This window comes from Streptococcus merionis DSM 19192 (assembly GCF_000380085.1).
GTDB lineage: Bacteria > Bacillota > Bacilli > Lactobacillales > Streptococcaceae > Streptococcus > Streptococcus merionis.
The window spans coordinates 57,672-115,342 of record NZ_KB904538.1 but is presented as its reverse complement, the minus strand read 5'-3'; the positions used below and the strand labels follow the sequence as shown (position 1 = coordinate 115,342).

Below are 57,671 nucleotides of genomic sequence, written 5' to 3'. Positions count from 1 at the left end.
ATAACGCTCAAACTCAAAGGTCATTCTAATCACTGTGATGACTGATCTTTGAGTTTTTTGACTGCCGGGTGCATGAAATCTTTTTAGACCTGTGTTCATAGCTTAAATTTCAACGATCATTATTTCTAAAAAATGTTTAACTGACAAAAAGAGAGAAAGAAATCGTTCCTACGTTTGACGTGATATTTTTGACTTTTAGTGGTCGTCAAATGAGCCTATCCATGGTATAATAGAGAAGGCTTCTGCCAAATTTTCGATGAAAGAATACTAATGTTACATTTAGATCAGATACAGTCTGTTTTTGAGGAAATAGACTATAAATTAAATGAGCCGCTAAAAGGCTATACTTATACAAAAGTAGGGGGACCGGCAGATGTCCTCTTCTTTCCTAAAAATAAATTTGAGTTGGCAAAAATCGTCCATTACGCTAATAAGCAGGATATTCCTTGGATGGTTCTGGGCAATGCCAGTAATATCATTGTCCGTGACAAGGGAATACGTGGATTTGTCATCATGTTTGATAAGCTTAATGCGGTGACGGTCAACGGTTATACCATAGAAGCAGAGGCGGGGGCTAACCTGATTCAGACGACACGTGTGGCGCTTTACCATTCTTTGACAGGGTTTGAGTTTGCTTGCGGGATTCCAGGATCAATCGGTGGAGCAGTTTATATGAATGCTGGCGCTTATGGCGGTGAGGTGTCAAATATTCTGGTTTCAGCGCAATTATTGACCAAGGAAGGCGAGGTTATCACTGTTGAAGGACGGGACATGAAGTTTGGTTACCGGCATTCTATGGTTCAAGATACCGGAGCAATCGTTATTTCGGCCAAATTTGCCTTGAAACCAGGAACTTATGAGATTATCAAGCAGGAAATGGACCGCTTGACCCACCTGCGCGAGTTGAAACAGCCCTTAGAATACCCATCCTGTGGTTCTGTTTTCAAACGTCCTGTAGGACATTTTGCAGGACAACTCATCATGGAAGCTGGTCTAAAAGGGCGTCGCATCGGCGGTGTTGAGGTGTCTGAAAAGCACGCTGGTTTTATGATTAATGTGGCTGATGGAACAGCTTCTGACTACGAAGCATTGATTGCTCATGTGATTGAGACAGTGGAGCAGAATTCAGGTATTCGTCTAGAGCGAGAAGTACGCATTATTGGTGAATAGCGCGTTAGGAAATCCCTTGGAACATAAGCAAAGCACTGTTATATGACTGAATAAGAAAAAGAGGAAGGTTCAGAGGAGCTAAATCTATCAGGCTGAATTTTAAGAAAAGGGGGTGAGGCCTATTTTAGCAGGCAGTATGATGGGCATGGTTGATGCCCGAGAGGTTTAAAAGGCTTAACAGAGCCTTAATCTGTAATTTATTTTAAAAAAGGATTTTATGAGAATTGAAAAAACCCATTATTGAATTCAAAAACGTGTCGAAGGTTTATGAGGATAACGGTACTGTCGTCCTTAAAAACATTAACTTTGAACTGGAAGAAGGAAAATTTTACACACTCTTAGGAGCTTCTGGTTCTGGAAAATCAACGATTTTGAATATCATTGCAGGGCTTTTGGAGGCATCCAGTGGAGATGTCTTTCTTGATGGAAAACGAATCAATGATGTGCCAACTAACAAGCGGGATGTTCACACTGTTTTCCAATCATATGCCCTCTTCCCCCACATGAATGTCTTTGATAACGTGGCTTTCGCTCTCAAACTGCAAAAGGTAGATAAGACAGAGATGAAAGAGCGTGTGACTGAGGCGCTGAAGATGGTTCGCTTGGAAGGCTATGAAAAGCGTTCTATCCGTAAGCTCTCTGGCGGCCAACGCCAGCGTGTCGCTATTGCCCGCGCCATCATCAATCGTCCTCGTGTGGTGCTGCTGGATGAGCCGTTGTCTGCCTTAGATTTAAAATTGCGGACAGAGATGCAATATGAGCTCCGTGAACTTCAGCAAAACTTAGGGATTACGTTTGTTTTTGTCACGCACGATCAAGAAGAAGCCTTGGCCATGTCTGACTGGATTTTTGTTATGAATGAGGGAGAGATTGTCCAATCAGGAACGCCTGTAGACATCTATGACGAGCCGATCAATCATTTTGTAGCGACCTTTATCGGTGAGTCCAATATCCTGCCTGGGATTATGATTGAAGACTATTTGGTAGAGTTCAATGGCAATCGCTTTGAAGCAGTTGATGGTGGGATGAAGCCAAACGAACCGATCGAAGTGGTCATTCGTCCAGAGGACCTGCGGATCACTTTGCCAGAAGAAGGAAAGCTTCAAGTTAAGGTTGATACCCAGCTCTTCCGAGGAGTTCACTATGAAATCATTGCCTATGATGACTTGGGCAATGAATGGATGATTCACTCGACCCGTAAAGCCATTGTTGGTGAGGTTATCGGGCTTGATTTTGAACCCGAAGACATCCATATCATGCGTCTCAATGAAACTGAGGAAGAATTTGACGCTCGTATTGAAGAATATGTGGAGATTGACGAGCCAGAAGAAGGCTTGATTAATGCCATTGAGGAGGAACGCGATGAAGAAAACCTCTAATTGGCTCTCCGTTCCTTATTGGCTTTGGCTAGCGCTCTTTGTTTTTGTGCCGCTGACCCTCATTGTCTGGCAGTCTTTTTTTGACATTCACGGCCAATTTACCTTAGACAATTACAAGACCTACTTTAGTTCGCCAAATGCGACCTATCTTAAAATGAGCCTCAATTCTGTGATTTATGCGGGGATTATCACATTAGTCACGCTTTTGGTGTCCTATCCGACTGCTTATCTCTTGACCAAGCTCAAGCACAAGCAACTCTGGCTTATGCTCATTATCCTACCAACCTGGGTCAATCTTTTGCTCAAAGCCTATGCTTTTATTGGTATTTTTGGCAATAGCGGAGCAGTCAATGGTTTTCTGGGTTTCATGGGAATTGCCCCACAGCAAATTCTTTTTACGGATTTTGCCTTTATCTTTGTAGCCAGCTACATCGAAATTCCCTTTATGATTTTACCGATTTTTAATGTCTTGGATGATTTAGATTCAAACTTGATTGCGGCAAGCAAGGATTTGGGGGCCAGCAACTGGCAGACTTTTACTAAGGTCATTTTCCCTTTGTCTATGAATGGTGTCCGCGCTGGGGTTCAGGCAGTTTTTATCCCATCGCTCAGCTTGTTCATGCTAACGCGTCTTATCGGGGGAAATCGAGTGATTACGCTAGGAACAGCTATTGAGCAACATTTCTTGACGACGCAGAATTGGGGAATGGGTTCAACCATCGGGGTCGTGCTGATCATGACCATGCTTTTGATTATGTGGGCAACGAAAGAGAGGAGTGACGGATGAAAAAATTCTCAAACCTCTATCTGACTCTTGTCTTTATCGTTCTTTACCTGCCGATTTTCTATTTGATTTACTATGCTTTTAATAGCGGTGGGGATATGAACAGCTTTCAAGGGGTAACGTTGGAGCATTTCCAATCGGTCTTTAGCGACAACCGTCTGATGTTGATTGTGGTACAGACCTTTCTTTTAGCCTTTTTAAGCTCGCTGATTGCAACTATCATTGGAACTTTTGGCGCTATTTATATCTATCAAGTTCGCCGCAAACTACAAGATGGTCTTCTGTCTGCCAATAACATTCTTATGGTCGCACCTGATGTGATGATTGGCGCAGCCTTTCTGATTCTCTTTACCACGATTGGCTTTCAGCTGGGCTTTGTATCGGTCTTACTTAGCCATATTGCCTTTTCGATTCCCATTGTGGTGCTCATGGTCTTGCCAAGGCTTAAAGAGATGAATGCCGATATGATTTCAGCAGCTTATGACCTTGGAGCCAGTCACAGCCAGATGTTCCGCGAAATTATGTTGCCTTATTTGACACCAGCTATTATTGCAGGTTATTTCATGGCTTTTACCTACTCGCTTGATGACTTTGCAGTGACCTTCTTTGTCACAGGAAATGGTTTCTCAACCTTATCTGTCGAGATTTATTCACGAGCTCGTCAGGGAATTTCTTTGGAAATCAATGCCTTGTCAGCTCTGGTCTTTCTCTTTTCAATCGTTCTAGTGATTGGCTATTACTTTATTTCACGTGATAAGGAGGAAGCCTAATGCGTAAATTTGTATCATTTTTTGCTGGAATCCTTGCTATTATTATCGTATTCTGGGGAACTAGTCTAGTCATGACAGCGCAGAAAGATTCTGGCAGCACGGGAAAACTAGTCATTTATAACTGGGGCGACTATATTGATCCAGAGCTTTTAGAAGACTTTACCGCTGAAACAGGGATTCAGGTTGACTACCAGACCTTTGATTCCAACGAATCCATGTACACCAAAATTAATCAAGGCGGGACAACCTACGATATTGCTGTTCCGTCCGAATATATGATTTCCAAGATGATTGAGGAAGACTTGCTTTTGCCACTAGACCACAGTCAGATCAGTGGGATGGAAAATCTTGGTGAGGAGTTTGTCAATCAGTCCTTTGATCCTGAAAACAAATATTCAGTTCCTTATTTCTGGGGAACTTTGGGCATTATTTATAATAAAACCATGGTTGATAAAGCGCCATTGGAATGGGAAGACCTTTGGAGAGAAGAATACCGCAACAACATCATGCTGATTGACGGTGCCCGTGAGGGAATGGGAATTGGTCTGCAGACCCTTGGTTACAGCCTCAACTCAGATAAGCGCGACCAGCTTTTAGAAGCAGCTGATAAACTCTATAAGCTGACCCCGAACATTAAGGCAATCGTTGCTGATGAGATCAAAGGGTACATGATCCAAGAAGAAGCGGCAGTGGCGGTCAGCTTTTCAGGTGAAGCCAGCGAAATGCTAGATGGCAATGAAAATCTGGTCTATGTCGTCCCTTCAAAAGGTAGCAATCTCTGGTTTGACAACATCGTCATTCCAAAAACAGCTAAAAACATTGAGGGTGCTCATGCTTTTATTAGCTTTATGCTCCGACCTGAAAATGCTCTACGCAATGCAGAGTACATCGGCTATTCAACGCCAAACAATGTGGCTAAAGCTATGCTTGATAAAGAAACACGCGAAGACCAAGCTTTCTACCCAAGCGGTGAAACCCTTGATAATCTTGAAGTTTATGACAACCTCGGTAAAGAATTGCTAGGTGAGTATAACGACCTTTACCTGCAGTTTAAGATGTATCGCAAATAGAAACGAAACACATAACGATGAAACAAAAACAACAAGAATTCAACTACATTTCAAGCTCAATCATGGTATCCGTCTTTCGAGGGATTTTAGTAGGTCTATTGGCAGGCCTTGTTGTCAGTCTCTTTCGACTTCTGATTGGCTACAGTTTTGAGTGGCTTGTCCATCTTTACCAATTAGCACGGCAAAACACGCTCGTGCTTTTTGCTATAATAGTTGGATATCTCCTGCTAACTTGGCTACTTGGGCAACTTGCCAAGTCTGAAAGCGGTGTTCGTGGCTCAGGTATCCCACAAATCGAGGGTGAATTAAAAGGTCTCATGAACTCTGATTGGTGGAGCATTTTATGGCGAAAATTCGTTGGAGGTGTGTTAGCTATTTCAAGCGGTTTGATGCTTGGACGAGAAGGACCTTCGATTCAGCTGGGTGCTATGACTGCCAAAGGAATTGCGAGTAAGCTCCAATTGTCACCCCTTGAAATGCGAGTTTTGATTGCCAGTGGATCTGCTGCTGGACTTTCTGCCGCTTTTAACGCTCCTATAGCAGGGCTTCTTTTTGTCGTGGAAGAGGTCTACCGCCATTTTTCACGCTTAGTCTGGGTGACGACCTTGACCGCTAGTCTTGTCGCCAATGCGGTATCTCTCTGGATATTTGGTCTGACCCCTGTTCTCCAGATGCCGATTGAAGTGCCTGATTTGGCGTTTCATCAATACTGGCTTTTCCTCCTAACAGGTGCCTTCCTTGGTCTATCGGGTTATCTCTACGAGAAAGTTATTCTCAACATGCCAACTTTCTACAGTAAGATTGGAAATTTTCTAAGACGAGGAGCTTCTTATTATCCTATCCTTCCTTTTATCCTTATTCTCCCGATTGGTTACTGGCTTCCTGAGCTACTCGGTGGTGGGCATGAGCTGATTATGCACCTACCTATGGCAAACTACAGCTTCGGTATCTTGGCACTCTTTTTTATCATTCGTTTTGTCATGAGTATGCTGAGCTACGGCTCAGGTCTTCCAGGTGGCATTTTTCTGCCGATTCTTTCTTTGGGATCAGTTCTTGGCATGATGGTAGGACAGGTTTTGGTAGCAATGGGATTGGTGGATGCAGCTGATCTCCCACTCTTTATCGTCCTTGGGATGGCAGGCTATTTTGGAGCTATTTCAAAAGCACCGCTGACAGGTATCGTCTTGGTCACAGAAATGGTTGGCGATATGCACCAACTGATGCCTCTAGGGCTAGTCACTTTGGTAGCCTACATCGTTATGGATCTACTGGGTGGTGCGCCTATTTATGAAGCCATGTTGGAGAAAATGCTACCAGAACACGCTGAGGAATCTTCCGAAACAACCCTAATCGAGATTCCAGTGTCTGAACGGATAGCAGGTTTCAGAGTATGTGATTTGACCTTGCCAGAAGGTGTCTTGATTACTGGACAGGTCAATCATGGACGCTCGGAAATTGTCAACGGTCAGACCAAGCTCTATCTTGGAAATACACTCCATCTCGCTGTTCGAGTTGACCAAATCGAACACGTCAAAGCACAACTTTTAGATTAATATTAAGATATGAGACCGTTAAAAAATCCGATGAAAAATGAAAAAACAGACGACAAGTCTCAGGACTTGAGGAAGTTTTTGAATTTTATCGAGCTTTTTAGGGCGTGTTCAGTTCCAAGATATAAAACTCGTTTGAAAAAACGATGGTGCGTCAATCTGTTCAAACTATAATAGAAACGAGACTGTGTACCTGCTCTAGAAGGATAAACTATTAAAACCTGCATGAGGTCAACGTTTCTTTTAACGAAGTCTCCATGCAGGTTTTACTGTTTTAGTGTTTTGCCCAGCTGGTGCTTCTATGGTATAATTTAAGAAATAACCTGTATGAGGAGAAAAGTATGGTTTTATCAAAAAAACGAGCTAGACATGTGATTGAAGAAATTATAGCCCTCTTTCCAGATGCTAAACCTAGTCTGGATTTTCGTAATCATTATGAACTATTGATTGCAGTTATGCTGTCTGCTCAGACAACAGACGCTGCGGTCAACAAGGTAACGCCAGCGCTGTTTGAGCGCTTTCCGACTCCTAAAGCAGTGGCAGAAGCGACTCCGAGCGAAATCGCACCTTATATCGCTAGACTTGGGCTCTACCGCAACAAGGCTAAGTTCATGCACGAATTATCCATTCAGCTTTTGGAGCGTTTTGATGGAGAAGTCCCACACACACGTGCGGAATTGGAAAGTTTGCCAGGCATCGGTCGCAAAACAGCTAATGTGGTCATGTCAGTGGGCTTTGGTATTCCAGCTTTTGCTGTGGATACACATGTGTCGCGCATTTGTAAACACCATCAGATTGTCAAACAATCTGCCACACCGCTCGAAATCGAAAAGCGCATCATGGAAGTTCTACCAGAGGATCTTTGGCTCCCAGCCCATCAAGCTATGATTTACTTTGGACGTGCCATCTGCCATCCCAAAAATCCAAAATGCGACCAGTACCCACAGCTTTACAATTTTGATGTTTGAAAGAAAAATTGTACTCACTCCAAAATCAGTTGGTGAGGCAACGAGTTGCAGATGGAACATCTCAGCTGTCTATTGTAATACTACTTATAAATTAAACACTAATATATCATGCAATTCATAGATATTCGCTAGCAATATATCAATAAAAGAGATGCATTAGGGAATAAACTAGAAAGAGTATAAGAACTAGGTCACAAAAAACTTCCCCATGAGTTAACGATGTTCTAACTAAAACTCAAGTGACTAATATTACGATGAATCGATCAAATCTAAGGGATACAATCCTTTTGTTTTCAAAGCGTATAAAAAGCGACCAACACTAGCTCCTGAAAGTTAGAAAGCTGATTGTTGATCGCTTTTTGCTATAATATTTTTTGACTGATGTTTCTAAACTTGACTATCGTTTTACCATCAGTAGGTCATCACCACTGTTTATAGTCATCTCTTGGTTTGATATCACATTGCTGCAATCAGCAGAATTAGTGACGATAACTATGGTTGTCATTTCTAGTCCTACATTTTTAATGTTATCGCTATCAAAAGTGCCAAGTTTATCACCCCCTTTTGACATGTTTCCCATGTTTAACCAACTGCTCAAGACTATCATCGTTCGTAAAAACAGCATCAATCCCAATATAAAGTAGAATCTCCGTTCCTTGAGACGTTTTTAAGCCATAAGTATGACCTGCCTCAAATGCAATAGCCACTTCTGCATCAGCAAGTGAGTAGATAACATCCTCATTAGGTTGAATAGTGATTCCTTGGATTATCATGCCTGTGAAAAAACAGGATCATTGACCTTAGATCTCTCGACACAGAGGCAAATATGATTTCCTCGTTTTGAGAAAGCGATGTCTCCTGAGGAGTTGCTTGCAATTTTTTAGAGAGTAAACGTGATAAAAAGTATAGCATCCTTTGTAGAATAATCAATGTTTAAACTCAGATATATCTCTTTCTTGTATCAAAATACCAATGAGGTGTTGCACGGCTTTGTAGAAGGAATCTGAAACGTAAGTCGCCTTTTCCTGCACGTATTTCGGGGCTGAGGATATACAATAGGAAATATCTGTTTCTTGAAACATGGAAATATCATTTCCAGAATCCCCAAAAGCAATCACTAAGTCGTAATCCGTTTTAACCAATTCAACACCATGTCCCTTTGAAACACCTTTAGCTGTTATTTCAATGCGAGTGTCACCTGCTTTAAAAATCTCTAAGTGCGGGAAAGTGACTCTCAGTTGTTGGAAATAAGCCCCAGACACCTCTTTAGTTGGCCTCACATTGAATTTGTAAATCGTTTTTTCTTTAAGAGATTCAAAGGGGTTATCCAAGCAAATTAGTTCCATATTCCAAAGATGATCGGTATGTTCGTGAACAAAATTTCCAATCCGTGATTGACCATCCAAAGCATCAAAGATAAGTTGTTCTTCCTTGAGGTAATTGAGGATGCGATGAACATCTCTCCCAGTAAGAGGTTGAGAAAAAATTGTATTTCCATTTGATTCGACCAAGGCACCGTTAAATCCGATAAGGTGTGTCAAGTCAATCTTATTCTTTTGAGCAATATAGTGAATTTCTTCTACTGAACGCCCTGTGGCAACAGAAAAATCGCTAAATGAGCATAATTGGTGGTAGGCCTGCAAATCATCGCTATTTACATTCACTGAATTTTTAACAAAGGTGCCGTCTAAGTCAGTAATACATAAAATACGGCGTTTCATATTATTCACCAATACCCAAAATATCTTGGATTTCCATTTTCAGCACATTAGCATATGCCCCATATATAGATTGCATCTGCATGCCGTTTTCTGCAAATCCCATAGCTTCATATTTGTTAATAATCGTATCTTTTTCGACTAACGCTTTATCTTTGACATCAATACGCAAGCGTGTGATACAAGCATTAACATCGACAATATTTTCCGGTCCGCCATGTGCTTCAATCAAACCAATTGCTTGTTGGTGTGTTTTTTCTTTTTTGCTAAGTGGTTTATCAGACGTTGGCTCTGAAGTCGTCGCCATTTCTTTAGCAGGTTCTTCCTTACCTACCGATTGAACTTTAAGACCATATTTTCTGCGAGCTTCCGCTTTTGTTGCTAAACGTACTTCGTCAATGTCTTCACGACCAGGTGTCTTAAAGTTGAATTTGATAATCATAAACTTGAAGACGAAGTAGTAGATAAAGAAATAGGGAATACCGACAAGGAATACTAACCACCAATGTGTTTTAGGGCCTTGTAAAACACCGTAGATAACTAAGTTGATAAAGCCATGACCAGTAGGTGTAGCAACACCTGCCCCTAGCATGTGCATTACAAAGAGTGCAGAACCTGCCAATACAGCGTGAACAGCATATAGCATTGGTGCAACGAAGAGGAAAGTGAATTCGATTGGCTCTGTAATCCCTGTCAAGAAAGAAGTAGCAGCTGCTGCGAAAAGGAGTGAGCCAGCCATTTTACGTTTTTCAGGGGTTGCAGTCTTATACATCGCATAAGCAGCACCTGAGAGACCAAACATGAAGTAAACAAACTTACCACCATTGAAGCGGGTAATAGCTGGGTCAATTGATGTGATAGATGAATCAGCAAGAGAAGCAATGTAGGCATTGACAGTCCCTACAACATGCTGACCATCAATAATCCAAGAGCCACCGAGCTCTGTTGTCCGTACTGGCCAATTCAAGCCATGGTGAAGGCCAAACGGCAACAAGGCACGCTCAATTAATCCATATAGGAAAGTTCCAATTGGTCCTGATTTTAGAATGACAAGAGACAAAGCGCTAATCCCCATTTGCACAGTAGGCCAGACAAAAAATACAGCTGTTGCTACAAAAGTCATGACAATCATGGTGACAATTGGGACGAAACGAGGGCCGCTGAAGAAGCCTATGACTGTTGGCAACTCTTGTTTCACTGCCCATTTATGAACGAAGTAAACAGTAATACCAACGATAATGCCCCCGAACACACTTAAGTCCATAGTCTGAATACCTAGGACCTTGGTCTGCATGGCGTCAGCTAGTGCTAATTTGGCTTCAACCTTGTCCAAGCCAGCAGTATCAACTAGCCTACCAGTTGTGGTCAATAAGAAGTTTAAGATATAATGCAAGACAATAAATCCGAGAAGCCCAGACAAAGCAGCAGAGCCTTTTTCGCGTTTGGCAAGACCAACAGCTACACCGACAGCGAAAATAATAGGCAAGTTATTAAATGCTGTATCTCCCAAAACAATGAATAGCTTCATGATAAATTGGAAAATATCGTTACCAAGGGCTGGAAACATTTCCAAGGTGTTCTCATTGGTGAATGCTGTACCAATCCCTTTGATTATACCTGCACCTGGCAATACTGAAACAGGTAGTAGGAATGAGCGGCCAAATTGCTCAAATGCAGAGATTAATTTATTCTTCTCTTTCATTTTATCCTCCTATGAAAATATATTTGATAAGACTATTGTAACAAAAAAGCAAAAGTAAACGTTTTTTTGGAAAAAACTTCCGGTCTTGAAAAATTTTTACTTTTAGGGTAAAATTTTACTAAAAAGATAAGAGCGAAAGAAACCATCCAATGTTCGAAAAATAGAAAGGATTGTTATGTTTTTAAACAATTTGAAAGCCAATTATGAGAAGCTCTCTGTTGGCGAACAAGAAGTCGTTGATTACTTGATGCGGCATGAAGAGATTGAAAATATTACCATTAAGACCATTTGTGCAGATCTCTATACATCCAGTTCAACGGTAGTGCGAGCCTGTAAGAAGATTGGTTACAGAACATATAATGAATTGAAGTATGATTTAAGACTGTCAAAAGAGTTACAGGCAAATTTATCAAAACGCGATCGGAATTCTTTTGAGATAATCAAAAATCAACTGAGTGTAGAGTTTCAACAAACCATGGGTATCTTATCGGAGGATGACTTTGTGACATTTGCGGACTGTATTTTAAATGCCCGCCGCATTTTTTGTATCGGCGTTGGATCAAGCTACATGGCCATGGCAGACTTTAATCGAAAACTCAAATTAATCAATGTTTGGTCAAATGATTACTTTGAGCAATATAGTATCGAGCGAATCAAGGATATTTCGATAGACGAGGATGTTATTTTGGTCTTTTCACTAGGTGGCAATAGCCAAGATGTTAACGAAAGCATTCTAGCGGCCAAAAATAATGGTACAACTATTCTCTCAATCACTACGTTAGGAAACAATCTCTTATCAAAAGTGAGCGACAATGTGATTTATATCTACGATGCACCCAAAAAGCGTGAAAAGCTAAGGTCACGATTGATGTTTAACCTCGTTGGGACTCTTCTTTTTGAGGTTGTCCTTAGTAGAATAGGATTAAAATAATGATGGGCAAGAGTTGAAAAATACTATATGATAGACAGAAATTTTCAAATCCTTCAAAGAAGGCAATAGCGAGGAAGGTTTGAAATAAAGCTTACAAATAAGTATCAAACTTTGAAGGTGTGGACAAAGCTAGAACGACTTCCTGTCTCGCCCTCTTTTTAATTTTTGTTTTATTTTATTTCAAATAATTACTTGACATACTCTGTTTTATCACATACAATAAAACAAATAAATGATTTATTTTTAATAAAACAATTATTAAAGGGAGTGTTGTCAATGAAACGACTATTATCTAATAAACTGTATATGACACTATTTGCTATGGACTTGCTGTCAAACTTTGGAGATGTTTTGTACTATCTGGCCTTGATGAACTATGTTTTGTTGCTACCTGAGGCCAAATTTGCTATCGCTATGGTGTCCTTGTCTGAGACGATACCGATTTTGGCTGGCTTTGTGACGGGCCATTTTGCCGACCAAACAAAGCATAAAGTCAATACAATCATGCTGACCTTAGTTTTCAGGGCAGGATTATATCTGATGCTCGCGTTTGTCATGGGATTTAACCCTGCCTTGTGGATTGTGCTTGTTGGTATTTCAGTCAATTTCCTATCAGACATCGCTGGACAGTATGAAAATGGCCTTTATTACCCGATTAGTCTGAGATTGGTTGATGATGATTCTCGTCAGTTAAGCATGTCATTTAAACAAGCAACGACTTCTGGTTTTAACATCGCTTTTCAAGCTATTGGCGCAGCTTTGGTTGGTGTCTTGTCCTATTCAAACTTAGCGTTGGTCAATGCGATGACCTTTGCCGTTCCTGCCTTGGTCATATTTAGTCTAAGGCAGAAATTAGAAAGACTTCTTCTGGAAAAAACGGTGGTCAGACAAAAAACCGTCGAAGTAGTTGATGAGAAAACAACGAGAAGCCTTGTGACTGATATGTGGTGCACACTTAAAATCGCTCTTAGAGAGTTGATGGCCATGTCGGAAGTGAGACCGATTTTGATTAGTATACCTTTATTAAATGGTATTTTTAGCGGTTTAACCACTTTGATTCTCTTAGTCATCAAGGTTGATCCTGACTTTATATTTATCAATCCGCCAACTACGCTAGCGACCATGACCAGTGTTATGCTGATTGCTAGTATTTTGGGAAATATCCTATCGACAGTTCTTGTCAAAGATAGCAAGCTGGTTGACTTTGTTGCGATTTTGACAGCCTGTGCTTGTCTAATGATGATCGGACTTTATTGTCATCTCTATCTGGTTGTATTGATTTTCGCAGCCTTGGGCAATTTTTCTGCTGGCATGATCAATCCTAAATTCATGGCCATGCTGATGAACCGCTTACCTGAGGAACGAATTGCGACGATTTCAGGTGGTGTTTTCTCCTATTTTCAACTGGGAATGCTTGCTATGAATGCGCTCTTGTCTGCTATGATTTTGATTTTCCCTGTTCAGCTAATCTTAATTATTTATGTCTTGATTAGTTTGGGGCTTCTGGGGTATACTGGTCTTATGACCAAAAAGGAGCGAGCACATGAAATGGAACTTTGACCCAACTGAAAATGAACTAATAGAATACTTAACTGCACCCGAAATAGTGAAAGGTATCAAGTCTTTTAAAGAAGATTTGTCCAGTCGAGAGATGGAAATCATTGCTGATGCTTTACAAGTTGCTGACGCAGTAAGGGATGCCTTTATCAAGGCTGGTTTGCAGGAGAAGATTTTAAAGTATCATCTTGTCTACGACTATATGCCAGTCAGTTTTTCGCTTTATATGAAAGTCTTGAGCCTATTTCCGCAACCCAAAACAATTGCAGAACTTTGCCAATGTTTCCTCGCATTGAGTAAGGAGCAGATTCTAGAGGTTTACCAAGTTCATTTGTTAAACCCAGAAGAGCCTGAGCAGACGATGGAAGAGGTCATTGAGCAGTCCATGTCGCTGTCTGCTGAGAATAAGTGGTACTGGTCTCAGGCCATCAAATACCCTGAGGAGCAGGTCAAAGGCTTGGTAGAAGTCTTGATGAAAACATCTGAGATTTACCGTCCCTACTACGAACGCTACCGCCACGAGCGGGAAACTTACTACAAAGAATTGGACATTGATTCTGTATTGAAAGAATTTCAAATTGCTGATTTTTTGGAAGAAGAAAGTCAGCTTTATCAGGAAATTCGCCTTCTCATTTTTAGTCCATGGTTGGTTGGTTTAGGATTTATCCGCTATGCCAACAATTCTTCCCTAGCCTATTTACGTCTTTCCAGCCGAATCGAGAAAATCTTGCGGAATCGTCATCAGGTGGACAATGAAGTCCTAGCTGATATTATGAAATGCTTGGGGGACAAGAGTCGCTATGAAGTTTTAGTCGAATTGTATCGCACACAAAGTAAAAATAAGGATATTGCTAAAAAATTAGGCATCACTAGCGCAGCCGTATCATTTCATGTCCAAAAACTCAATAATCAATTGCTTTTGACCTCCAATAAGACGGAGAACGGACAGCGTTTTAATCTAAATAAAAAGCTAATCATTGATGTGATTGCCAAGTTAAATAAGGATTTTGATTTGAATTTGCTAGAAGAAAACTGGAGCGACCGCTTTGAGATGAGATAAATTTATCGTAGCAGTAGGAGCAGGCTCGCGCAGTCAAGCCAACATCAAACAGTGAAACTTATCCATTTTTCAAGAACAAAAACGAGCTAATCTGCAAGGATATGCTCGTTTTTGCTCAGCCTTTGTTTAAGAATCACGTAGCAGTACAGTAATTTAGTGATTAACTATCCTATACCTCAACAGGGTTCCAAACACTGTTGGCATACTATTTAGAACAGAACTAAACTGGGAAGAATAGTAATGCAACGACAAACAGGAAGCCCGAAACTATCATAAGAGCAGCAGAGTAACCCATGATATCTTTAGCTTTTAGACCTGTTATCCCTAGAACTGCAAGAGCCCAGAACGGTTGAGCCATATTGGTCCAAGAGTTACCGTAAGCCACGGCAAGGGAAGCTTTTAAGACACTGCCATTCATTAATTTAGCAGAGTTGATGGCGATCGGTCCTTGGACAGCCCATTGCCCACCACCAGATGGCGTGAAGAAGTTTAGCACTGAAGCGATAATAAAAGTCCAGAAGTAGAAAGTAAATGGTGTACTCAAACCTGCAATCCATTCTGCGATAACTGTTCCTAGTCCTGAGTAACTAATAATTCCCATGATACCTGCATACAGTGGGAACTGGAAAATAATTCCAGCTGCGCTAGCTGTTGAGCGGCCAAAAGAGGCAACAAAATTAGAGACAGTACCATGAAGAAGTAACCCTAAAAACAAGAAGAGCGTATTGATGATGTTAAGGTCTAGGTTGATACCGTTAGCCATAAAGTAGCGAATACAGTAAATGAGACCAAAAAGACCGATAGTATAACTGATGATAGGGCTATTGTTAAGAATATCGCCAACCGTTTCATTCTTGACAACTTTCTTTTCAGTTGTATCCTCAGCCATTTTTAGATTTGCGAGTGCATATTCAGGGATTGGCTGTACTCCTTCATTTTTAGGATGGAGAAAATAGGCCAAAGTAGGTACAACAACTAAGAAAGAGATGGTTAGAAAAATGTTCATGGGATTAAACATGAATTGGCTCATTGGAATCACACCAACTTCGGATTCCAAGAAATGTCCAGGAGTCGCAAGTGTAAGACCGACAGAGCTTGACAAACCAACACACCAGGTCATATAGCCAATATAAGAGCAGGCAGATAAGAGACGGTACTCGACAGCTTGTCTTTGTTTTTGTAGGGAATGAGTGATATTACGCGCCAAAAGGGCTCCGACCACAGCACTCAAGCCAAATTGAAAAAACGAAATCAAGATGGTTACTAGAGTAACTGTGAAAGCTGCTTGGCGACCATTTTTAGGAATAGCAGCTACTTTATTGATTAAAGTTTTGACAAGAGGTGTATCTGCTACAACACCACCTACAATAACCACTAGGGACATCTGCATTGCAAATTGAAGTAGAGTCCAAAAACCTTTATACCAATTATCTAAACTTTCTAAGGGAGAGACCTTCATCACTAGAATGGAAATGGTAAAGGCTATTAGCGTTAGTAAAATAGCAAATATCGATGGATCGGGCATGTATTTTTCTGAAACCCGAGTAAAAGATTCCCCCATGCGCACGAGCCAGCTGGCATTGGACTGTTTTGTTTCTTGTGACATTAGCACAAAATCTCCTTTTGTTAATTCTATAGCTTGAGAGTTGCTAGAAGCACCTCTCAAGTTTTGTCGGATTTTTTTAAATTTCAAGAAATCTGTGTAGCATCAATCAAGGTTGCCTCGGTCGCTTCTTGAACTTGTTCAAAAGTAACGCCTGGGCTAAGCTCGATGACATGTAAGCCTTGCTCAGTCACTTCAATAACAGCCAATTCAGTCACTATCAAATCTACAGCTCCTTTAGCAGTAAGCGGTAACGTGCATTCTTTAAGGATTTTATGCCTGCCTTTGTTAGTGTGTTCCATTGCAACAATTACCTTTTGGGCTCCTGTTAATAAATCCATAGCGCCGCCCATACCAGGAACCATCTTGCCAGGGATCATGTAGTTAGCGATATTGCCTTTTTCATCCACCTGAAGAGCGCCTAGTACAGTCAGGTCAACATGACCACCTCGAATGATACCAAAAGACAGTGAGCTGTCAAAGAAGGCACCGCCTTCTAAAATGGTTACAGGAGCACCGCCAGCATTAGAAATATAGGGATCAAAGGTTTCTTCGGTAGGGCTTGGACCCAGCCCGATAAGACCGTTTTCAGATTGAAATAGAATGTCCTTATCACTTGGCAAATAATTGGAAACCATAGTAGGTAGACCAATGCCCAAATTAACAACAAAGCCATCTTCTAGTTCCTGAGCAACACGTTTTGCAATAAATTCTTTAACATTTTCCATTACGCTATTGAACCTCCGTCTACAACATGATCAACAAACAAGCTTGGCACACAAATAGCATCTGGATCAAGTTCGCCTATTTCAACAACTTGATCAACTTCGGCTAAGACGTAATCAGCAGCAGTAGCAGCGAGTAAATTAAAGTTTTGTGTTGAGCCGTGGAACTGCAAGTTTCCAGCCTTATCCGCCTTGTTTGCAAAAACAAGTGCAACATCTGCCTTCAAAGGTTTTTCCAAGAGGAAATCTTTGCCGTCAACTGCAATAACTTGTTTTCCTTCTTGAACAGCGGTTCCTAAACCAGTAGGAGTAAGAATACCGCCTAAACCAAAACCGGCAGCACGAATTTGTTCAATCAAAGTGCCTTGAGGGACTAGATGTACATCGGTTTCTCCTTCGATCATTTGACGGCCGGTTTCACGGTTAGTACCAATGTGGGAAGCATAGATGGTACTTACTCGTTTTTCGGCAATGAGTTTCCCTAAACCTTTGTCAATAAAGCCTGTGTCATTAGCAATTAACGTCATGTTTTTAGTGCCTTTTGCTAAGAGAGCATCTACTAATTTATTAGGACCACCTACAGTTAGGAACCCACCAATGATGATGGTTGCACCATCTTGAATATTTTCAAGGGCTTTTTCAATAGAAACAACTTTATTTTTTACCATTATTTTTCCACCACCAATGCTAATCCTTGACCTCCACCGATACAAAGCGTGGCCAGTCCGTAATGAGAATCTTGTTTTTGCATTTCATGTAAAAGAGTAACGACAATGCGAGCACCACTTGCTCCAATAGGGTGTCCAAGCGCAATTGCCCCACCGTTGACATTTATTTTTTCACTTGCTGCTCCAAGTTCTTTTCCAACACAAAGAGCTTGAACAGCAAAGGCTTCGTTAGCTTCAATCAGGTCAATATCGTCAATTGAAAGGCCTGCTTTATCTAACGCTTTACGACTAGCAGGAATTGGCCCTGTCCCCATAACTGCTGGATCAACACCGGCGCTTGCATAGGATTTGATGCGTGCTAGAGGGGTTAAACCGAGTTCTTTAGCTTTTTCCTGAGTCATCAAAACAAGCACAGCTGCTCCATCATTAATACCTGAAGCGTTACCTGCTGTTACAGAACCTCCCTCGCGCTTGAAAGCTGGGCGAAGTTTGCTTAGGGATTCATCGGTAGTACCGAAACGAGGGTATTCATCAGTGTCAACAACTAGAGGGTCACCTTTTCTCTGCGGAATCATGATAGGAACAATCTCGTCTTTGAACTTTCCAGCCTTGATAGCAGCCTCTGCTTTTTGCTGACTCTGAGCTGCAAAAGCATCTTGCTCTTCTCGATTGATCTGGTAACGTTCTGCGATATGTTCAGCAGTCACACCCATATGGTAATTTTTAAAAGCGTCTGTAAGGCCATCATTAATCATGGTATCAATGAGTTGGGCGTTGCCCATCTTGCTTCCCCAACGCATACCTGGAACAACATAAGCGGCTTGGCTCATATTTTCAGTACCACCTGCTACGACGATATCCGAATCACCGACCATAATGCTCTGAATCCCCAAAGTAATGGCTTTTAATCCTGAACCACAGACCTTGCTAACCGTAAAGGATGGCACTTCTTGTGGGATTCCAGCCTTGATGGCAATTTGTCTAGCAACATTTTGACCTAGGCCAGCACTTAGGACATTCCCAAAAATGAGTTCATCTACTTGACTTGGGTCAAGTTTAATCTTATCAAGCGTAGCTTTAACGAGATCGCACCCTAAGTCAACGGCACTAACACCTTTAAAGACCCCTCCAAATGCACCAATAGCAGTCCTTTGAGCTGCAACTATAACAACATCTTTCATCTTTTCCTCCTTATGTTTGGAAATATTTTTTGACACGTGCCTTTTACAGTTATATTGTAAGCGATTTACTTTTGACAATCCACTACATTTTTGTTATGCTTTTTTATAACAAAATGTTATAGTTGGTGTCGTCTATGAATATTAGTCAAATGGATTACTTTGTAGAAATAGTGGAAGCGGATTTTAATCTGTCCATCGCTGCGGAGAAGCTCCATATCTCACAACCTGCTCTTAGTAATCTCATCACACGCTTTGAGCAGAATCAAAACGTTCAGCTTTTTGTTAGACGAAATGGTCGTAATGTTGCCTTAACTCCTGCTGGAGATCTGTTATATACAACTTGTAAGAAAATGACCAAGTTATACAACGAGATGGAAGAGAAAATGTTTCAAATATCCCGTTATCATAAGGGAGTTATCAGAATAGGTGTGCCGCCGCTTATCTTAAGTATTCTGTTTACGCAAGTTTTGTCGCAATTCATTGCTAAAAATCCTAACATTAAATTCGAAATCCATGAATTCGGTGCCTATCATCTCATTGATTTGTTGGAAGCAGGAAAAATCGATATCGCCATTTTATTGCAACCTAACCGAGTGAATCCAAAATTTTACAAGGATGTACTGTTGTATGAAGCGAAACTCATAGCCTATATGGCGCAATCACATCCATTGGCTCAAAAAACAGAGTTGACTTGGCAAGATTTAGATGATCAAGTTTTGGCAACTTTTGACGAGTCCTTCATGATTTACCATTTATTAAAGAATGCACTCAAAGAAAAACAGGTTAATGCCAAAATAATGACTCAATCAGGGTCTTGGGATTTTTTAGTTGAGACCGCTAGACAGTCAGAAATGTTAACGTTGTTGCCTGGCGTTGTTCAAAATTTTATCAATCGTGAAGGGCTTTCTATCCTAGCAATTGAGGATCCTATTCCTTGGAAAATTTCAATAGTCTATCCTAGAAAAGCGCATTATTCTTTTTTGGAGCAGTATGCCATTGATAGTTTAAAGAAATATTTTAAAGATGGAGAAGACATTCTTCCGATTGAAGAATTTTAGTATAAAATGAATAAAATTAAGGTATTTTATGAGATTAGATAAATTTATCGTAGCAGTAGGAGCAGGCTCGCGCAGTCAGGCTAAAGCGATGGTCAAGGCCAAGAGACTGACGGTTAATGGTCAGATCGCTAAGAAAGCCGATATGAAAATTGATGAGGAGACAGCTGTTATCTGTCTAGATGGCCAAGTGCTTGACTACTCAGAATTTGACTATATCATGCTCAACAAACCAGCAGGTGTCATTTCAGCTACAGAGGACGCGAAAGATCGGACTGTTTTGGATTTGCTTCCTAAGCGTTATCACCGTGTTGCACCTGTCGGTCGTCTGGATAAGGACACGGTCGGTCTCCTGCTTTTGACCAATGACGGTCAGCTCAGTCATAATCTCTTATCACCTAAAAAACATGTGGATAAATGCTATCAAGTGACATTAGAAAAAAACTGCTCGACAGAAGCAGTTGCGCAAATGGCTGAGGGAATTGAGTTAGATGACGGTTATGTGTGTCTACCCGCCAAACTGGAAATTTCTGAGAAGAACGCTCATTTAGTCTATCTAACTATCCAAGAAGGTAAATTTCATCAGGTCAAGCGGATGTTCGCTGCTTTAGGCAATAGAGTCACTCATCTCAAACGCCTTCGGATGGGAAGCTTGATTTTGGACGAAGATCTATCAGAAGGAGACTTTCGGCTTCTGACAGCATCAGAACTAGCGACCTTAAAAGAACATTCGTGAAAAACGGACGTTCTTTTAAAAATACCGCCTTCTATTTTTAAAAGACGGACATTTGGGATAAAATAGAGAATGGAAGCGTGGAAAACACGTAGCGATGCTAGCGTCTGGTACAGAATAACTGGCATAGGTAGGTCATCATTTTTTTCGAGGTAGACCAAATGAACTACGATTCACCCGTTTTTGACTATGAAGATATTCAACTAATTCCTAATAAATGTGTTGTTAAAAGCCGTTCTGAAGCAGACACATCTGTCGTTTTTGGAGGACACACTTTCAAACTCCCTGTGGTTCCTGCCAATATGCAGACCATTCTGAATGAAGAGCTTGCTGAATCCTTAGCAAAAGAAGGCTATTTCTACATTATGCACCGTTTTGAGGAAGATAAGCGCAAGCCCTTTGTCTCCAAAATGCATGCGCAAGGTTTGATCGCCTCTATTTCAGTTGGTGTCAAAGATTACGAGTACGACTTCGTGACCTCGCTGAAGGACGATGCGCCTGAATACATCACTATCGATATTGCTCACGGTCACTCAGATTCTGTGATTAACATGATTAGGCACATCAAGGCTGAACTGCCTGAGACTTTTGTGATTGCAGGAAATGTCGGCACACCAGAAGCTGTCCGCGAGTTGGAAAACGCTGGTGCAGATGCAACTAAGGTTGGTATCGGCCCAGGAAAGGTCTGCATTACCAAAGTCAAAACTGGCTTTGGAACAGGTGGTTGGCAGTTGGCTGCGCTGCGCCTTTGTGCAAAAGCTGCGCGTAAGCCGATTATCGCTGATGGCGGCATTCGTACTCACGGTGATATTGCTAAGTCTGTCCGTTTCGGGGCTAGTATGGTCATGATTGGATCACTATTTGCCAGTCACAATGAAAGCCCTGGCGAGACCATCGAAATAGACGGTAAAGAATTCAAAGAATACTACGGTTCAGCCTCTCAATTCCAAAAAGGGGAGTACAAAAATGTTGAAGGTAAGAAAATCCTGTTGCCGACCAAAGGTAGTATTTTTGACACCTTGACCGAGATGCAACAAGATTTGCAATCATCCATCTCTTACGCAGGTGGACGCGACTTAGAGAGCTTGACCAAGGTAGACTATGTGGTCGTGAAAAATTCCATCTGGAATGGCGATAGCATTTAAGAAAGAAGTCATGAGTAGGGCAGAACAGCTGTCTTACTCTTTTTACGTATTACAGGCATGTTGTCCTCTAGGGGAAAGTCCTATGGGCACCTGCTCTTGGTGAATCTGATAGCGATTCCTAAGCCTGATGCTAAAAATAATGACCGTAGGTTTTTGATGAGTTTGTCCATTGAGTGTATCCAGCTCTTGCTGGATCTCCTCTTTGATGTAGGTTGCGTCTTTGAAATCAATGATCTCTGGACTAATACACAAGGAGGAGGGACTGCCTATCTTATCTATCACATACGGCAAAATCTTTTATTAAACAGTAGTCTCGTTTCAAAAAAGGTTTGAGAGCAAAAGAAAAATTTGATAAGAAATACTGCACCCAATGTTAGATGCAAAATCTAATATTGGGTGCAGTTTATTTTAGGAACTAGAAGTGTTGAATTTAATCTAGGAGGTGCAGCTTCTATTTTAGGAGATTGGTTAGCTCTTTGGTTGTTTCAAAAATAGATTTTAATTGAGAGACATCATCTTGAATCATAGCTAGGTACAATAAGTCTGTTAAGAACATTGAATTGTTTCGTGAATCGATAGCACCAACTCGTAACTCTTGCTCGTGTCTGGGAATACGGAAAATAAAGTCGCAAATAGTGACGATCGGACTTGTTCCAACACCTGTAATGGCAATCGTTTTTAAAGAATGGGAAGCAGCAAACTGTAGAGGAACTAACACTTCCTTGGTTGTTCCACTGTAGCTGATTCCAATGGCAATATCATCTTTTGATGCAGAGACAATGCTGGCTGTCTGGATATGGGAATCCTGGGTATAAATACAATTTTTTCCTAGCCGATTTAGTTTGTAGTAAAAATCGCTACAAACAGTCCCCGATGTTCCAACACCAAAGAGGTAGATGGTAGTAGCTTTGCGGATAAGCTCGACCACATATTTCAATTCTTCAATATTGATTAGGCTGAGGGTTTCTTGGATAGAGGTCATATTGGAATTGGCCAATTTCATGACCAGCTGTTCGACACTATCTCCTGAAGTAAACTGAGCATCGTATAGTTCATTATATCTGGTATTAAATAGTTCTAACTTGAATTTATTAAAATGAGAAAATCCTAATTTTTTTGCCAAACGACTGACAGTTGCTGTCGAGGTATGACACTGGTTTGCTAAATATTGGATGGTCATTGTTTCGACACCTATAGGATTTTCTTCTATAAATTGGAGTATACGTTGTTCGGATTTTGTCAGACCATTGATCTTCGAAGAAAAAATTGTCATGTCCTTTTTTCCTTTGACTAATTTGTATATCTTATTGTACACTATTTTGTCTGTTTTAGGGGTTATTATAGCTGTTCCACTCAAAAAAACTTATATAGTAACCCATGACATACAGTATTGATTTTAGAACTCGCGTTCTTACCTTTGTCAATGAAGGACATACACGAACAGAAACTTGCAAGTTTTTCAGCATTAACCCGACAACGTTACACTAATGGGAAAGGTGAAGGGGCTACTCCTGCAATACCAATCTGTCTGGTCTTGTTTGAATGCTGCTTTTTGAAGCGGCGGAATGATTATATCTATTAATTTTGTGTAAAATAATTACACAAAAAAATAAAAATATTGAAAAATAATTTCAAAAGTGTATAATAAGAGTAAGTAAACGTTTGCAAAAAAACAAAGGAGGTGTCTATGGACATTCATGAGTTACATACCGAGCAAGTCAATCCAGCATCCGAAACTATAGAAGAGATGAGTATCACGGAATTGACTGCTTATATCAATCGGGAGGATCAAACAGTTGCCCAATCAGTAGCGCAGGTTTTACCCCAAGTCAATCGTCTCGTCGAAGAAACGGTTCAGTGTATCCGTAATCAAGGACGAATCATCTATATTGGAGCAGGAACATCAGGTAGATTGGGAATTTTAGATGCTTCTGAATGCCCGCCGACTTATGGAGTTAATCCTGATATGATACAGGGAATCATTGCAGGAGGATCAGAAGCGATTTTATCTGCCCAAGAAGGAGCAGAGGATTCCGAGCTTGCCGCGGTAGAGGATTTACAGGATCATCAGCTATGCGATAAGGATATAGTTATTGGCTTAGCAGCTTCAGGGCGGACGCCCTATGTTCTTTCAGGGCTTATCTATGCTAAAAAGATTGGTGCTAAAACAGCTTCGATTTCCTGCGTGAAGGGGGCTAAGTTGTCAGCTATTGCCGAGATTGCGATAGAAGTCTTGGTAGGGCCAGAAGTGGTGGCAGGATCCAGTCGCATGAAAGCAGGAACGGCGCAAAAGTTGATTTTAAATATGATTTCAACCGCTACTATGATTCAGCTTGGTAAGGTCTATAAAGGCTATATGGTGGATGTTCAGCCGACCAATGCAAAATTAGTTAAGCGCGCCAAGCACATCATCCAAAAGACAACAAGGTGTAGTGAGTCAGAAGCAGAGGAGGTCTTTGTCAGGTCTAAACAGCAAGTAAAAAAAGCTATTCTTATGCAACTGGGACAGTTGAGTTTAGCAGAAGCTGAAATCTTGCTGGAACAGTATCAAGATCATATTGCTCTTGCAATTGGAGAATGTATGAAAAAGGAGTAAAAAATGGAAATCAAAACAATTGTTAAAGAAGTATTAGCTAGTGTTGGTGGTGTTACAAATGTTTCTGGAAACGCAATCTGTATGACACGCTTGCGTCTTCAATTGAAAGATCGACAACTAGTCCAGTTTGAAACCTTAAAACACATTGAAGGTGTCTTAGGTGTAGTTGATGCGGATACCTTGCAAATCGTCTTTGGTCCTGGTCGGGTGATGTCAGTTGGTCAAGAGTTTGCAGAAGCGACAGGTATTCCCTTAGGAAGTGTTGTAGAAGATACGACAGCGGAAGAGTTAGCGACTGTCAACAAGCAAAAAAATAAGGCCAAGTACGATAAGCCCCTCCAACGTTTTTTACAGAAAATCGCTAATATATTTGTTCCAATTCTTCCAGGAATTATTGCTGCAGGGATGATAAATGGCTTAACGAATATTATCAATGTGAGTACGAACAATGCCTTTGCAATGGTCTGGTGGTACCAGTGTATTCGTACCATGAGCTGGGGTCTCTTTTCTTTTCTGCCGATTTATGTAGGAATGAATGCGGCAAAAGAGTTTAAGGGGAGCCCGATTTTGGGAGCTATTGCAGGTGCCATGTTTGTATCTGTACCATCCATGCCCCTTTTAACAATGGTCAACGAAGAAGCAATTATCCTTCCCTTAGTGAACAAGGCTTACTCTCCAGGAATTGGTGGTCTGTTAGCTGCCCTCTTTGCAGGAATATGTTTTGCTTCCCTAGAAAAAATCATTCGCAACTATACGCCGAGTTTTTTAGATACCTTTTTAACGCCGTTGTTGACAGTCATAACCGGTGGTTTACTGACAGTTATGGTGATTCAACCTTTGGGCAATATCCTAACAGCAGGTATTTACAACAGTTTAACGTTTATGTATGAGCAACTAGGTCTTGTAGGAGGCTACCTTTTATCAGCAGGTTTCTTACCATTAGTGTCGGTAGGGCTTCATCAAGCCTTAACACCAATTCATGTATTGTTAAATAATCCTGAAGGACCGACTGATGGAATCAATTATCTTCTTCCCATTCTGATGACCGCAGGAGGAGGACAAGTTGGGGCAGGTCTTGCTCTCTACTTTAAAACTAAAAATAAAAAGTTAAAACAATTAACCCGTGACTCCTTGCCAGTTGGAGTATTAGGGATTGGAGAACCCTTGATGTATGCGGTTACACTTCCGCTTGGAAAACCCTTTATCACAGCCTGCTTAGGTTCAGGACTTGGTGGTATACTAGCTGTTCTTTTTCACCTAGGAACAGTCACACAGGGAGTATCGGGCTTGTTTGGACTACTTATTATGGTACCAGGGACACAGCTTCAGTATGTGCTTGCTATGTTAGCTGCTTATGTTGGAGGTTTTGCTCTTACATGGTTCTTTGGAGTTGATGAAGAGAGGATTGATGCAGTTTATGGAAGATAAAGTTTTTTTCAGTCACTTGGGTTTTTCCCTCTATATCTCTCAGCCTTTCCAGAAAAATCAGGATATTGTGCTAGAGTATAAAGAAGCAGGCTTCTCATTTGCCTTTACATCTCTAAATATCACAGAAGAAGGTGGAAAACAGCATCAACTTCAAGATATGGTGAGGCTTTGTCAGAAAGAAGGGATAGCCCTCTTTGTGGATATTAATGCGGAGAGCTTTGGTTGTTTAGGGATTGACGGCTTAAAAGAGCTTGGCTGTAGGGCAGTGCGGGTAGATGATGGTTTGTCGGAAGAAGACATTGTTCAATTGTCTCAAGTATTTCTGGTTGTTTGTAATGCGTCTACTTTGACAGTTGATGCGTTGAAGAGGTTACAGAAAAAGGGATTAAACCCGAACAAGGTAATGGCCTGTCATAATTATTATCCTAAAACTTATACTGGTCTAAGCATGGAACGTCTCTGCAGAATAAATGAGGAACTTCATCGATATGCTATTCCAGTCATTGCCTTTGTTCCTGGTGATGAATACCGAATGCCCTTATTTGAAGGTTTACCAACAGTGGAAGAGCATCGAGCTTTTACACCATTACAAGCTAGTGTAGATTGCCTTGTGAGGGGAGGCTGCGATTATGTTTGTGTCGGAGACACTCGCTTATCTTTTGAATCTCTCATAGAGATGTCTTATTTGTCCAAAAGGATTATTCCTCTAAAAGCAAATGTACCAGATGCTTGCAAAGGACTGGTTTTTGAAAATCGAATCGATAAAAGCGACTATGTCATTCGAGCAGCGCATTCAAGGAGTCAATTAGCTGGTCTTGGGCTGAAAGGGCATTGTGTGAAGCGCTACCGAGGAGATATTGTGCTAGCGAATGCTCACTTTTTACGTTATGAGAATGAGCTAGAGATCTGTTTGGTAGACTTACCAAAGGACAGTCGACAAGAAGTGATAGGTTCAGTAGAAGCTAGCAGTAGACTCTTGTTAGATGCCATCGAAGCGCCATTTTCTTTTGTATTTCTCTAATGTAGATTGAACAACAGTCAAAACCACCTGTGAAAACGGGTGGTTTTGACTGTTCTCGAATAGAAAAACTGGCTTAGGATTTCTGAGCTAGTTATTGATATATGAAAAACCTATTAGCACACCTTTTCTTGAATTTTTGTCAATCCGGTTTTGTTCAGAACTGCTAGCTTGCTTAAAAATTCAAGAAGATCATTAGTGACTTCCCAAGCACGTCACTTTTCACTGCTGATTGATGATAAAGAGGGCGATTTTTGAAATATCAGTTGCTCCCTATTTCCAAGAAAACTCCAACTTGAGACCTATTGTATAGAAGAAAAGAAGAAAAATCTTGACAGCTTCTTAAAAATAGTTTACTATCTATTGGAGTTTAGTTAAGATAAGAAAAGAGATGAAACGTGGCAACTGCAACTAAGAAAAAAGCTAGCAAAAGCGCAACCAAAAAAAATCTAGTCATCGTGGAGTCGCCAGCTAAGGCAAAAACGATTGAGAAATATTTAGGCCGCAACTATAAGGTTGTGGCTTCTGTTGGCCATATTAGGGACTTGAAAAAGTCCTCTATGTCTATTGATTTTGAGAACAATTATGAGCCGCAATACATCAATATTCGTGGAAAAGGGCCGCTCATCAATGACTTGAAAAAGGAAGCTAAGAAAGCTTCCAAAGTCTATCTGGCCAGTGACCCAGACCGTGAAGGAGAAGCGATTTCTTGGCATTTGGCTCATATTTTGAAGCTTGACTTAGAAGATCAAAACCGTGTCGTTTTCAACGAGATTACTAAAGATGCCGTCAAAAACGCTTTTAAGGAGCCTCGTTCAATTGATCAGGATTTGGTTGATGCTCAGCAAGCGCGTCGGGTCTTGGATCGTATTGTCGGGTATTCGATTTCACCGATTTTATGGAAAAAGGTCAAAAAAGGGCTGTCAGCAGGGCGCGTGCAATCTGTCGCTCTAAAACTCATCATTGACCGCGAAAATGAAATTAAAGCTTTTAAACCAGAAGAGTACTGGACTATTGATGCTACCTTTAAAAAAGGCCAAAAGACCTTTCAGGCTGCTTTTTACGGTCTTGATGGCAAGAAAGTCAAGTTGCAAACGAATGATCAGGTCAAGGATGTTCTAAGTCGTCTCGAGGGTGATGATTTCACCGTTGAACAAGTGGAAAAGAAAGAGCGCCGTCGCAATGCGCCGCTACCTTATACAACCTCGACTTTGCAGATGGACGCTGCCAATAAAATTAATTTTAGAACTCGCAAGACCATGATGATAGCGCAGCAACTTTATGAAGGGATCAACCTCGGTAATGGAAACCAAGGTCTTATCACTTATATGCGTACCGACTCGACACGTATTAGTCCTGTGGCACGAGGAGAGGCAGCTAATTTCATCACCGAGCGTTTTGGCGCTAGTTACTCCAAGCACGGCAGCAAGGTCAAGAACGCCGGTGGCGCTCAGGACGCCCACGAGGCCATTCGCCCTTCTAATGTTTTTCAGACACCAGAGAGCATTGCCAAGTATTTGGACAAGGATCAGCTGAAATTATACACCTTGATCTGGAACCGTTTTGTGGCTAGCCAGATGACAGCAGCTGTCTTTGATACGATGAAAGTTAATTTAGCTCAAAATGGTGTCATGTTTACCGCTAATGGCAGTCAGATTAAATTTAACGGATACCTAGCCGTCTATAACGATACAGATAAGGACAAGATGTTGCCAGAAATGGCGGTCGGCGATGTGGTCAAGCGCACCAATACAAAACCAGAGCAACATTTTACACAACCACCAGCTCGTTATTCAGAAGCGACCCTGATTAAAGCGCTTGAAGAAAATGGTGTCGGTCGTCCGTCCACTTACGCACCGACCCTTGAGACCATTCAGCGCCGCTACTATGTCAAATTGGCCGCCAAACGCTTTGAACCGACAGAGCTAGGAGAGATTGTCAATCAATTGATTGTGGCGTTTTTCCCAGATATTGTCAATATCAAGTTTACAGCTGAGATGGAAACTAAGCTTGACGAAGTTGAGACAGGTGATCGCCAGTGGCAGAAGGTTATCGATGACTTTTACCAACCATTTGCTAAGGAATTGGCAACTGCTGAAACGGAGATGGAAAAAATTCAGATCAAGGATGAGCCAGCTGGCTTTGACTGTGACGAATGTGGCCATCCCATGGTCATCAAGCTCGGACGCTATGGCAAATTTTACGCCTGCAGCAACTTCCCAGATTGTCGCAATACCAAGCAGATTGTCAAAGAAATCGGTGTGGTCTGCCCGACTTGTGGCGAGGGGCAAATCATCGAACGCAAGAGCAAACGCAACCGTATCTTTTACGGCTGTGACCGTTACCCAGCTTGTGAGTTCACCTCTTGGGACAAGCCCATTGGCCGTAGCTGTCCAAAGTCTGGGCATTTCCTCGTCGAGAAGGCTGTCCGCGGTGGTGGCAAACAAGTGCTTTGTTCCGATGCTGATTGTGACTACAAAGAAGCTAAAAGCAAATAATTCACGAAACTTGCAGAAATGCAGGTTTTTTGTGTGCAATGGCATGTCATACTCAAACCAAGCCCTTATGTACGAGGGCTGGTCATTGTTATGCTAGAAAGGCATGTACGGTGGTGTGAAAGGGACTACAAGTCAGTCTCTGCTTGATTGGATGTTTAACATCTGATGAAATTCAAGTTTTTACGATTGAGATTCTATGGTTTTCATCTCCCTGATCTTTTATAATAAACTTACAAGAAACAAAGGAGGTCTCTGACCGTGGCACAATTATTATTTGGGTTATCTGTTTTTCTAGCGGGTATTCTCTCGTTTTTCTCCCCTTGTATTTTTCCGTTGCTTCCTGTTTATCTAGGCATTCTGCTTGATGAGTCCAACACAAAGGAAATCAGATTTTTAGGACTGAAGGTTAATTGGTATAGCCTAGTAAAGACTCTTGCCTTTATTGCAGGATTATCAGTCGTTTTTCTCATTTTAGGATTTGGAGCTGGTTTATTTGGAAGTCTTTTATCAAGCTCTTGGGTTCGTTATCTATTAGGGATAGTGGTCATTATTCTGGGACTTCATCAGATGGAACTCATTTCCATAGGAGCCTTATATCGGCAAAAGCAAGTCCGCTTTCAGCAAAAATCAGGGCGTGGCCAATTGCTCAAAGCATTCCTGCTTGGGATTAGTCTCAGCTTTGGTTGGAGCCCTTGTGTTGGACCAGTTCTAAGTTCTGTATTGGCTCTAGCTGCATCAGGCAGCAGCAGCGCTCTTTCAGGTGGTTTTTACATGCTTGTTTACAGTTTAGGCTTGTCACTGCCATTTCTCTTTATTGCCTTGTCTTCGACTTGGGTTTTAAACCATTTTAATAAATTAAAACCTCATCTTTCAAGCTTAAAGAAGGCAGGCGGTATCCTGATTATTCTAATGGGGCTAGTCATGATCTTTGGCGATATCAACAGTCTTGCAGCCCTTTTTCGCTAAATGAAATCATTAAAAAATATAAAAAGGAGTTTTCTCATGAAAAAATCAATTTTACTGCTTAGTCTAGCTTGCGTGGCATTATTAGGAGCTTGTAGTCAACAAGGGTCTAACAAGACATCCAATAATTCGAAGACACCAAAATCTTCCATGAAGTCCAAAGATATGAAGAAGGACACGAAGGACGATATGAAGACAAAAAAAGACAAGATGAAAAATGACAAAACATCAGAAAAGATGGATGACAAAAACATGAGCGATGATAAAGATGATAAAATGGATAATGACAAGATGTCAGATTCCAAAGACGATAAATCTATGAAAGACGACAAGATGAGTAGTGACAAAATGCAAGATGATTCTACAAAAGATAAAGATAAGACGTCCCAACAATAGGATTTCTTATTGGAATAAACACGAGTTAGAATCCTAGAAAAACGGCTTAGCTTTAACGCTCAGTGAAAATCGAAAGCTGATGTCATTATCCTACCATAAAGAGCATCAGTTCTACCTCCGATTTTCTTGTCTCATTCAGCTTTTGATTTTCTTTGAGTATAGTAGTTTTTTGCTTGGTTTGGAAGTGGAATTATTTCAGACGACCAATTAAAACAGTATTATTTTCAAGCTCAGGCAGGAAGTGAGACTGCTTGGGCTTGTTAAAACCGATAAATGGTGAGCGACAATCAACAGTGCATGGGAAACGAGCTCTTTCTTGATGAAAAGTAATGGGACTGGGCTTGAACCCAGCCTCTATCAAATTTCTAAGGATTTTCAAGCGCTCTTTGTATTTTATTTTATGGAGGAATTTTATGAAAAAAGCTTGTTTAATGGCTGGTTTAGTAAGTTTAACGCTTTTAGGAGCTTGCAGCCAGCAATCATCAGAAAAAACACCTGATAAGGCTAAAAAAGACACAACAACGATGCAAGAGAAAAAAGGAGAATCTAATGAGATGAAGCATGACAAAGGAAAGTCTGACCAGATGGTGAATAAAGGTTCGTTAGCTCCTAATTTTGAATTGACAGGAGTTGATGGAAAGGTTTATCGCTTGTCTGATTTTAAAGGAAAAAAGGTATACTTGAAGTTTTGGGCTTCCTGGTGTTCGATTTGCCTCTCAAGTTTACCAGAAACAGAAGAATTAGCTAAGGAACAAGGCGATGACTATGTGGTTCTCACGGTTGTTTCTCCAAATCATAATGGCGAACAATCTACAGAAGGCTTTAAAAAATGGTATAATGGCTTAGAATATAAAGGAATCCCTGTTTTGTTGGACGAAAAAGGCAAGGGCATAGAAGATTATGGGATTCGTGGCTATCCGACAGCGGCCTTTATCGGAAGTGATGGGGTCTTAGTCAAGACGCAGGTCGGCTTTATGTCTAAAGAAGACATCAAAAAAACCTTAGATAGCATCCATTAAGAGAGGTAATAGCAATGGTAAAAGAACATTGGAAATGGCTTTTTCCTCTATTGATCATCCTTATCATAGGAGTTGGCTTGTCTTTTCTAAGAAAACATCCAGTAGACCAGTCATCCATAAAGAAGATTCAGTCCGCAGCAGTCAGCCAACCTATGTCTAAAAATACGAAAGGAGAAGACGCCATGAACAACAAAGACATTCACCATATCCACCTTGCAGGAGGCTGCTTCTGGGGTGTTGAAGAATACTTTTCTCGTATCCCTGGCGTTGTTGATGTGACGGTGGGGTATGCTAACGGTCGCAGTGAAACCACTAACTATCAGCTCATTAGTCAAACTGACCATGCAGAAGCCGTTGACATCAGCTATGATGCGAAGCAGATTAGTTTACGAGAGTTGCTTCTTCATTTCTTCCGAATCATCAATCCGACTAGTGTCAATAAACAAGGTAACGATGTCGGAAGGCAATACCGAACAGGTATTTACTATACCGATGATGACGATTTAGAGACAATTAACCAATTCATCACAGAGCAGGCCAGTCATTTTGACAAACCTATTGCGGTCGAAGTAAAACCGTTATCCAATTATGTCATGGCAGAAGATTACCATCAGGATTATCTTCGAAAAAATCCGAACGGTTACTGCCATATCAACATCAACGAAGCTTCTTATCCTGTGATTGATGCAGCTCTTTATCATAAACCGAGTGACGCTATTTTACGGGAAAAACTATCTGATCAAGAATATGCCGTCACCCAAAAAAACGAAACAGAACGCGCTTTTTCAAACCGTTATTGGGATCAGTTTGAGCCAGGTCTTTACGTTGATGTTGTAACAGGAGAGCCACTCTTTTCTTCTAGCGATAAATTTGAATCGGGCTGTGGCTGGCCGAGCTTCACGCGACCAATTAGCCCCGATGTTGTGAATTACCACGAAGATACTAGCTTTAACATGAAGCGTGTCGAGGTCAGAAGTCGTGTCGGCGATTCTCATCTTGGTCACGTCTTTACAGATGGTCCGAAAGACAAGGGAGGCTTACGCTATTGCATCAATAGCCTGTCTATTCGCTTTGTTCCAAAAGCTGAAATGGAAAAAGAAGGCTACGGTTATCTGATCGATTATGTGAAATAACAAATGGTTTGGTATAATAGGCTAAGAAAACCAAAAGAGATAAAGCAGGAACGATACCTATGTATGGATTATTGATCGCCGAAGATGAGCCCTTAGTGCGAAAAGGGATTCGCAACCTGATTGATTATAGTCAATTCGACATTCACATCGTAGAAGAAGCCGCCGACGGACGTGAAGCTTGGCAAATTTTTCAAGAAAAGCCGATTGATATTGTGTTGACAGATATCAATATGCCACATTTAGATGGGATTTCGCTTGCCCAATTAATCAAGGAGAGAGAGCCTCGGACTCATGTTGTCTTTCTGACAGGCTATGATGAGTTCGACTATGCTCTTTCAGCCTTAAAATTAGGAGCAGATGACTACCTTTTAAAACCTTTTTCAAAAACTGATGTCGAACAGATTCTGAGTCAAATTTTACTTCACTTAAGACAAGCTCAAACAGAGATAGAAGTTAAAGAACTCGTAGAAGGAAAACACCATTCTTCACTAGGGCAAGCTATTCAGGAGCGCCTGTCTGATCCCAACTTAACTTTGAAAAACTTAGCGGATCAGTTGGGGTTTTCTGCTAACTACCTCAGTCAGCTCATCAAAAACGATGTGGGGCAACCTTTCCAGCACTATCTGATTGCTGAGCGGATTAGAAAAGCTAAGTTGTTACTCTTGACAACCGACTTGAAAATATATGAAATCGCTGAGCAGGTTGGTTTTGAAGATATGAATTATTTTTCCCAACGCTTTAAACTGGAAACTGGAAAAACACCACGTCAATTTAGGAAGGAACACGATTGATGAAAAAACCGTCTCTTCTCATCCAGCTCGTTCTTTCCTTTTTTGTCGTTGTGATTGGTTTTTTGGGGCTTATCGGTGTGACCTACTACCAAACAACCTCACAGGCGATTACAGAAGTGACTGTCCAAGCGACACAAAACAGTATCAAACAAGGTGGGGAGTTTGTCCATTCCTACCTTCAAAAATTGCAACAAACAAGTAGCAGCTTAGTGGTCAATCCAACCTTACGGGCCTACATTGAATCGCCGACAACTGCTAACAAGCAGAATTTTGTCCAAATGATGCAAACACTTTTGGAGGCAGACCGTGATCTAGTGGCTGCTACCTTAGTGACCCGATCAGGAGAAGTCATCTCCACCGATACAGAGCTGGACATGAAGACTTCTTCTGATATGATGAAAGAAAGTTGGTATCAAAAGGCTATTGAAGATGAAGCCATGATGCCAGTCTTGACACCTGCGCGGTTAACACAGTTTGCCAACCACAAGGAAGAGTGGATTATCTCGGTCACTCAGGAAGTGTCAGACGCAAATGGTCAGAACTTAGGTGTTTTACGCTTAGACATTGGTTATGAGACATTAGAGACCTATCTTGACAAGCTGGAGTTAGGCTCGACAGGTTTCACGTTTATTATCAATGACCAACATCAATTTGTCTACCATCCAGAAAACAAGGTCTACTCCAGCCAAGTTGAAATGGATCGGTTAAAACCTTACATCGCAGTCAAAAACGGTTTTTCAGACAACCATGAAAAGTATATTTACCAATACAAAATTCCTGATAGCAATTGGACAGTGATCGGGGTAGCATCGTTGAATGGCTTGCATACATTGCAATCGAAAATACTGTCATCTTTTGTAGGGTTGGGAATTGTGAGTCTCATAGTATGCTGTCTTTCGATTTGGTTTATTTTGAAGCGTTGGATTAGCCCCCTGAAACACTTACAACAGGTTATTTTAAAGGTAGGTCAAGGGGATTCCAACATTCGTGCCCAAGAAGTTGGTGCTGTTGAATTAGTGGATTTATCAAGGCAGTTCAATACTATGCTTGATCAAATCAATGTCTTGATGACTGAAATCAAGCAAAATGAACAGAGTATCCGTCAATACGAGCTCCAAGCACTTGCTAGCCAGATTAATCCACATTTCCTTTACAATACCTTGGACACCATTGTTTGGATGGCAGAGTTCAATGATAGTCAGCGCGTGGTTGATTTGACAAAAGCTTTAGCTAAATTTTTCCGTTTAGCACTTAACAATGGCAATGAACTCATTTCCCTCAAGGATGAAATTGACCATGTGCGGCAGTACCTCTTTATTCAAGAACAACGCTATGGTGAAAAACTACAGTATGACATTGAAGAACTCGCAAAATATGATCGCTTCACGCTTCCCAAACTTATCTTACAGCCCATTGTGGAAAATGCTATTTATCACGGTATTAAGCCAGTCGATCGGCCTGGAAAGATTAGACTGACAGTTTCCGAAGCAGACCAGCATATCAAAGTTACCATTTTTGATAATGGTAAAGGATTCTCTCAAGACCAATCAGCTGTGAAAAGTATGCTATCCTCAGGAGTTGGTTTGCAAAATGTTGACCAACGTCTCTCGTTATTTTTCGGAGAGGATTACCAAATGACGATTCAATCTGAGGAGGATCGCTATACAAAAATTAACCTCTTTTTCCCTAAAGGCTAAACGTAAGTGCCCGATAACAAGGTATCCAGTCTAAAATAGTACACCAGACACATGTCTACTGGTTTGATCGTTTTCAACAGTTCAGCGACTCTATTTTTAAGATTTGCCCAAGTTTGCTCGATAGGATTTAGCTCTGGGGAATAAGCAGACAAGAGAAGAAAGTAGTGATTATGAGCTATACATAGGTCATCCAACTTACCTTTAGGGTGAAAGCTGGCAATTTTTAGTAGTCTCTTCCTTGATTGCCAAACACTACTGACTTTTTTCTGATTTTTGCTTTGCACATTGTATTGTCAACTTCCTTGATTGAACAGGAAAAGCTGTTTATAGAAAGTGCTATCTTCTTCAGACGTTTGTTCTGGATCAACATGGTTTTAACTTGACAGATGGAGCCAAATTCAGTATCCTAAGATTATTGGTTTTGCTCCCCTTAGTTAAGTGGATATAACAAGTTCCTCCTAAGAATTAGTCGCTGGTTCGACTCCGGCAGGGGAGATAAGGTAGACTGGTAGAAAGTGCTTGTGATGTTTGGTTGACATGAGCGCTTCTAATCACAATACCTTTTATTACTATCGTAATCCTATTTGGCTCAAAAAAGAAAAAGACCCGCAGATCATTTTGATTTGTGGGTTATTGTCATGGCTTCAAGTCAAGTAATAAAAGCATAACCTGAACAAAGTTCAGCGAGCGTCTTTAGACGCTGCTGGAGAGAGGGAGTGGGAAAGAACTCAAGCAATCAAAAAGAGTTCGTTTTCCCACCCCCGCACAGTTATTAGGCCGGATTTGGAGTGTAAAATACGAATAAATCTGCCAATCAGCAGTGGTTCATTGGCGCTAAAGCACCTAATGATCTTTGCAGGGGTAAGACTAAGTTGGCATGGCCAACAAGTCTTACTCCCAACCACTGCACTGAGATGTTGAAGCAAACGATGAGAGGTGAGATTGGATTTTTTGCCCAGCCTCGTACAAGTCCCCATTTTCACGGGGTTATGACTTGGCCTGATACTCTCGAGATCGTGCCATCATATCAGCAAAAGTATTGATGATGGTTTCTTTGTACTCTGGCTTGCTGACGAGTGAAGCCACTTTATCCAGCACAGCTTGCTCACGATCGCTATCTAGAACAGGAAGATCGTGGGCTTTTTTATAGGCAATAACCTGTTTGACCTCATGTAGTCGTTTTTCCAAAAGCACAACCAACTCGCGGTCAATCTGATCGATATGATGACGACTTGTTTCTAAATTCTGCATGTCACACCTCAAACTTTCTATGTCTCATTTTATCAAAAAATGCTTATGATAGCTAGTTTTCAAAGGCACTCGGACAACCATAGTAACTATTTTTCAAAAAATCATAAAAACCTTGACAAATATCATTGTCAAAATAAAAATGATATGTTACAATATGACTATAAAAATAGTAGATAAAAGCATTTGTATGAGCTCAATACCTTAGATAGCAAGAATGAAACTATCAAGTTTTAGTCGAAGACACAAAGGCTAAACTTAATATTTACGAAAAGGAGCAGTTTATGGAATACATCGGTTGGATAACTTTAGGATTGGTTTTGCTACACCTATCTTACCCAGAGAGAGTCAGGCGTTTAGAAAGAAAAGTGAAACCACTATTGAAAGAAAACAAAGGAGAGCAAGATATGTCACAGATCATTCAAAAATTAGTCAATACTCAATGCAAAATTACTTTTGAAGAAATCTTTGGTTCTGAGGAAGTTTATGAGATTCTTGAAGCAGATGAGGAATGGCTCAAAATTTCTCGAGAGTTGAAGGGTGGTAAAAGCGAAACACGGATTGTTCGTATTGACAATATCAAGGAAATTAAACCACTAGGATAGGAGAATTTATGAAAAGAAACGTTTTAACTATTTTTTTAGCCATCCTTGGTTTAGTTGGCTTAGCCTTAGCCAACAGCTTTCCGCAAAACGTTATTAGTTACTTTGTTGGTTACAATAGTGTCGCCAATGCTTCATTTTCTACGCTTCAGATACTTCTTTCTCTATCTGCTTTATTTGTAACGGTTGTTGGATTTCTATTTTGGGCAAGAAAAGTAAACCTTTTCCGCTTCACTTTGAAAGGCTTGTCTTGGAAAACGGCTCTGGTGACTGGTTTTGGAGGTCTTTTAGCCATTTATCTACTAAGGTTGCCTGGGATTCTTGTTTTACAGCTGGAAGGCGCGGTTTCTACCGCTAACCAAGAAACGTTAGAGATGGTTCAAGGAATTCTGCCACCACTGATCATGATTGTTATGACGGTCTTTGCAGCTCCTGTTATTGAGGAAATCATGTTTCGTGCTTATACCACTTACTACCTTTGCTTGGGAAATGCTAAGGCTGGTTTAATCGTTGGGACAATATTCTTTGCGCTTTTTCATCTTCCAACTAATTTCGGCAGTTTTATAATATATGCTAGCATGGGTTTATGTCTCGGCTATGTCTACTATAAGACCAAGCGCTTGGAGTATGCCATTCTTTTACATTTTATCAATAATCTGATTGCAGTAGTTTTGATGTATATTGTTTAGATGATGGGGGAATGCCTTATGTTAGAACTGAAAAATCGGCTTAAAGAGTTGAGGGCAAGAGATGGCTATAATCAAACGGATTTGGCTAATCTTGCTAAGGTATCGCGCCAGACCATTAGTCTCATTGAGCGCGGGGAATATCAACCGTCCATCGTGATCGCTCTAAAAATCGCTAAGATTTTTAATGAGCCTGTGGACAATGTATTTCGTCTGGAAGGAGAGGAAGAGGAATGAAAAATAAGAAGAAAGCATTCAAATACATCGTTTTAGCAATGGTACTGTTTTTAATTGGATTTATTGTAGGCTATTTTGGTCCAGGTGGTTTAAACTTTTCTATCCCAATGGAACAGATTATTTGGCTTGGAAGACTAGTTGCATTACTATCTATTATCGGTTTTAGTTATTTTCTTGCAAGAGCCTATACAACCCATAAAAACTATTTAGCGACTGTTGATGATGACGAGAGTTACGAGCTCTATAAAACCGCTAGAAAAACACTAGACTACAGTACAGTCATGTTTAATATTTCCCAGATTGCTGCTGTTTTTAATGTAATAGCCTCGAATTCCTTTGAACTCAAGAGCAGAACAGCGAGTTTTTTATATCTTGATCTGATGTCGCTAGTTATTCTATTTGTCTTAGTTTTTATCTATTATAGAGTTTATGGCTATGTTCGAGAGGTTAAAGTGCCTTTCATGATTAGTAGTGATGATCTCATTGCATTTATGGAAAAAACAGCAGATGAAGCGGAGTTACAGGTTGAGTACAGAAATAGTTATAAAATTTTACATGCCTTAACTGCAGAGATTCTCCCTGTTTTATATATTATTTTAGGAGCTGTTTCCATACTTTTAAATACCAATCAGATTGGCGCCTTGTTATCCGTCGCAGCCATTCACCTCTATATCACAATTTCGCAATTACGCATTACTAAAGAATACTTTAAATGAGAATACTATTTGGATAATAGGAGATCTGTACTATGAACAAATCTAAAAATTCTATTAAAAATATAGACTTATTCCATGCCACCACTATACTAATGATTTTAGTTGGAATAGTAAGATTATTCCTCAATGATTTTGCTATTTCAGTTTGGTTATTTTTAGTGGCTTGGTTAGGAGTTGGTGTCTATGCTTATTGTAAAACGAAAACAGCATATATAGCTAACATGTTTGTGATCATTGTGGCTATGTTTGGAATTGTGATATTGGGAGACTGGTTGCACCTTTTTCCGACATCTTCTGATGGTTGGCTCTTAATTTTGTCTTCGATAATAGTCGCAGAAGGAATTCGGAAAACATTAGAAAGGGTGGATTAGCCTATGTTTAAACGGCTTTTCAATTTATGTTTATTTTTATTGGGAATGTTAGCTTTTTCCTACATGGGTTCAATGGTAGGACGCCAGCTTGCAAGTCGTGGGACAGAGTCATCTTTTGGAATTTTTTGGGGAATCGTCCTTATCTATATTTGTCTAGCTATTGTCTTTATTCTTCATATCGCTATTCACGAAGCTGGGCATGTGATTTTTGGACTTTTGACAGGCTATCAATTTCTCAGCTATCGTGTGCTTAATCTCATGTGGCGCAAGAAAGCTGACGGTAAGATTGCCTTTTCTCGTTATTCTGTGCCTGGAACTGCTGGTCAGGCCTTGATGGTTCCACCAGATCCTAAGGATGACAAGATCCCCTACGTTCTCTATAATTTGGGCGGTGGCTTGGCTAATCTGATTGCTTCTGGTCTTGTTTATCTCTTCCTTTATATTACCAATATGTCGAATATTTATCTTGAAATTTTTGGAATGATTGGTATGCTGACAGGTTTAGGTAATCTCATTCCTGTTACTGGTTTCATTGCAAATGATGGTGCCAATATTGTTCATATTGCAAAGCATCCGAAAGGCTCTCTTTATTTTTGGTCAAATCTAGCTATTAATGCCAAATTATCAGAGGGCTATTCGTATTCAGACTTGGATAAGCGTTATTTTTTAGAAGTTAGAAATGAAGATTTAAACAATAATATTATAGTAAGTTCTGCTTTTTCAAATGTTTCGCTTTTGATGGAGAAGGAAGAATTTCAGACTGCGCGTGATTATCTGGTTGATTTAAACCTAAATCAGGCGGGAGTTATGGACATCATTAAGGTTTTAGGAAAAGTTACGATTGTCTACTGTGATATGCTCCTGGAGCAAGCACCAACTTATATCTTTAGCAAGAAAGAGTGGAAGATAATTCAGGCTCTTAGTCGCTCTCAGCCGTCAGTCCTTGTGATGCTTTATGCCTATTACAGCCTGATTGAGCCTGATAGTCAAAAAGCAGCTAAGGCTTTGGCAGGTTTCAAAAAGATGGAAGCAACCTATCATCTTCCCGCTGAGTATAGAACAGAAGCTCGCAACCTAGGCTATTTTCAGGAGATAATCACTAGAAACCAAGACCCCTTTGTAATGTGACTTGAGCCTCAATTGAGGAGATATGAGCTAATTTAAAGCGAAAAGGTGATAGAGTTGACAGGAAAACATGCAAGTTCTTTGAATGTCTAGACTATTGTTTTTAGATTGAATGATTATAAGCAGTTATTATAGTTCATGTTTTTCAAATTTTTATTTTACAGTTGAGTTAGGTAAAAGTAAAAATAATAAATCTGTATCATTATTTTAGTAAGCAGACCTTGATTTTAGACAGTTTTTCTATTTTGGTTTAACAACCTTATCCAAGGAAGTAGGCTTTTGTTCAGCTCCAATTTAGAAGAGTTTATGATAGAATACACAGCAGAAATGAGGATAAAATAAAGTGAAAGATTCTAAAAGAAGAGAAATATCAAAAATAGCTTATCTTTATTATATTGAGGGTTTAAGTCAAACACAAATCGCTGAAGAAATGGGACTGTATCGAACTACAGTAAGCAGGATGCTAACTCAGGCTAAAGAAAATGGAATTGTTCAAATTGAAATTGAAAATTTTGATCCAACATTGCTTAAGTTAGAAAAGGTGTTTAAGAAACAGTATGGATTAAAACAAGTTGAAATTGCACCAACAGTTATGGGAAGTAGTGATGATGAGTGCGAATTAAGAGTGGCAAATTTAGCGGCGCAATTTTTACGAAAGAATATTCATGATAAACAAACAATTGGCTTAGCATGGGGAGCAAGTATAGGTAGAGCAGTAGAAAGTTTAGAACCCAAATACATAAATGACGCTGTTTTTGTTCCAGTTGTAGGAGGACCAAGTCGAATTAACTCGCAATATCATATTAACACGCTTGTTTATGAATTAGCTAAAAAATTTCATGGACGAAGTATTTTTGTTAATGCAGCAGTTGTGCAAGAGACGAGAGAATTGGCTGAAGGTATTTTTTATTCTCGTTATTTTGAAGAATTAAGAGAACTATGGAAAAGTTTAGATATGGTTATTGTTGGTGTTGGAGGTAATCTCAGTTATAATAAAACCCAGTGGCGTGATTTAATTAATGAAGAAGATTATAAAGATTTGAAATTAAGGGAAGCTGTTGGAGATTGTTGCTGTCGTTTTATTGATAAGGATGGCAAAATATTAAAGGGGCTGCTTGATCAACGTACAATTGGATTACCCTTAGAAGATTTACGAAATATCAAACAAACAGTTGCTATTGCAAGAGGAAAAGCAAAGGTGAGAGCTATTCGTGCTTTAATTAAAAAGGGATATATTAATACACTTATTTCTGATCAGGAAACTCTTTTAGCCATACTGAAGCTAGATAAAGTGAGTTTTGATTTGTCATAATAGGCCAAATATTTTACTAGACGAGAGGGTATCGGCAATGCTGATATCCTTTTTAAACACGAGTATTTAAAAACTTTATACTTAAAGAAAATCAAAAGCAGACTAATTGGACCTTGGCAACGTGTTCTCGTTGAATACTACGTTAGTTTCCTATTTTTAGTCGCTTTTTTTGGCGTTTTGGTATCTTGTTACTAGGAAACGAAGTTGCAGATAGAAGTGGACTTTACCAAGACGAGTTGATGAAGTATTCTTTTGATTTTCAAAGAATATTGTATGTGATTGAAGTAAGAGTGATAAACCTTCATCTCAAGAAAGATAGCTAGAGGACGCTCGAATTTTGAGAAGTCACTGTTGTAACCCTACTTCATTTTAGTGTCTTATAATAATGAACATTTGTGCAAATTATATTATCAAGAAACATTTTGTAACAAACAAAAGCTTATAATATCAAGGTTTTAGAATGGAATAGAAATACTAATAAAAAAATCCCTTGTCAATATTTCTGATGTAACATATAATTATTCATAAATAAAAGCGTTTACATTTTTGCTAGCTTTATGTGCGTTAAACAATTCACTATTGGAGGTAACTATGGTTAAAATCATATCTGAAGACAGTATTAATTTATCACTTGAAGGTGATGATAAAAATGTAGTCATTAAGAATTTAGCTAAACAAATTTATAATACAGGTGTTATTTCAGATCTTGAAATCTATTATCAAAGTGTTTTAGAGCGGGAAGAAATGGTATCAACAGGTATTGGTTTTAATATTGCTATTCCGCACGGAAAAAGTTCAGCAGTCAATACTTGTGCCGTTGGCTTTGCTAGATTAGTGAATGATTTAGATTGGCAAAGCCTAGATGGCGAGCCTGTCAAGATGATCTTTCTTTTGGCAATACCGGAAGAGTGTGCAGGTAATGAACATTTAAAAATCATTGCAGCCCTATCTCGTCAACTTATCCATGAAGAATTTAGACAAAAATTAGAAAATTTAATGGATAAAAAGTCTATTGCAGAGCTAATTAATGGTAGTTTAAAACATATTGATATTGTTTATGAATCAGAGTAAATAAAAAAGTTTTAGAATAAAAATATAGAAACATTTAAAGAAGGGAAGAAAAATATGTTGAAATTAGTCGCAGTCACTTCATGTCCATCTGGTGTAGCACACACTTATTTAGCCGCTGAGAGTTTACAAGTTGCAGCAGACAAACTAAATGTAGAAATGTATGTTGAAACTCAAGGATCAATTGGAACTGAAAATGAATTGACAACTGAGCAAATAAAGTCAGCTGACGCTGTTATTTTAACTAATGCTGTAAGTATAAAAAATGAAGATCGTTTTAAGGGAAAACCTGTTTTACGTGTGAGCCCTAGTGATTGTATCAAAAAATCGGATATTATTATTAAAAAATTACAAGAAAAATTAGGAAAATAGGTGTAAAATTATGATTAATTTACTTAAAAATACACGAAAAAATTTGATGACAGGAGTCTCATACATGATTCCTTTTGTAGTTGCAGGCGGTGTTCTTTTAGCTATAAGTGTGTTGTTATCTGGACGCGCTGCAGTACCTAGTGAGGGCGTGTTAGCTGATATTGCTAATATAGGTATTACAGGATTGGGACTTATGGTGCCAATACTATCAGGTTATATTGCTTTTTCTATGGTAGACCGAGTTGGATTAGCTCCAGGGATTATTGGCGGGATGATTGCTTCTAATATTGGAGCAGGCTTCATTGGTGGTATCTTCTCAGGACTTTTAACTGGTATTGTAGTTTACTATTTAAAAAAGATTGAATTACCTATTGCGTTTAAATCACTTATGCCAATTTTTGTCATACCATTATTAGGGACATTAATTGTTGGTGGTATTATGTATTGGATCATAGGCCGACCAATTGCTTTAGTGATGAGTACTATGACAGGGTGGCTTGAGACCCTTGGTTCTGGGAATCTCTTGATTCTTGGATTAATCCTAGGTGCTATGATTGCTTCTGACATGGGAGGACCTATCAATAAAGTAGCCTTTGGTTTTGGTTCTGCTATGGTAGGTACAATAAATTCTCAAACAGGTCTTCCGAGTACTACAGCACTTACTATTATGGCTGCAATTGGAGTAGCGATTTGTATTCCTCCACTTGGTATGGGGTTAGCGACTTTAATTGCACCTAAGAAATTTACGGAAGAAGAAAAAACATCAGGAAAAGCGGCCATTGTCATGGGACTTATGGGAATAACAGAAGGAGCGATTCCATTTGCTGCATCTGATCCTACTCGTTGTATTCCGGCAAACATTATTGGAAGTAGCGTAGGTTCTGCTATTGCAATTACATTTGGAGCTGGTAATCCAGCCCCTTGGGGAGGATGGATTGTTGCTCCAGTAGTACAGCGCCCTCTGGTTTATCTAATAGCAAGTATCATTGGATCAATTATTACAGCAGCAGTTGTTGTAATAACTAAGAAATCAGTCCAGAGTGATGATGTAAAAATGGAAACTGATGATTTTGATTTAGAACTTGAAATACTATAAAACATTTAAGGATGCATTCTTTTGAAGCATCCTTAAATAATATACAAAAGTTTATTATTTTTATTAAAAAGCACATTTGTGCTTTTTAAAATGAAAATATGAAATTAAAAAAAGGAAAGCTTACCAGATAAGGCTTTGAAAGCTTAGTTAAAATAATATTAAAAACCATATACTTTAATAACTGATTTAGTTGTAAAATATAGCTATAAAGATAATCATATAAGTAGAAAGGATACTAAATATGGCAGCAGGAGTAATTGATAAAACCCAAAATATTGCAAATGTGGTATTAAATGGTAATCCGCGCATTCAACTGATGAAAGATAATCTTTTTAAAGAAGAGCGCCAAATTTCTTTAGAACGTGCGCTGTTATACACAGAAAGCTATAAAGCGACTGAAGGTGAGCCTGTCATTATCCGTCGTGCAAAAGCTACAGCACATATCATGGATCATGTGGAAATCAGCATCCGAGAAGGAGAACTTTTAGTTGGCAATCGGACTGTGCGTCCACGGTCTGGTATTCTTTCTCCGGAAATGGACCCTTATTGGATTATGAAAGAAATTGATACGATTGCAACACGTCCGCAAGACCAATTTGTTTTTACAGAAGAAGACAAAAAAGTTTATATTGAGCAATTGTATCCCTTCTGGAAAGAACACTCGATGAAGGACTTCATTAACAGCGAGTTAACTGATGATATCAAAGCAGCTTTAAAAGATGAGGCGTTTAAATTAAATCAAACGGATAAAGGTCAGGGTCACATCATCATGGATTTCCCGGCTATCCTTAATCATGGGATCCAATATTATATTGATCATTTAGCTGAAAAAATGGAAGAAAATCCTGATAATAATTTTTTTAAGGCTGGACAGATCATTTTTCAAGCAATGAAACGTCATTTTATCCGCTATGCAAGATTAGCACGTCAAATGTCAGAAAATGAAGAAGCTCAGCGATCAAGTGAGCTGCTGAATATGGCAGAAATCTGTGAAAAATTGAGTACTGAGAAACCTGCTACATTTTATGAGGCTTTGCAGTTGCTTTGGATGACGAGTATTATCGGACAGTATGAATCAAATGCTTCATCTCTCTCCTTAGGTCGCATGGATCAATATCTTTACCCATTTTATCGATATTCACTGGAGTACGGTGAATCAGAAGAGTTGATGTATGAAGTGCTCGGGGACTTTTACATTAAGACAAATGATGTCGTCTTACTCCGCAGTCAAAGCAGCGCCAAATGTTTTGCAGGCTTTCCAACTGGATATACCGTAGCTTTGGGTGGCTTAGACAAATACGGACATACAGCAGTCAATCCCTTATCCTATGTGATGCTGGATATTTATCACGAAATTTTGCTTCCACAGCCTAATTTATCCGTTCGGATGAATGAAGTTATCCCACGGAAATTTTTGTTAAAAACATGTGAAACCATCCGTCTAGGTACTGGCATACCGCAGCTTTTCAACGATGAAGTCTGTGTCCCGGCTTTCCTCAGTAAAGGTGTTTCCTTGGAGGATGCGCGCGACTATGGTACTGTAGGCTGTGTTGAAATTTCGATTCCTGGTCGGACATATGGTTTGCATGACATTGCACTCTTTAATCTTCTGCGTATTATGGAATTGAGCATGTACGAATTACGTGATAAGGAAGATTTGACCTATAATGAATTACTGAAAAGTATTGAACAAAAAATTGATTACTATGTGGATCTTGTTGTAAAAGGTTCCAATATTGTTGATTTAGGACACCGCCACTATGCTCCAACCCCATTTTTATCTGTTTTGATTAAAGATTGTATTGAAAATGGTAAGGACGTTACTGAAGGTGGAGCCCGATATAACTTCTCAGGTGTTCAAGGAATCGGCGAAGCTAATTTAAGCGATTCAATGTATGTTATCAAAAAAATGGTTTTTGAAAATAAAGAAATGTCCTTTTCTGAGCTCGTCAAAGCCTTAGAAATGAATTATGAAGGTAAGTATGCAGTGCTTCAAAAACATGTCATTCAAGACTTCGAGAAGTATGGCAATGATGATGATGAAGTAGATGAAATTGCTCTTAAAGTCTTTACACATTATGCTAAAGAACTAGAAAAATATGCGAATGTCCGTGGTGGCAAGTTTATTCCGGGTGCCTACACTGTTTCAGCTCATATTCCTTTAGGGGAAGCTGTCGGAGCAACTCCGGATGGACGCAGAGCACATGAACAATTGGCTGACGGCGGATTGTCGCCAATGGTTGGACGTGACCATTTAGGACCAACTGCGGTATTAAAATCAGTGAGTAAACTTGATAATTATCTGACTGTAAACGGTAGCCTTCTCAATGTGAAATTTCAGCCTAACACATTAAAAGGGATTCAAGGCTTAAACAAATTTGCTGATTTCTTGATGGCCTATACAAAATTAAAAATTCAGCATATCCAATTTAATGTTCAGTCTAAAGAAACCCTTTTAGATGCTCAAAAGCATCCTGAAAAATATACCGGACTTTTAGTCCGTGTAGCAGGTTACAGTGCTTTCTTTGTTGATTTAAACAAACAAATTCAGGACGATATTATTGCACGTGTTGAGCATACGCTTTAAGACAGGAATGGAATAGACTATGAAAGATGAGGGATTAGTTTTTAATATTCAGCGCTATTCAGTTCATGATGGCGGCGGCATCAGAACAATCATTTTTTTAAAGGGTTGTCCTTTAGCCTGCCCATGGTGTGCTAATCCAGAATCTAGAAAAGTAGTAAAACCAGCTTTCTGGATAAAAAATGGAAAGAAAGAAATCATTGGAGAGTGGCGTAAAATCGATGACCTCGTCAATGAAGTGATGAGAGATGAAATATTTTTTAGAACTTCTGGCGGCGGGGTAACTATTTCTGGTGGAGAAGTGCTCATGCAGGCAGACTTCGCTGGCAATCTTTTAAAAGAGTTTTATCGATTAGGAGTTCATACAGCTATTGAAACCACAGGAGCCTTTCCGCTTGATTGTGTTGAAAAATTGACCCCGTACTTAAATCAAGTTTTATTCGATTTAAAAATTATGGATTCTAACCGAGCAAGTGAGGTCATCGGTATTAATGTCAACAACGTCAAAAAAAACTTAGAATTTTTACTGACACAAAAACATATTGAAGTCATCCCTCGAGTGCCGCTTATCCCTGGTTATACAACATCAACTCAAAATCTTGAAGCGATTGCGAACTATCTGAAATCATTGAGCATTAAGGAGGTCCATTTGCTGCCCTTTCACCAGTACGGTAGCAGTAAATATGAGTATTTAGGCTGGAATTATACGATGAAAGATGTTCCCACCTTGACTTCTACTGAAATTGATAACATCAAAAAAATATTTGAAGATAAGGAAGTTCAAACTAACATTGGCGGTTTATGATAGAAAGAAGAACAAAATGGAATTTTTATTAGACACAGTTAACTTAGAAGAAATTAAAACTTATGCAGAAATTATTCCCATTTCAGGAATTACTTCGAACCCATCAATTGTAAAAAAAGAAGAACCTATTGAGTTCTTCCAACATATGAGGGCCATTCGAAATATTATCGGCCAAGATAAGAGCTTGCATGTCCAAGTTGTAGCAGCTGATTATGACGGTATACTTGCAGATGCTGAGGCGATTTTAAAAAATATTGATGATAAAGTCTTTGTTAAAGTCCCTGTTAGCAGTGATGGATTAAAGGCAATTAGAGTTCTGAAAGAACATGGCGTTAGTGTCACAGCGACAGCTATTTATACTAAAATGCAAGCCTATCTGGCTATTGCTGCAGGGGCGGACTACCTAGCTCCTTATTATAATCGTATGGAGAACCTGAACATTGATCCTAAAGAAGTGATTCGTGAGGTTGCAAAAGAAATTGAACGAACTGGAAGTCGGTCTAAGATCTTAGCGGCTAGTTTTAAAAATGTGGATCAAGTGAACGCTGCATTAGAAGCAGGAGCACAAGCGTCGACCGTAGGTGTAGACGTTATGGCACAAGCTTTTGAAATGCCATCTATTTCAAAGGCGGTAGCCGATTTCATTTCTGATTGGGAAAGCATTTATGGAGAACATTCAACCATTGCTGATTTATAGAGAAGTTATCAGCTATGGAATAGCAAAACGGTCTGCTAAGCTGACCGTTTTACAACCCGTAAAGATAATCGTCATCTTCCATGGCTTCGACTTCACCGAGAAGGTAGCCGTTACCGACTTGGGAGAAGAAGTCGTGGTTGGAAGTTCCTGTTGAAATACCATTCATAACAATTGGATTGACATCAGAAGCTGAATCTGGAAAGAGTGGGTCTTGGCCTAGGTTCATAAGTGCTTTATTGGCATTGTAGCGCAAGAAAGTCTTAACTTCTTCTGCCCAGCCTAAACTTTCGTAAAGGGAGTCTGTGTAGCCCTCTTCGTTCTCATAGAGCTGGTAGAGCAAGTCGTACATCCATTCGCGTAAGTTTTCTTGGTCACTTTCAGGAAGTTCATTATAAGCTAATTGGAACTTGTAGCCAATGTAGGTTCCGTGAACGGATTCGTCGCGAATGATTAGCTTGATGATTTCGGCAACGTTGGCTAGCTTGTTATTCCCCAGATAGTACAGCGGGGTGAAAAAACCAGAGTAGAAGAGGAAAGTTTCTAAGAACACACTGGCAATCTTTTTTTCCAAGGCGGTGCCGTTGAGGTAGATATCATTGATGATTTCAGCTTTTCGTTGCAGGTATTCGTTGTTATTAGTCCATTCGAAAATCTCATCAATCTCAGACTTGGTATTGAGGGTTGAAAAGATAGAGGAGTAGGATTTGGCATGGACAGATTCCATGAACTGGATATTATTGAGGACAGCCTCTTCATGAGGTGTACGGACATCCTGACGAATTGCTTCGACACCTGTTTCAGATTGCATGGTGTCAAGCAGAGTCAGGCCACCAAAGACTTTACCAACGAGGTCTTTTTCCTCTTCTGACAGGCTACGCCAGTCATCCAAGTCGTTTGAAAGAGGGATACGTGTATCTAGCCAGAATTGCTCGGTCAGTTTCTCCCAAGTAGATTTATCAATCGCGTCTTCAATCGCGTTCCAGTTAATGGCTTTGTAGTAAGTGGTCATAAGTTCTCCAATTTTGACATTGTTTATCACAACGCAGTATGTTATCATTATATCATAAATGCGGTGAGGTCCTGAATGTGTTTGATTTTCTAATGGAAATTGTAGCTGTTATTTTTGTAGCAAGCATTGACAACTATATGGAAAGCAAGAAGGAAAGACGGCTGGGAAAAGTTTCTCAGGGCGTTCTTTTTCTTATATGGGTGTTAGCAACAGCTTGCTTAGTGATATTTTCTGCTACACTTGTTCAAGTGACCATGGCAGAGCTTTCTTTGAGAAAGCAGCTGCTCTTGGGTTTGATTAGTTTGTGTTTCTCAGGGCTAACAGCTTTTATGCTTCATAGGTTATGGCGCTATGGCCGCTTACTTTACCAACATTATAGAATAAATAGAGGTTAGGCGTGTGTGCTGACCTCTATTTATTTTTGTAACTATAGTAAGCTTTTGAATTGAGCACAGTTCCTTTAACACCCCCGCACAGTAGGGGTCTAAAAGTTGATTTATCAACGTATTAGAGCCCAATCAGCAGTGGTTCATTGGCGCTAAAGCGCCTAATGACCTGTGCAGGGGTAAGACTAAGTTGGCATGGCCAACAAGTCTTACTCCCAACCACTGCGCTGAGATGTTGACGCAAACGATGAGAGATGAGATGGGACTTGAGTCCAGCCTCGTTATGTCGTGACTTGCTTTAGCAACCATGACATTTAGCGTCTTAAATCACACAGCTTTCACATTGGTTTGCCCCAACTTCGTCACCGTCATCTGTGAAGGTACGGACGTAGTAGATGGACTTGATGCCTTTGTTAAAGGCGTAGTTACGCAGGATAGAGAGATCACGCGTGGTTTGCTTGCGTTCTTTTTTCCATTCGTAGATGCCTTCTGGAATATCGCTACGGATAAAGAGGGTTAGGGACAAACCTTGATCCACATGCTCGGTGGCAGCCGCATAGACATCGATAACCTTGCGCATGTCCATATCGTAAGCGGAAGTGTAATAAGGGATGGTCTCTGTTGAAAGACCAGCTGCTGGATAGTAAATCTTACCAATTTTCTTTTCTTGGCGCTCTTCGATACGTTGCGTAATCGGGTGGATTGAGGCTGACACATCATTGATATAGCTGATAGAGCCGTTCGGTGCGACTGCAAGGCGGTTTTGGTGGTAGAGACCGTCTGCCATGACCTTAACTTTGAGAGCTTCCCAGTCTTTTGCAGACGGGATAAAAATCCCCTTGAAGAGTTCTTTAATCTTGTCAGACTTTGGTACATAGTGACCACTGGTGTATTTGTCAAAGTAGCTACCATTCGCATAATCAGAATTTTCAAAGTTATGGAAGGTCACACCGCGCTCACGGGCAATGTTATTTGACTCAACCAAGGTCCAATAATTCATCAGCATGAAGTAGATATGGGTGAATTCGATAGACTCAGGACTACCGTATTCCATCAGGTTTTGAGCTAGGTAAGAGTGGAGTCCCATGGCACCGAGGCCGATAGTATGAGCTAATTCATTACCGTGGTTGACAGTTGGAACAGCATGGATATGTGAGGAGTCCGTGACAAAGGTCAATGCCCGTGTCATTGTGCGAATGGACAAACCAAAGTCTGGAGAAGTCATCATGTTAACCACATTGGTAGAGCCAAGATTACAGGAGATATCTGTTCCCATCTTGACAAATTCTTGCTTGTCGTTGATGACAGATGGCTCTTGAACCTGAAGGATTTCCGAGCAGAGGTTGGACATGGTAATCATCCCCTCGATCGGGTTAGAGTTGTTAGCTGTATCAATGTTGATGACGTAGGGGTAGCCAGACTCTTGCTGTAATTTCGAGATTTCAGTTTCCAAGTCACGAGCACGAATCTTGGTTTTACGGATTCGTGGGTTGGCTACGAGCTCATCATATTTTTCAGTGATGTTGATGTAGTTGAACGGAACACCGTACTCAAGTTCTACCGAGTAAGGGCTAAAGAGGTACATGTCCTCATTTTTACGGGCTAATTCGTAGAATTTATCTGGAATGGTCACACCGAGAGATAGCGTCTTGACACGAACCTTTTCGTCAGCATTTTCTTTTTTAGTAGACAAGAAAGCGATAATATCTGGGTGGAAGACATTGAGGTAGACGACACCAGCCCCTTGGCGTTGCCCTAGTTGATTAGAGTAAGAGAAGCTGTCTTCAAAGAGTTTCATAACAGGCACAACACCAGATGCAGCCCCTTCATAGCCTTTGATTGGAGCGCCAGCTTCGCGCAGGTTATTGAGGGAGATCCCTACACCGCCACCAATACGGGACAGTTGCAGAGCTGAGTTGATCGAACGACCAATAGAGTTCATGTCATCTGTGACCTGAATGAGGAAGCACGACACCAACTCACCACGACGGGCACGGCCTGCATTGAGGAAAGACGGTGTTGCTGGCTGATAGCGTTGGTGAACCATTTCATTAGCTAAGTTAGTTGCAAGTTCCTCATTACCGTTAGCGAAATAAAGCGCGTTGAACATGACACGATCTTCTAAGGATTCCAAATAGTAGCGGCCATCATTGGTTTTTAAAGCGTATTGATTGTAGAACTTATAAGCCGCCATAAACGATTTAAATTTGAAATTTTGAGCCTTGATAAAGTCCGCCAACTCTGCTAAGAATTCCGGTCGGTAAAGCTCAATAAACGCTTTTTCCAGATAATTTTCAGAGACGAGATAGTTGATTTTATCATTGATTGAGGCAAATACTTTCGTATTTGGAATGACATTTTCACGAAAGAAGGCATCTAGGGCTTCCTTATCCTTGTGAAGGGGAATTTGACCATTAACTGGTCGGTTGATTTCATTATTGAGACGAAAATACGAAACATCTCCAAGGTCTTTAAGACTCATAATTTTCCTTTTTCTAATGTAGTGATAAACAAAATTAAAAAACGATTAGGCAAGTGCCTTTAATTTGGCTGGTTGAAAGCCGGCCCAAATGTCGGTCGGTGTTTGGATAACTGGGGCAGCAGAAAAACCTAAATCTTTAACCTGTTGGATGTATTCAGGTTGTTCATCAAGGTTAATTTCAGTGAATTCAACACCTAATTTAGTCAGTTCTTTTTTGGTCATGTTGCATTGCATACAATTATTTTTAGAATAGACTGTTACCATAGAGGGGACTCCTTTTTAATTCAAATGATTCTCATTCAGTATATCAGATTTGGGAAGAATGTCAAGACAAAAACACCAGATGTTGTGCTTCGTTTTTTAAAACTTCACAATATCTGGTGTTTTTCTGATAGTTCTTAGAAAGCCTGTTAAATCAAGCCTTTGGAAGCTTTTGGATATATTTTTCTGGTGAGTGAGGGGTTAAATCGTAGCTAGGATCCTGACCTAAAATATGCTGAGCCATCTGCCAGGCGATATAAGGGCCATTAGTTAATCCTGAAGAGCCTAATCCTGAGGCAACCCAAAGCTTATCATTTCCAGAAACAGTGCCGTAAAACGGTGCATAGTCTGATGTGTAGGCGCGTGTCCCTACACGAATCTTGCTGATAGCTTCATTGACCAACTCAGGGATAAAAGTAGCAGCTTTTTCTTTAAGCCCGTTGATGATATCCTTATCAACGCTAATATCGTAGCCCATATCGTTTTCGTGACTAGCACCGATAACCATGCGTCCATTTTCAAAAGGCAACAAGTCAATCTCACCCGGTGGCATGCAAACAGGCCAATCATCTGTTTGTAAATTGGTTTCAAACTCTATTAGCTGGCCTTTTTGTGGACGAACATCGACGTCGTAACCGAGAGGCGAGAGAAGCTGTGGTAACCAAGCTCCGACCGCGAGGATGAGGTGATCGGCCACGAGCTCTTCGTCTTGAAAGAGAACTGTTTTTTCATCAACAAGGCTGGCTGAACCTTGTAAGTAGGTGCCACCATTTTTGACAAAGAGATTGCGTAAGTCATCTACTAGCTGAGTACCATTGAGCCTGCCACCACCTGTCGCAAAGACAGCTCCGTATTCGCTAGTAAATGGTGGAATGACCTGAGCAACCTCCTCAGGTGTGTGAATCGTCACTTCACCAATCCTAGGGCAGTCTACACGACGTTCATCTGCAAGCTGGACAGCATGTCTTAGGTGTTCTTCTTTTTTCTTAAAGACAAATGTTCCAGTTTGCTTGTAGGGCAAGTGCTCCAGACCGTCTTTGCGCAGATCCTCCATAAAAGTTTCGTAGAAAGCTGCCCCTTGGCTGGTCAGGCGGTACCAGTCTTTGTTGCGCTTGAGAGTAAACCAAGGGCAGATGATACCAGCAGCTGCCCGAGTCGCCTGACCTGTCCCATCGTCAATCAAGGTCACACGATGGTCAGGTGATTTTGAGAGATAGTAGGCAGCCGTTGAGCCAACGATACCGCCTCCGATGATAATGATGTGTTTCTTTTCCATAGGTGCATTATAGCACGATTTAAGAAGTTTTTCGAGAGAAAATCGGTTATTTCATTAAGAACTTGTAGGTCTGTGGAGAAACAAGGTAATATAGTGTCGGATTTTTAGAAATAATGAAGATTGAAAAGGATGATGACACTACTTTCTGTGGTATAAAGTAATGGAAAAGCTCTTAGAAGACGGTTTCTATAAGTATAACTCTGCACAGGAAATGATGAGAAGATTTCGCCATGTGTTTTCGTGTTTAGAATCGTTTCAATTTGAATTCACCCTCCTAATATGATATAATGTGGTTAGTTTATTGCTTTTAAGTGGTATGAAGAAATGCAGTTGAACAGCTGAAAGATCTTTATGCAACAAATAAGATAGAAATGCGAGGTTGGTTTGCTTAGAGCTAAATTTAAAGAAGTTTTTGTATCGGTAGTGCCCATATGTGTGATAGTAGGTATTTTGAATGTCACTTTGACACCTATGCCTGGTCCGATGATGTGGCGATTTATGATTGGCGCTGTTTTAGTCATCTTAGGGTTGACAGCTTTTCTGATTGGTGTAGATATTGGAATTACACCACTAGGAGGGTATACGGGTACGACCTTAGCGAAATCAAACAAGCTTTGGTTGGTTATTGTAGCAGGGATAGTGCTAGGTTTTTTCACCTCAATTGCTGAGCCTGGTCTCATGGTTTTAGCAAATCAAGTGAACGATGTGACGAGCGGAAGTATACCAGCCTTGTCACTGTTACTCTTGGTTGCCATCGGTCTTGCCTTGATGCTGGCCCTTGGTTTTATAAGGATATTTTTCAATATCCCTCTTTATAAGCTGTTATTGGTTCTTTATGGGATAATTGGGCTATTGTCTTTGGGAACTTCAAAAGAATTTTTAGCCATTGCTTTTGACGCCTCCGGCTCAACGACAGGAATCTTAGCAGTTCCCTTTATCTTGGCTTTATCTGTGGGGATTTCCAAGATGAAAAAAGATAGTAAGGCGTCTGAGAAAGATAGTTTCGGATTAGTGGCTATCGCTTCAACGGGGGCGATTATCGCGGTTCTCCTTTTGAGCTTTTTGAGCAAAACACAGACTTTCCACGCAGAATTGGAAACAGGAAACTTAGATAGCAATGCTATAGTATCCTCTTTTACTGGGCTAGCTTCTAATTATGCTAAAGAAACCTTAATTGTGATTTTACCGCTTCTAGGACTTTTGCTGGTCTTGCAAAAGCTCAGCCTTCACTTAGGAAAGCGTGAGTTACGCCGTCTTCTAACAGGATTTGGTTTTGCTTATGTTGGCCTCTTTCTTTTTATGGTCGGTGTTAATGGCGGTTTTATGGATGTTGGAACCTATATCGGTCAAGCCTTAGTGTCGCTGGAGAATAAGCTTTCGATTGTGGTGATTGGCTTTGTATTTGGTGTCGTGACTATTCTGGCTGAGCCTGCTGTGTATGTCCTAACCCATCAGATTGAGCAAGTTACCAGTGGTTATGTCAAGCGTCGAGCCGTCTTAATGTCACTTGCTTTAGGTGTTGGGACAGCTGTCGCTTTATCTGTCATTCGTATTTTAGTTCCGAGTATTCAGCTTTGGCATTATCTCTTGCCAGGTTATCTGCTTTCATTAGGGCTCATGTTTATCACGCCAAAGCTTTTTGTGGGGATAGCCTTTGATGCTGGGGGAGTTGCGACTGGTCCTATGACCGCGACCTTTATCATGGCCTTTATTCAGGGAGCTGCTCATATTTTTGAAGGAGCTGATCTGCTGGTTGATGGCTTTGGTATGATTGCCATGGTTGCCATGACGCCGATTATTACTTTGCAAATATTAGGCTTTATTTATCAATTAAAATCAAACCATAAGAAGGGAGAGACGAGGTCTTGAATACAATCGAAGAAATACCATCGCTAGAATTGCTCTATGTGATTGTGAATTATGGTCAGGGCAGCCGTATTTTAGAATTAGCTAAAAAAATAGGTTTTCGAGGAGGAACAGTCCTTCCTGCTTTAGGAACGGTTAAACACCCCTTTCTCAATTTTTTGTCACTATATGATGTCGAAAAAGAAGTGGTTCTCATGGCCAGTCAACATGAGAAGACACAGGAATTGATGACACATCTGGACTCTAAGATTCATTTTGAAAAGCCCCACCACGGGCTCATGTTCACCATTCCAATTTGCCAAATTATTGGTTCGAGAACTTATCAATCAACCTATACTGAAAAAACAAGAGGAGAAGAGGGAATGTACCATCTGATTACAACTGTTGTGGAGCGCGGCAATGCCGAGGACGTGATTGAAGCTGCAGAGGCTGCTGGATCTCAGGGTGGCACCATTATTAATGGCCGTGGGTCAGGGATTAACGAGACGACAAGGCTCTTTAATATGGATATCGAACCTGAAAAAGAGGTCGTTTGGATTATCGCTCCTAAGGATGATTCTGATCGGATTGTTCAATCGATTCGAACGCATTTGGCCATTGATGAACCTGGTCGAGGCATTATTTTCATTCAAACGATTGGGCAAATTTACGGTCTTCACAAGGGCTTGAAATAAGGTTGCTAGAAGTATTTGGAATTTCAGTTGTTTTTCTGAAAATATCAAATTGAACTTATCATGGGTCTGTACTTTTCCACGATTTATGGTACAATGAAAGAGTGAGGAGTGAGATTGTATGGTAAAAAGAGATTTGGTCAAATCAATTATTCTGGTAATGGTTTTTGTTGTGGCTTTGATTGGTTTGCGTTTGTACGTATTTGAGCCCTACACTGTGACTGAGCAAGATGCGAACAATGTGGTTCGTCAAGGCGAAATGGTCGTTGCTTTTAAGACCGTCAAGGCTGATTATAGCGATCTGGTGCTTTACAAGGTGGGCGGTAAAAAGTATATCGGGCGTATTATTGCTAAGTCTGGTGACTCAGTGACTTTCATGGATGATGTCCTTTATTTAAACAACAAGGTTCAGGAAGAACCCTATATTGAAAGTTTAAAAGCAACTTATCACAAACAGTTTGTTAATGGGGCTTATTTTACCAATGATTTTAGTATCGAAACACTCACGCAAACAGTTGACGGGACCATACCTAAGCGCCAGTATCTGATACTGAATGATGATCGAACAAATAGTGCTGATAGCCGTCAGCACGGCCTCATTAACCAATCAGACCTTATCGGAGTTATCTCCTTTAGACTAACCCCGCTATCTGAATTTGGTTTTGTAGATAGTGTTTAAAAACAATAAAACTGCACGAAGTCAATGTTGAGGAAACGTTGATTTCGTGCAGTTTTTAATTGTTTAATGAAGAGCTGTGAACGTTAACTTAACTAAGAGTTCAGCTGGTAGGGGAAATTTTTTAATCTGTTTTCATGAGAATGACGAGAGAAAGTCCTGCTACATGGACTGTTTTTGGCGATTTTTCCAGAGGTTTTTCAAGGCTAATCTGTCCATTCTTTAAGTAAAGATCATATCCTTTGGGAACATCAAAACTGGCATCACTCGTGCCGAAGTTAAAGATAATCATCAGATCATCGTTAGAATTATTTAGACTGTACTTCAGGAGAGTGTCAGATAGCCAGTAAAACTCTAAGCTAGTTTTTATTTCATCATCTGTCTCTAAGCTTAAGATGGGATGAGCTTTACGAAAGGCAATCAGGTCACTGATAAACTGGACATGCTTCTTGTGAGCAATGGTTCTCGACCAATCCAGCCGATTAATGTGATCTGGTTGATTGTATGTGTTATCGATCCCTTTTTTTGTCCGAAAGGCTTCTTGGCCAGAATGAAGAAAGGCAACGCCTTGTGAGAGTAGGATAATTTGCTGAGCAAAGCTAGCGCGATGCTGTTTTTCATCATCAGAAAGACTCGGGTTATTAATGGTCAGATAATCCAAGAAAGTCGCATTGTCATGACATTCGACATAATTTAGCGATTGGCTAGTTCGATAGTAACGGCCGGGTGACTCAACCATCCCGCTACTTCCAGTGATGATTTCTTCAATAACTTGGGATTTGTGATTGGTTTGGAGCGTTTCTGGATGACAGAGAAG

At 40.3% G+C, this 57,671-nt stretch carries 57 protein-coding genes and 1 tRNA gene (1 of these 58 only partly in view); 43 read left to right on the top strand and 15 right to left on the bottom strand.

The window, feature by feature from the left end:
* Nucleotides 1–270 precede the first annotated feature (270 nt).
* From murB to nth, 7 genes are all read left to right on the top strand, one after another.
* Nucleotides 271–1,170, top strand: a complete 900-nt coding sequence (gene murB, locus A3I5_RS0100510; protein ID WP_018372653.1) for a UDP-N-acetylmuramate dehydrogenase — start codon at nucleotides 271–273, stop codon at nucleotides 1,168–1,170.
* A gap of 224 nt (nucleotides 1,171–1,394) precedes the next feature.
* A complete protein-coding gene (locus A3I5_RS0100505) occupies nucleotides 1,395–2,549 on the top strand; it encodes an ABC transporter ATP-binding protein (RefSeq protein WP_018372652.1) in 1,155 nt (384 codons plus the stop codon).
* Nucleotides 2,533–3,336 (top strand): ABC transporter permease, encoded by an 804-nt coding sequence (locus tag A3I5_RS0100500; protein WP_018372651.1) that lies wholly within the window; start codon nucleotides 2,533–2,535, stop codon nucleotides 3,334–3,336. Before A3I5_RS0100505 ends, A3I5_RS0100500 begins: the two co-directional genes overlap by 17 nt.
* Nucleotides 3,333–4,103, top strand: a complete 771-nt coding sequence (locus tag A3I5_RS0100495; RefSeq protein WP_018372650.1) for an ABC transporter permease — start codon at nucleotides 3,333–3,335, stop codon at nucleotides 4,101–4,103. Before A3I5_RS0100500 ends, A3I5_RS0100495 begins: the two co-directional genes overlap by 4 nt.
* Complete coding sequence (locus A3I5_RS0100490) at nucleotides 4,103–5,173, top strand: ABC transporter substrate-binding protein (protein ID WP_018372649.1); 1,071 nt, start codon at nucleotides 4,103–4,105, stop codon at nucleotides 5,171–5,173. The genes A3I5_RS0100495 and A3I5_RS0100490 overlap by 1 nt, the downstream gene beginning before the upstream one ends.
* 17 nt (nucleotides 5,174–5,190) lie before the next feature.
* Nucleotides 5,191–6,726, top strand: a complete 1,536-nt coding sequence (locus A3I5_RS0100485) for a ClC family H(+)/Cl(-) exchange transporter (RefSeq protein ID WP_018372648.1) — start codon at nucleotides 5,191–5,193, stop codon at nucleotides 6,724–6,726.
* A gap of 338 nt (nucleotides 6,727–7,064) precedes the next feature.
* Complete coding sequence (nth, locus tag A3I5_RS0100480) at nucleotides 7,065–7,691, top strand: endonuclease III (protein ID WP_018372647.1); 627 nt, start codon at nucleotides 7,065–7,067, stop codon at nucleotides 7,689–7,691.
* Nucleotides 7,692–8,245: 554 nt separating this feature from the next.
* On the opposite strand, the gene A3I5_RS0100475 is transcribed toward nth, so the two are convergent.
* The 3 genes from A3I5_RS0100475 to A3I5_RS0100465 form a co-directional block, all read right to left on the bottom strand.
* The gene (locus A3I5_RS0100475) at nucleotides 8,246–8,464 is read right to left on the bottom strand and encodes a PTS glucose transporter subunit IIA (protein WP_018372646.1); all 219 of its coding nucleotides are present in this window, start codon (nucleotides 8,462–8,464) and stop codon (nucleotides 8,246–8,248) included.
* 153 nt (nucleotides 8,465–8,617) lie between these two features.
* Nucleotides 8,618–9,412 (bottom strand): HAD-IIB family hydrolase, encoded by a 795-nt coding sequence (locus A3I5_RS0100470; protein WP_018372645.1) that lies wholly within the window; start codon nucleotides 9,410–9,412, stop codon nucleotides 8,618–8,620.
* Between the two features lies 1 nt (nucleotide 9,413).
* Complete coding sequence (locus A3I5_RS0100465) at nucleotides 9,414–11,111, bottom strand: PTS transporter subunit EIIC (protein WP_018372644.1); 1,698 nt, start codon at nucleotides 11,109–11,111, stop codon at nucleotides 9,414–9,416.
* Between the two features lie 175 nt (nucleotides 11,112–11,286).
* On the opposite strand from A3I5_RS0100465, the gene A3I5_RS0100460 reads away from it, so the two are divergent.
* From A3I5_RS0100460 to A3I5_RS0100450, 3 genes are all read left to right on the top strand, one after another.
* On the top strand, nucleotides 11,287–12,042 hold the full coding sequence (locus A3I5_RS0100460; RefSeq protein ID WP_018372643.1) for a MurR/RpiR family transcriptional regulator: 756 nt from the start codon (nucleotides 11,287–11,289) through the stop codon (nucleotides 12,040–12,042).
* Between the two features lie 276 nt (nucleotides 12,043–12,318).
* Nucleotides 12,319–13,602 (top strand): MFS transporter, encoded by a 1,284-nt coding sequence (locus tag A3I5_RS0100455; RefSeq protein ID WP_018372642.1) that lies wholly within the window; start codon nucleotides 12,319–12,321, stop codon nucleotides 13,600–13,602.
* On the top strand, nucleotides 13,586–14,659 hold the full coding sequence (locus A3I5_RS0100450; RefSeq protein ID WP_018372641.1) for a winged helix-turn-helix domain-containing protein: 1,074 nt from the start codon (nucleotides 13,586–13,588) through the stop codon (nucleotides 14,657–14,659). Before A3I5_RS0100455 ends, A3I5_RS0100450 begins: the two co-directional genes overlap by 17 nt.
* A gap of 220 nt (nucleotides 14,660–14,879) precedes the next feature.
* Here the strand turns inward: A3I5_RS0100450 and A3I5_RS0100445 are convergent, their stop codons facing one another.
* The 4 genes from A3I5_RS0100445 to A3I5_RS0100430 all read right to left on the bottom strand — a co-directional run bounded on the left by A3I5_RS0100445 (nucleotide 14,880) and on the right by A3I5_RS0100430 (nucleotide 18,836).
* Nucleotides 14,880–16,265: a short-chain fatty acid transporter gene (locus A3I5_RS0100445; protein WP_018372640.1), complete on the bottom strand. Its 1,386-nt coding sequence runs from the start codon at nucleotides 16,263–16,265 to the stop codon at nucleotides 14,880–14,882.
* Nucleotides 16,266–16,348: 83 nt separating this feature from the next.
* Entirely contained in the window at nucleotides 16,349–16,990 is a 642-nt protein-coding gene (locus A3I5_RS0100440) for a 3-oxoacid CoA-transferase subunit B (RefSeq protein ID WP_018372639.1), read from the bottom strand.
* Nucleotides 16,990–17,655, bottom strand: a complete 666-nt coding sequence (locus A3I5_RS0100435) for a 3-oxoacid CoA-transferase subunit A (RefSeq protein ID WP_018372638.1) — start codon at nucleotides 17,653–17,655, stop codon at nucleotides 16,990–16,992. The genes A3I5_RS0100440 and A3I5_RS0100435 overlap by 1 nt, the downstream gene beginning before the upstream one ends.
* Nucleotides 17,655–18,836 carry an acetyl-CoA C-acetyltransferase gene (locus tag A3I5_RS0100430; RefSeq protein ID WP_018372637.1) on the bottom strand — a complete coding sequence of 394 codons (1,182 nt, stop codon included), beginning with the start codon at nucleotides 18,834–18,836 and terminating at the stop codon, nucleotides 17,655–17,657. Before A3I5_RS0100430 ends, A3I5_RS0100435 begins: the two co-directional genes overlap by 1 nt.
* A 134-nt stretch (nucleotides 18,837–18,970) precedes the next feature.
* On the opposite strand from A3I5_RS0100430, the gene A3I5_RS11400 reads away from it, so the two are divergent.
* The 4 genes from A3I5_RS11400 to A3I5_RS13015 all read left to right on the top strand — a co-directional run bounded on the left by A3I5_RS11400 (nucleotide 18,971) and on the right by A3I5_RS13015 (nucleotide 22,102).
* Nucleotides 18,971–19,894, top strand: coding sequence for a LysR family transcriptional regulator (locus A3I5_RS11400; RefSeq protein WP_018372636.1), 924 nt, complete (start codon nucleotides 18,971–18,973; stop codon nucleotides 19,892–19,894).
* A 28-nt stretch (nucleotides 19,895–19,922) separates the two neighbouring features.
* Entirely contained in the window at nucleotides 19,923–20,627 is a 705-nt protein-coding gene (locus A3I5_RS0100420; RefSeq protein WP_018372635.1) for a pseudouridine synthase, read from the top strand.
* A 158-nt stretch (nucleotides 20,628–20,785) separates the two neighbouring features.
* Nucleotides 20,786–21,769 (top strand): GMP reductase, encoded by a 984-nt coding sequence (gene guaC, locus A3I5_RS0100415; RefSeq protein ID WP_018372634.1) that lies wholly within the window; start codon nucleotides 20,786–20,788, stop codon nucleotides 21,767–21,769.
* A 57-nt stretch (nucleotides 21,770–21,826) separates the two neighbouring features.
* Nucleotides 21,827–22,102, top strand: a complete 276-nt coding sequence (locus A3I5_RS13015) for a VanZ family protein (RefSeq protein ID WP_083903272.1) — start codon at nucleotides 21,827–21,829, stop codon at nucleotides 22,100–22,102.
* A gap of 118 nt (nucleotides 22,103–22,220) precedes the next feature.
* On the opposite strand, the gene A3I5_RS0100405 is transcribed toward A3I5_RS13015, so the two are convergent.
* Nucleotides 22,221–23,042: a MurR/RpiR family transcriptional regulator gene (locus tag A3I5_RS0100405; RefSeq protein ID WP_018372632.1), complete on the bottom strand. Its 822-nt coding sequence runs from the start codon at nucleotides 23,040–23,042 to the stop codon at nucleotides 22,221–22,223.
* Nucleotides 23,043–23,146: 104 nt separating this feature from the next.
* Here A3I5_RS0100405 and A3I5_RS13035 point away from each other — a divergent pair, with 104 nt between their 5' ends.
* From A3I5_RS13035 to A3I5_RS0100355, 11 genes are all read left to right on the top strand, one after another.
* The gene (locus A3I5_RS13035) at nucleotides 23,147–23,257 is read left to right on the top strand and encodes an IS630 transposase-related protein (RefSeq protein WP_145955175.1); all 111 of its coding nucleotides are present in this window, start codon (nucleotides 23,147–23,149) and stop codon (nucleotides 23,255–23,257) included.
* 199 nt (nucleotides 23,258–23,456) lie between these two features.
* Complete coding sequence (gene murQ / locus A3I5_RS0100400; protein ID WP_018372631.1) at nucleotides 23,457–24,365, top strand: N-acetylmuramic acid 6-phosphate etherase; 909 nt, start codon at nucleotides 23,457–23,459, stop codon at nucleotides 24,363–24,365.
* 3 nt (nucleotides 24,366–24,368) lie between these two features.
* On the top strand, nucleotides 24,369–25,793 hold the full coding sequence (locus A3I5_RS0100395) for a PTS transporter subunit EIIC (protein WP_018372630.1): 1,425 nt from the start codon (nucleotides 24,369–24,371) through the stop codon (nucleotides 25,791–25,793).
* Complete coding sequence (locus A3I5_RS0100390) at nucleotides 25,783–26,814, top strand: MupG family TIM beta-alpha barrel fold protein (RefSeq protein WP_231869675.1); 1,032 nt, start codon at nucleotides 25,783–25,785, stop codon at nucleotides 26,812–26,814. The genes A3I5_RS0100395 and A3I5_RS0100390 overlap by 11 nt, the downstream gene beginning before the upstream one ends.
* A 395-nt stretch (nucleotides 26,815–27,209) precedes the next feature.
* Nucleotides 27,210–29,309: a type I DNA topoisomerase gene (gene topA, locus A3I5_RS0100385; protein WP_018372628.1), complete on the top strand. Its 2,100-nt coding sequence runs from the start codon at nucleotides 27,210–27,212 to the stop codon at nucleotides 29,307–29,309.
* A gap of 258 nt (nucleotides 29,310–29,567) precedes the next feature.
* Nucleotides 29,568–30,275 carry a thiol-disulfide oxidoreductase-associated membrane protein CcdA2 gene (ccdA2, locus tag A3I5_RS0100380; protein WP_018372627.1) on the top strand — a complete coding sequence of 236 codons (708 nt, stop codon included), beginning with the start codon at nucleotides 29,568–29,570 and terminating at the stop codon, nucleotides 30,273–30,275.
* 36 nt (nucleotides 30,276–30,311) lie between these two features.
* Nucleotides 30,312–30,668: a hypothetical protein gene (locus A3I5_RS0100375; protein WP_018372626.1), complete on the top strand. Its 357-nt coding sequence runs from the start codon at nucleotides 30,312–30,314 to the stop codon at nucleotides 30,666–30,668.
* A gap of 413 nt (nucleotides 30,669–31,081) precedes the next feature.
* On the top strand, nucleotides 31,082–31,687 hold the full coding sequence (locus tag A3I5_RS0100370; protein WP_018372625.1) for a TlpA family protein disulfide reductase: 606 nt from the start codon (nucleotides 31,082–31,084) through the stop codon (nucleotides 31,685–31,687).
* A gap of 14 nt (nucleotides 31,688–31,701) precedes the next feature.
* Nucleotides 31,702–32,820, top strand: a complete 1,119-nt coding sequence (msrB, locus tag A3I5_RS0100365) for a peptide-methionine (R)-S-oxide reductase MsrB (protein WP_040834394.1) — start codon at nucleotides 31,702–31,704, stop codon at nucleotides 32,818–32,820.
* A 59-nt stretch (nucleotides 32,821–32,879) separates the two neighbouring features.
* Nucleotides 32,880–33,611, top strand: a complete 732-nt coding sequence (locus tag A3I5_RS0100360) for a response regulator transcription factor (protein ID WP_018372622.1) — start codon at nucleotides 32,880–32,882, stop codon at nucleotides 33,609–33,611.
* Nucleotides 33,611–35,308, top strand: a complete 1,698-nt coding sequence (locus A3I5_RS0100355; RefSeq protein WP_018372621.1) for a cache domain-containing sensor histidine kinase — start codon at nucleotides 33,611–33,613, stop codon at nucleotides 35,306–35,308. Before A3I5_RS0100360 ends, A3I5_RS0100355 begins: the two co-directional genes overlap by 1 nt.
* On the opposite strand, the gene A3I5_RS13030 is transcribed toward A3I5_RS0100355, so the two are convergent.
* Nucleotides 35,305–35,592 carry a transposase gene (locus A3I5_RS13030; protein WP_018372620.1) on the bottom strand — a complete coding sequence of 96 codons (288 nt, stop codon included), beginning with the start codon at nucleotides 35,590–35,592 and terminating at the stop codon, nucleotides 35,305–35,307. The two genes, A3I5_RS0100355 and A3I5_RS13030, sit on opposite strands and share 4 nt — an antisense overlap.
* A gap of 140 nt (nucleotides 35,593–35,732) precedes the next feature.
* Between A3I5_RS13030 and A3I5_RS0100345 the strand changes: the two genes are divergently transcribed.
* A tRNA-Arg gene (locus tag A3I5_RS0100345) sits at nucleotides 35,733–35,804 on the top strand.
* A gap of 491 nt (nucleotides 35,805–36,295) precedes the next feature.
* On the opposite strand, the gene A3I5_RS0100340 is transcribed toward A3I5_RS0100345, so the two are convergent.
* Nucleotides 36,296–36,559, bottom strand: coding sequence for a chorismate mutase (locus A3I5_RS0100340; RefSeq protein WP_018372619.1), 264 nt, complete (start codon nucleotides 36,557–36,559; stop codon nucleotides 36,296–36,298).
* A 404-nt stretch (nucleotides 36,560–36,963) separates the two neighbouring features.
* Between A3I5_RS0100340 and A3I5_RS12500 the strand changes: the two genes are divergently transcribed.
* The 13 genes from A3I5_RS12500 to A3I5_RS0100275 all read left to right on the top strand — a co-directional run bounded on the left by A3I5_RS12500 (nucleotide 36,964) and on the right by A3I5_RS0100275 (nucleotide 48,227).
* Entirely contained in the window at nucleotides 36,964–37,161 is a 198-nt protein-coding gene (locus A3I5_RS12500) for a hypothetical protein (protein WP_145955174.1), read from the top strand.
* Between the two features lie 8 nt (nucleotides 37,162–37,169).
* Nucleotides 37,170–37,847: a CPBP family intramembrane glutamic endopeptidase gene (locus tag A3I5_RS0100330; RefSeq protein ID WP_018372617.1), complete on the top strand. Its 678-nt coding sequence runs from the start codon at nucleotides 37,170–37,172 to the stop codon at nucleotides 37,845–37,847.
* An 18-nt stretch (nucleotides 37,848–37,865) separates the two neighbouring features.
* Nucleotides 37,866–38,081 carry a helix-turn-helix transcriptional regulator gene (locus A3I5_RS0100325; protein WP_018372616.1) on the top strand — a complete coding sequence of 72 codons (216 nt, stop codon included), beginning with the start codon at nucleotides 37,866–37,868 and terminating at the stop codon, nucleotides 38,079–38,081.
* Nucleotides 38,078–38,797: a DUF3169 family protein gene (locus A3I5_RS12020; protein WP_018372615.1), complete on the top strand. Its 720-nt coding sequence runs from the start codon at nucleotides 38,078–38,080 to the stop codon at nucleotides 38,795–38,797. Before A3I5_RS0100325 ends, A3I5_RS12020 begins: the two co-directional genes overlap by 4 nt.
* A gap of 32 nt (nucleotides 38,798–38,829) precedes the next feature.
* Nucleotides 38,830–39,168, top strand: a complete 339-nt coding sequence (locus tag A3I5_RS0100315) for a hypothetical protein (protein ID WP_018372614.1) — start codon at nucleotides 38,830–38,832, stop codon at nucleotides 39,166–39,168.
* A 63-nt stretch (nucleotides 39,169–39,231) separates the two neighbouring features.
* The gene (locus tag A3I5_RS0100310; protein WP_145955173.1) at nucleotides 39,232–40,296 is read left to right on the top strand and encodes a zinc metalloprotease; all 1,065 of its coding nucleotides are present in this window, start codon (nucleotides 39,232–39,234) and stop codon (nucleotides 40,294–40,296) included.
* A 340-nt stretch (nucleotides 40,297–40,636) separates the two neighbouring features.
* Nucleotides 40,637–41,605, top strand: coding sequence for a sugar-binding transcriptional regulator (locus A3I5_RS0100305; RefSeq protein ID WP_018372612.1), 969 nt, complete (start codon nucleotides 40,637–40,639; stop codon nucleotides 41,603–41,605).
* A gap of 591 nt (nucleotides 41,606–42,196) precedes the next feature.
* Nucleotides 42,197–42,676 (top strand): PTS sugar transporter subunit IIA, encoded by a 480-nt coding sequence (locus A3I5_RS0100300; protein WP_018372611.1) that lies wholly within the window; start codon nucleotides 42,197–42,199, stop codon nucleotides 42,674–42,676.
* Between the two features lie 57 nt (nucleotides 42,677–42,733).
* Entirely contained in the window at nucleotides 42,734–43,045 is a 312-nt protein-coding gene (locus A3I5_RS0100295) for a PTS fructose-like transporter subunit IIB (RefSeq protein WP_026216844.1), read from the top strand.
* Nucleotides 43,046–43,055: 10 nt separating this feature from the next.
* Nucleotides 43,056–44,141 carry a PTS fructose transporter subunit EIIC gene (locus A3I5_RS0100290; RefSeq protein WP_026216843.1) on the top strand — a complete coding sequence of 362 codons (1,086 nt, stop codon included), beginning with the start codon at nucleotides 43,056–43,058 and terminating at the stop codon, nucleotides 44,139–44,141.
* Nucleotides 44,142–44,382: 241 nt separating this feature from the next.
* Entirely contained in the window at nucleotides 44,383–46,728 is a 2,346-nt protein-coding gene (locus A3I5_RS0100285) for a formate C-acetyltransferase (protein ID WP_018372608.1), read from the top strand.
* 19 nt (nucleotides 46,729–46,747) lie between these two features.
* The gene (locus tag A3I5_RS0100280; protein ID WP_018372607.1) at nucleotides 46,748–47,530 is read left to right on the top strand and encodes a glycyl-radical enzyme activating protein; all 783 of its coding nucleotides are present in this window, start codon (nucleotides 46,748–46,750) and stop codon (nucleotides 47,528–47,530) included.
* Nucleotides 47,531–47,546: 16 nt separating this feature from the next.
* Nucleotides 47,547–48,227 (top strand): fructose-6-phosphate aldolase, encoded by a 681-nt coding sequence (locus A3I5_RS0100275; RefSeq protein WP_018372606.1) that lies wholly within the window; start codon nucleotides 47,547–47,549, stop codon nucleotides 48,225–48,227.
* Nucleotides 48,228–48,276: 49 nt separating this feature from the next.
* Here the strand turns inward: A3I5_RS0100275 and nrdF are convergent, their stop codons facing one another.
* Nucleotides 48,277–49,236 (bottom strand): class 1b ribonucleoside-diphosphate reductase subunit beta, encoded by a 960-nt coding sequence (nrdF, locus tag A3I5_RS0100270; RefSeq protein ID WP_018372605.1) that lies wholly within the window; start codon nucleotides 49,234–49,236, stop codon nucleotides 48,277–48,279.
* A gap of 92 nt (nucleotides 49,237–49,328) precedes the next feature.
* Between nrdF and A3I5_RS0100265 the strand changes: the two genes are divergently transcribed.
* A complete protein-coding gene (locus A3I5_RS0100265; protein ID WP_018372604.1) occupies nucleotides 49,329–49,631 on the top strand; it encodes a hypothetical protein in 303 nt (100 codons plus the stop codon).
* Between the two features lie 313 nt (nucleotides 49,632–49,944).
* Here A3I5_RS0100265 and nrdE read toward each other — a convergent pair whose 3' ends face one another.
* The 3 genes from nrdE to A3I5_RS0100245 form a co-directional block, all read right to left on the bottom strand.
* Nucleotides 49,945–52,104: a class 1b ribonucleoside-diphosphate reductase subunit alpha gene (gene nrdE, locus A3I5_RS11380; RefSeq protein WP_018372603.1), complete on the bottom strand. Its 2,160-nt coding sequence runs from the start codon at nucleotides 52,102–52,104 to the stop codon at nucleotides 49,945–49,947.
* A 45-nt stretch (nucleotides 52,105–52,149) separates the two neighbouring features.
* A complete protein-coding gene (gene nrdH / locus A3I5_RS0100250) occupies nucleotides 52,150–52,368 on the bottom strand; it encodes a glutaredoxin-like protein NrdH (RefSeq protein ID WP_018372602.1) in 219 nt (72 codons plus the stop codon).
* A gap of 151 nt (nucleotides 52,369–52,519) precedes the next feature.
* A complete protein-coding gene (locus A3I5_RS0100245; protein ID WP_018372601.1) occupies nucleotides 52,520–53,641 on the bottom strand; it encodes an NAD(P)/FAD-dependent oxidoreductase in 1,122 nt (373 codons plus the stop codon).
* Between the two features lie 435 nt (nucleotides 53,642–54,076).
* Here A3I5_RS0100245 and A3I5_RS0100240 point away from each other — a divergent pair, with 435 nt between their 5' ends.
* From A3I5_RS0100240 to lepB, 3 genes are all read left to right on the top strand, one after another.
* Nucleotides 54,077–55,510: a DUF1538 domain-containing protein gene (locus A3I5_RS0100240; RefSeq protein WP_018372600.1), complete on the top strand. Its 1,434-nt coding sequence runs from the start codon at nucleotides 54,077–54,079 to the stop codon at nucleotides 55,508–55,510.
* On the top strand, nucleotides 55,507–56,181 hold the full coding sequence (locus A3I5_RS0100235) for a P-II family nitrogen regulator (RefSeq protein WP_018372599.1): 675 nt from the start codon (nucleotides 55,507–55,509) through the stop codon (nucleotides 56,179–56,181). Before A3I5_RS0100240 ends, A3I5_RS0100235 begins: the two co-directional genes overlap by 4 nt.
* 118 nt (nucleotides 56,182–56,299) lie before the next feature.
* Complete coding sequence (gene lepB, locus A3I5_RS0100230) at nucleotides 56,300–56,857, top strand: signal peptidase I (RefSeq protein ID WP_018372598.1); 558 nt, start codon at nucleotides 56,300–56,302, stop codon at nucleotides 56,855–56,857.
* A gap of 121 nt (nucleotides 56,858–56,978) precedes the next feature.
* On the opposite strand, the gene pulA is transcribed toward lepB, so the two are convergent.
* Nucleotides 56,979–57,671, bottom strand: the end of a protein-coding gene (gene pulA, locus A3I5_RS0100225; RefSeq protein ID WP_018372597.1) for a type I pullulanase. Its footprint extends 1,404 nt past the window's final position; only the last 693 of its 2,097 coding nucleotides appear in the window; the start codon falls outside the window, past its right edge; it ends in the stop codon at nucleotides 56,979–56,981.

Coding starts and splice junctions, on each gene's coding strand:
- A3I5_RS0100375 (WP_018372626.1), top strand. CDS start 30,312: ATGAAAAAATCAATTTTACTGCTTAGTCTAGCTTGCGTGGCATTATTA.
- nth (WP_018372647.1), top strand. CDS start 7,065: ATGGTTTTATCAAAAAAACGAGCTAGACATGTGATTGAAGAAATTATA.
- nrdF (WP_018372605.1), bottom strand. CDS start 49,236: ATGACCACTTACTACAAAGCCATTAACTGGAACGCGATTGAAGACGCG.
- A3I5_RS0100435 (WP_018372638.1), bottom strand. CDS start 17,655: ATGGTAAAAAATAAAGTTGTTTCTATTGAAAAAGCCCTTGAAAATATT.
- A3I5_RS0100475 (WP_018372646.1), bottom strand. CDS start 8,464: ATGATAATCCAAGGAATCACTATTCAACCTAATGAGGATGTTATCTAC.
- A3I5_RS0100485 (WP_018372648.1), top strand. CDS start 5,191: ATGAAACAAAAACAACAAGAATTCAACTACATTTCAAGCTCAATCATG.
- A3I5_RS0100430 (WP_018372637.1), bottom strand. CDS start 18,836: ATGAAAGATGTTGTTATAGTTGCAGCTCAAAGGACTGCTATTGGTGCA.
- A3I5_RS0100440 (WP_018372639.1), bottom strand. CDS start 16,990: ATGGAAAATGTTAAAGAATTTATTGCAAAACGTGTTGCTCAGGAACTA.
- A3I5_RS0100280 (WP_018372607.1), top strand. CDS start 46,748: ATGAAAGATGAGGGATTAGTTTTTAATATTCAGCGCTATTCAGTTCAT.
- A3I5_RS11400 (WP_018372636.1), top strand. CDS start 18,971: ATGAATATTAGTCAAATGGATTACTTTGTAGAAATAGTGGAAGCGGAT.
- A3I5_RS0100355 (WP_018372621.1), top strand. CDS start 33,611: ATGAAAAAACCGTCTCTTCTCATCCAGCTCGTTCTTTCCTTTTTTGTC.
- A3I5_RS0100420 (WP_018372635.1), top strand. CDS start 19,923: ATGAGATTAGATAAATTTATCGTAGCAGTAGGAGCAGGCTCGCGCAGT.
- A3I5_RS0100290 (WP_026216843.1), top strand. CDS start 43,056: ATGATTAATTTACTTAAAAATACACGAAAAAATTTGATGACAGGAGTC.
- A3I5_RS0100325 (WP_018372616.1), top strand. CDS start 37,866: ATGTTAGAACTGAAAAATCGGCTTAAAGAGTTGAGGGCAAGAGATGGC.
- murQ (WP_018372631.1), top strand. CDS start 23,457: ATGGACATTCATGAGTTACATACCGAGCAAGTCAATCCAGCATCCGAA.
- A3I5_RS0100450 (WP_018372641.1), top strand. CDS start 13,586: ATGAAATGGAACTTTGACCCAACTGAAAATGAACTAATAGAATACTTA.
- A3I5_RS0100405 (WP_018372632.1), bottom strand. CDS start 23,042: ATGACAATTTTTTCTTCGAAGATCAATGGTCTGACAAAATCCGAACAA.
- A3I5_RS0100300 (WP_018372611.1), top strand. CDS start 42,197: ATGGTTAAAATCATATCTGAAGACAGTATTAATTTATCACTTGAAGGT.
- guaC (WP_018372634.1), top strand. CDS start 20,786: ATGAACTACGATTCACCCGTTTTTGACTATGAAGATATTCAACTAATT.
- A3I5_RS0100490 (WP_018372649.1), top strand. CDS start 4,103: ATGCGTAAATTTGTATCATTTTTTGCTGGAATCCTTGCTATTATTATC.
- A3I5_RS0100285 (WP_018372608.1), top strand. CDS start 44,383: ATGGCAGCAGGAGTAATTGATAAAACCCAAAATATTGCAAATGTGGTA.
- A3I5_RS0100310 (WP_145955173.1), top strand. CDS start 39,232: ATGGGTTCAATGGTAGGACGCCAGCTTGCAAGTCGTGGGACAGAGTCA.
- A3I5_RS0100370 (WP_018372625.1), top strand. CDS start 31,082: ATGAAAAAAGCTTGTTTAATGGCTGGTTTAGTAAGTTTAACGCTTTTA.
- nrdE (WP_018372603.1), bottom strand. CDS start 52,104: ATGAGTCTTAAAGACCTTGGAGATGTTTCGTATTTTCGTCTCAATAAT.
- murB (WP_018372653.1), top strand. CDS start 271: ATGTTACATTTAGATCAGATACAGTCTGTTTTTGAGGAAATAGACTAT.
- A3I5_RS0100395 (WP_018372630.1), top strand. CDS start 24,369: ATGGAAATCAAAACAATTGTTAAAGAAGTATTAGCTAGTGTTGGTGGT.
- A3I5_RS12020 (WP_018372615.1), top strand. CDS start 38,078: ATGAAAAATAAGAAGAAAGCATTCAAATACATCGTTTTAGCAATGGTA.
- A3I5_RS0100460 (WP_018372643.1), top strand. CDS start 11,287: ATGTTTTTAAACAATTTGAAAGCCAATTATGAGAAGCTCTCTGTTGGC.
- nrdH (WP_018372602.1), bottom strand. CDS start 52,368: ATGGTAACAGTCTATTCTAAAAATAATTGTATGCAATGCAACATGACC.
- A3I5_RS0100500 (WP_018372651.1), top strand. CDS start 2,533: ATGAAGAAAACCTCTAATTGGCTCTCCGTTCCTTATTGGCTTTGGCTA.
- A3I5_RS0100340 (WP_018372619.1), bottom strand. CDS start 36,559: ATGCAGAATTTAGAAACAAGTCGTCATCATATCGATCAGATTGACCGC.
- A3I5_RS0100445 (WP_018372640.1), bottom strand. CDS start 16,265: ATGTCACAAGAAACAAAACAGTCCAATGCCAGCTGGCTCGTGCGCATG.
- A3I5_RS0100470 (WP_018372645.1), bottom strand. CDS start 9,412: ATGAAACGCCGTATTTTATGTATTACTGACTTAGACGGCACCTTTGTT.
- A3I5_RS0100265 (WP_018372604.1), top strand. CDS start 49,329: ATGGAAATTGTAGCTGTTATTTTTGTAGCAAGCATTGACAACTATATG.
- msrB (WP_040834394.1), top strand. CDS start 31,702: ATGGTAAAAGAACATTGGAAATGGCTTTTTCCTCTATTGATCATCCTT.
- A3I5_RS0100455 (WP_018372642.1), top strand. CDS start 12,319: ATGAAACGACTATTATCTAATAAACTGTATATGACACTATTTGCTATG.
- A3I5_RS0100465 (WP_018372644.1), bottom strand. CDS start 11,111: ATGAAAGAGAAGAATAAATTAATCTCTGCATTTGAGCAATTTGGCCGC.
- A3I5_RS0100360 (WP_018372622.1), top strand. CDS start 32,880: ATGTATGGATTATTGATCGCCGAAGATGAGCCCTTAGTGCGAAAAGGG.
- A3I5_RS13035 (WP_145955175.1), top strand. CDS start 23,147: ATGACATACAGTATTGATTTTAGAACTCGCGTTCTTACCTTTGTCAAT.
- A3I5_RS13015 (WP_083903272.1), top strand. CDS start 21,827: ATGTTGTCCTCTAGGGGAAAGTCCTATGGGCACCTGCTCTTGGTGAAT.
- lepB (WP_018372598.1), top strand. CDS start 56,300: ATGGTAAAAAGAGATTTGGTCAAATCAATTATTCTGGTAATGGTTTTT.
- A3I5_RS0100390 (WP_231869675.1), top strand. CDS start 25,783: ATGGAAGATAAAGTTTTTTTCAGTCACTTGGGTTTTTCCCTCTATATC.
- A3I5_RS0100315 (WP_018372614.1), top strand. CDS start 38,830: ATGAACAAATCTAAAAATTCTATTAAAAATATAGACTTATTCCATGCC.
- A3I5_RS0100245 (WP_018372601.1), bottom strand. CDS start 53,641: ATGGAAAAGAAACACATCATTATCATCGGAGGCGGTATCGTTGGCTCA.
- A3I5_RS12500 (WP_145955174.1), top strand. CDS start 36,964: ATGTCACAGATCATTCAAAAATTAGTCAATACTCAATGCAAAATTACT.
- A3I5_RS0100495 (WP_018372650.1), top strand. CDS start 3,333: ATGAAAAAATTCTCAAACCTCTATCTGACTCTTGTCTTTATCGTTCTT.
- A3I5_RS0100330 (WP_018372617.1), top strand. CDS start 37,170: ATGAAAAGAAACGTTTTAACTATTTTTTTAGCCATCCTTGGTTTAGTT.
- A3I5_RS0100275 (WP_018372606.1), top strand. CDS start 47,547: ATGGAATTTTTATTAGACACAGTTAACTTAGAAGAAATTAAAACTTAT.